40 protein-coding genes and 1 pseudogene (1 of these 41 running past the window's edge) are annotated in these 57,671 nt (G+C 40.3%); 23 read left to right on the top strand and 18 right to left on the bottom strand.

All coding sequences use genetic code 11. The features are described 5' to 3' along the window. The 4 genes from topA to VB693_RS17880 all read right to left on the bottom strand — a co-directional run. Window positions 1–1,411, bottom strand: the 5' portion of a protein-coding gene (gene topA, locus VB693_RS17895) for a type I DNA topoisomerase (protein ID WP_323267428.1). It extends 1,241 nt beyond the left edge of the window; only the first 1,411 of its 2,652 coding nucleotides appear in the window; its start codon is at window positions 1,409–1,411; its stop codon lies off the left edge, out of view. A 416-nt stretch (window positions 1,412–1,827) separates the two neighbouring features. After that, entirely contained in the window at window positions 1,828–4,353 is a 2,526-nt protein-coding gene (locus VB693_RS17890) for a cyclic nucleotide-binding domain-containing protein (protein ID WP_323267444.1), read from the bottom strand. A gap of 255 nt (window positions 4,354–4,608) precedes the next feature. Then, window positions 4,609–5,748, bottom strand: coding sequence for an AI-2E family transporter (locus VB693_RS17885; RefSeq protein ID WP_323267427.1), 1,140 nt, complete (start codon window positions 5,746–5,748; stop codon window positions 4,609–4,611). 90 nt (window positions 5,749–5,838) lie between these two features. Next, window positions 5,839–6,018, bottom strand: a complete 180-nt coding sequence (locus VB693_RS17880; protein WP_323267442.1) for a hypothetical protein — start codon at window positions 6,016–6,018, stop codon at window positions 5,839–5,841. Window positions 6,019–6,203: 185 nt separating this feature from the next. Here VB693_RS17880 and ftsH point away from each other — a divergent pair. Further along, window positions 6,204–8,166 (top strand): annotated as a pseudogene (gene ftsH, locus VB693_RS17875) (ATP-dependent zinc metalloprotease FtsH). A gap of 66 nt (window positions 8,167–8,232) precedes the next feature. Here ftsH and VB693_RS17870 read toward each other — a convergent pair. Next, window positions 8,233–9,264, bottom strand: coding sequence for an isochorismatase (locus VB693_RS17870; RefSeq protein WP_323267426.1), 1,032 nt, complete (start codon window positions 9,262–9,264; stop codon window positions 8,233–8,235). Window positions 9,265–9,781: 517 nt separating this feature from the next. Between VB693_RS17870 and VB693_RS17865 the strand changes: the two genes are divergently transcribed. The 3 genes from VB693_RS17865 (at window position 9,782) to VB693_RS17855 (ending at window position 12,600) form a co-directional block, all read left to right on the top strand. Beyond that, window positions 9,782–10,864 (top strand): NAD-dependent epimerase/dehydratase family protein, encoded by a 1,083-nt coding sequence (locus VB693_RS17865; protein WP_323267425.1) that lies wholly within the window; start codon window positions 9,782–9,784, stop codon window positions 10,862–10,864. Between the two features lie 227 nt (window positions 10,865–11,091). Continuing rightward, on the top strand, window positions 11,092–11,667 hold the full coding sequence (locus VB693_RS17860) for a 5-formyltetrahydrofolate cyclo-ligase (RefSeq protein WP_323267424.1): 576 nt from the start codon (window positions 11,092–11,094) through the stop codon (window positions 11,665–11,667). A 120-nt stretch (window positions 11,668–11,787) separates the two neighbouring features. Next, window positions 11,788–12,600, top strand: coding sequence for a carbohydrate ABC transporter permease (locus VB693_RS17855; RefSeq protein WP_190702707.1), 813 nt, complete (start codon window positions 11,788–11,790; stop codon window positions 12,598–12,600). An 87-nt stretch (window positions 12,601–12,687) separates the two neighbouring features. Here the strand turns inward: VB693_RS17855 and VB693_RS17850 are convergent, their stop codons facing one another. Further along, window positions 12,688–16,863: a hypothetical protein gene (locus VB693_RS17850; RefSeq protein WP_323267423.1), complete on the bottom strand. Its 4,176-nt coding sequence runs from the start codon at window positions 16,861–16,863 to the stop codon at window positions 12,688–12,690. Between the two features lie 650 nt (window positions 16,864–17,513). On the opposite strand from VB693_RS17850, the gene VB693_RS17845 reads away from it, so the two are divergent. The 3 genes from VB693_RS17845 to cobT all read left to right on the top strand — a co-directional run bounded on the left by VB693_RS17845 (window position 17,514) and on the right by cobT (window position 20,356). Then, entirely contained in the window at window positions 17,514–18,188 is a 675-nt protein-coding gene (locus tag VB693_RS17845; protein ID WP_190702670.1) for a Crp/Fnr family transcriptional regulator, read from the top strand. A 13-nt stretch (window positions 18,189–18,201) separates the two neighbouring features. After that, window positions 18,202–18,933: a DUF2232 domain-containing protein gene (locus VB693_RS17840; RefSeq protein ID WP_323267422.1), complete on the top strand. Its 732-nt coding sequence runs from the start codon at window positions 18,202–18,204 to the stop codon at window positions 18,931–18,933. Window positions 18,934–19,174: 241 nt separating this feature from the next. Next, window positions 19,175–20,356 carry a nicotinate mononucleotide-dependent phosphoribosyltransferase CobT gene (gene cobT, locus VB693_RS17835; RefSeq protein WP_323267421.1) on the top strand — a complete coding sequence of 394 codons (1,182 nt, stop codon included), beginning with the start codon at window positions 19,175–19,177 and terminating at the stop codon, window positions 20,354–20,356. Between the two features lie 72 nt (window positions 20,357–20,428). Here the strand turns inward: cobT and VB693_RS17830 are convergent, their stop codons facing one another. Beyond that, the gene (locus VB693_RS17830) at window positions 20,429–20,803 is read right to left on the bottom strand and encodes a hypothetical protein (protein WP_190702660.1); all 375 of its coding nucleotides are present in this window, start codon (window positions 20,801–20,803) and stop codon (window positions 20,429–20,431) included. A gap of 579 nt (window positions 20,804–21,382) precedes the next feature. Between VB693_RS17830 and VB693_RS17825 the strand changes: the two genes are divergently transcribed. Beyond that, on the top strand, window positions 21,383–22,549 hold the full coding sequence (locus tag VB693_RS17825) for an extracellular solute-binding protein (protein ID WP_323267420.1): 1,167 nt from the start codon (window positions 21,383–21,385) through the stop codon (window positions 22,547–22,549). A gap of 199 nt (window positions 22,550–22,748) precedes the next feature. Here the strand turns inward: VB693_RS17825 and VB693_RS17820 are convergent, their stop codons facing one another. The 4 genes from VB693_RS17820 to VB693_RS17805 all read right to left on the bottom strand — a co-directional run bounded on the left by VB693_RS17820 (window position 22,749) and on the right by VB693_RS17805 (window position 25,602). Continuing rightward, window positions 22,749–23,258 (bottom strand): hypothetical protein, encoded by a 510-nt coding sequence (locus VB693_RS17820; protein WP_323267419.1) that lies wholly within the window; start codon window positions 23,256–23,258, stop codon window positions 22,749–22,751. Between the two features lie 23 nt (window positions 23,259–23,281). Further along, window positions 23,282–24,073: a class I SAM-dependent methyltransferase gene (locus VB693_RS17815; protein WP_323267441.1), complete on the bottom strand. Its 792-nt coding sequence runs from the start codon at window positions 24,071–24,073 to the stop codon at window positions 23,282–23,284. 282 nt (window positions 24,074–24,355) lie between these two features. Further along, the gene (locus VB693_RS17810; protein WP_323267418.1) at window positions 24,356–24,667 is read right to left on the bottom strand and encodes a chromosome segregation ATPase; all 312 of its coding nucleotides are present in this window, start codon (window positions 24,665–24,667) and stop codon (window positions 24,356–24,358) included. A gap of 737 nt (window positions 24,668–25,404) precedes the next feature. Then, entirely contained in the window at window positions 25,405–25,602 is a 198-nt protein-coding gene (locus VB693_RS17805; RefSeq protein ID WP_323267417.1) for a transposase, read from the bottom strand. 736 nt (window positions 25,603–26,338) lie between these two features. On the opposite strand from VB693_RS17805, the gene VB693_RS17800 reads away from it, so the two are divergent. The 5 genes from VB693_RS17800 (at window position 26,339) to VB693_RS17780 (ending at window position 35,969) form a co-directional block, all read left to right on the top strand. Continuing rightward, window positions 26,339–27,535 (top strand): response regulator, encoded by a 1,197-nt coding sequence (locus tag VB693_RS17800; RefSeq protein WP_190702651.1) that lies wholly within the window; start codon window positions 26,339–26,341, stop codon window positions 27,533–27,535. Between the two features lie 354 nt (window positions 27,536–27,889). Next, a complete protein-coding gene (locus tag VB693_RS17795; RefSeq protein WP_190702649.1) occupies window positions 27,890–28,252 on the top strand; it encodes a response regulator transcription factor in 363 nt (120 codons plus the stop codon). A 26-nt stretch (window positions 28,253–28,278) separates the two neighbouring features. Then, on the top strand, window positions 28,279–28,752 hold the full coding sequence (locus VB693_RS17790) for a chemotaxis protein CheW (RefSeq protein WP_323267416.1): 474 nt from the start codon (window positions 28,279–28,281) through the stop codon (window positions 28,750–28,752). 212 nt (window positions 28,753–28,964) lie between these two features. Continuing rightward, entirely contained in the window at window positions 28,965–32,267 is a 3,303-nt protein-coding gene (locus VB693_RS17785; protein WP_323267415.1) for a GAF domain-containing protein, read from the top strand. Between the two features lie 111 nt (window positions 32,268–32,378). Then, entirely contained in the window at window positions 32,379–35,969 is a 3,591-nt protein-coding gene (locus VB693_RS17780; RefSeq protein ID WP_323267414.1) for a hybrid sensor histidine kinase/response regulator, read from the top strand. Between the two features lie 75 nt (window positions 35,970–36,044). Here VB693_RS17780 and VB693_RS17775 read toward each other — a convergent pair whose 3' ends face one another. Genes VB693_RS17775 through VB693_RS17765 form a run of 3 tightly spaced genes read right to left on the bottom strand, consistent with a single transcriptional unit; the run spans window position 36,045 to window position 39,212 of the window. Further along, window positions 36,045–36,935 carry an ABC transporter permease gene (locus tag VB693_RS17775; protein ID WP_323267413.1) on the bottom strand — a complete coding sequence of 297 codons (891 nt, stop codon included), beginning with the start codon at window positions 36,933–36,935 and terminating at the stop codon, window positions 36,045–36,047. Window positions 36,936–36,992: 57 nt separating this feature from the next. Then, entirely contained in the window at window positions 36,993–38,075 is a 1,083-nt protein-coding gene (locus tag VB693_RS17770; RefSeq protein WP_323267412.1) for a spermidine/putrescine ABC transporter substrate-binding protein, read from the bottom strand. Between the two features lie 3 nt (window positions 38,076–38,078). Beyond that, window positions 38,079–39,212, bottom strand: a complete 1,134-nt coding sequence (locus VB693_RS17765; protein ID WP_323267411.1) for an ABC transporter ATP-binding protein — start codon at window positions 39,210–39,212, stop codon at window positions 38,079–38,081. A 351-nt stretch (window positions 39,213–39,563) separates the two neighbouring features. Between VB693_RS17765 and mrdA the strand changes: the two genes are divergently transcribed. Next, entirely contained in the window at window positions 39,564–41,381 is a 1,818-nt protein-coding gene (mrdA, locus tag VB693_RS17760; RefSeq protein WP_323267410.1) for a penicillin-binding protein 2, read from the top strand. Between the two features lie 72 nt (window positions 41,382–41,453). Here mrdA and VB693_RS17755 read toward each other — a convergent pair whose 3' ends face one another. Together VB693_RS17755 and VB693_RS17750 are read right to left on the bottom strand one after the other, a co-directional pair. After that, on the bottom strand, window positions 41,454–41,858 hold the full coding sequence (locus tag VB693_RS17755; RefSeq protein WP_190702628.1) for an ExbD/TolR family protein: 405 nt from the start codon (window positions 41,856–41,858) through the stop codon (window positions 41,454–41,456). After that, window positions 41,842–42,495 carry a MotA/TolQ/ExbB proton channel family protein gene (locus tag VB693_RS17750; protein WP_190702625.1) on the bottom strand — a complete coding sequence of 218 codons (654 nt, stop codon included), beginning with the start codon at window positions 42,493–42,495 and terminating at the stop codon, window positions 41,842–41,844. The genes VB693_RS17755 and VB693_RS17750 overlap by 17 nt, the downstream gene beginning before the upstream one ends. Window positions 42,496–42,756: 261 nt before the next feature. On the opposite strand from VB693_RS17750, the gene VB693_RS17745 reads away from it, so the two are divergent. The 8 genes from VB693_RS17745 to VB693_RS17710 all read left to right on the top strand — a co-directional run bounded on the left by VB693_RS17745 (window position 42,757) and on the right by VB693_RS17710 (window position 54,379). Further along, window positions 42,757–44,181 carry an energy transducer TonB gene (locus VB693_RS17745; protein WP_323267409.1) on the top strand — a complete coding sequence of 475 codons (1,425 nt, stop codon included), beginning with the start codon at window positions 42,757–42,759 and terminating at the stop codon, window positions 44,179–44,181. 535 nt (window positions 44,182–44,716) lie between these two features. After that, a complete protein-coding gene (locus tag VB693_RS17740) occupies window positions 44,717–47,020 on the top strand; it encodes an NACHT domain-containing NTPase (RefSeq protein WP_323267408.1) in 2,304 nt (767 codons plus the stop codon). 769 nt (window positions 47,021–47,789) lie between these two features. Then, the gene (locus VB693_RS17735; RefSeq protein WP_190702616.1) at window positions 47,790–48,002 is read left to right on the top strand and encodes a hypothetical protein; all 213 of its coding nucleotides are present in this window, start codon (window positions 47,790–47,792) and stop codon (window positions 48,000–48,002) included. 72 nt (window positions 48,003–48,074) lie between these two features. After that, complete coding sequence (locus tag VB693_RS17730; RefSeq protein ID WP_323267407.1) at window positions 48,075–48,263, top strand: hypothetical protein; 189 nt, start codon at window positions 48,075–48,077, stop codon at window positions 48,261–48,263. A gap of 66 nt (window positions 48,264–48,329) precedes the next feature. Further along, a complete protein-coding gene (locus VB693_RS17725; RefSeq protein ID WP_323267406.1) occupies window positions 48,330–50,192 on the top strand; it encodes an alkaline phosphatase in 1,863 nt (620 codons plus the stop codon). Between the two features lie 108 nt (window positions 50,193–50,300). Further along, window positions 50,301–52,211 carry a DUF4114 domain-containing protein gene (locus VB693_RS17720; RefSeq protein WP_323267405.1) on the top strand — a complete coding sequence of 637 codons (1,911 nt, stop codon included), beginning with the start codon at window positions 50,301–50,303 and terminating at the stop codon, window positions 52,209–52,211. A gap of 222 nt (window positions 52,212–52,433) precedes the next feature. Then, window positions 52,434–53,780 carry a sorbosone dehydrogenase family protein gene (locus tag VB693_RS17715; protein ID WP_323267404.1) on the top strand — a complete coding sequence of 449 codons (1,347 nt, stop codon included), beginning with the start codon at window positions 52,434–52,436 and terminating at the stop codon, window positions 53,778–53,780. Between the two features lie 194 nt (window positions 53,781–53,974). After that, window positions 53,975–54,379, top strand: coding sequence for a phosphomannose isomerase type II C-terminal cupin domain (locus tag VB693_RS17710; RefSeq protein WP_323267403.1), 405 nt, complete (start codon window positions 53,975–53,977; stop codon window positions 54,377–54,379). Between the two features lie 85 nt (window positions 54,380–54,464). Here the strand turns inward: VB693_RS17710 and VB693_RS17705 are convergent, their stop codons facing one another. Beyond that, window positions 54,465–55,229, bottom strand: coding sequence for a HEAT repeat domain-containing protein (locus tag VB693_RS17705; RefSeq protein ID WP_323267402.1), 765 nt, complete (start codon window positions 55,227–55,229; stop codon window positions 54,465–54,467). Between the two features lie 588 nt (window positions 55,230–55,817). Further along, window positions 55,818–56,960: an EF-hand domain-containing protein gene (locus VB693_RS17700; protein ID WP_323267401.1), complete on the bottom strand. Its 1,143-nt coding sequence runs from the start codon at window positions 56,958–56,960 to the stop codon at window positions 55,818–55,820. Window positions 56,961–57,107: 147 nt separating this feature from the next. On the opposite strand from VB693_RS17700, the gene VB693_RS17695 reads away from it, so the two are divergent. Next, a partial coding sequence (locus tag VB693_RS17695) for a transposase (RefSeq protein ID WP_323267400.1) occupies window positions 57,108–57,671 on the top strand: 564 nt, incomplete at its 3' end.

Here is a 57,671-nt window from a genome sequence, read left to right as displayed (position 1 = left end):
CTTTACAGTTGGGATGATCACCAACTTTTAAGCTAGGTAAAATCACCTCTTGGTCTTCTAATGCGGCTTCGGGGTCATCAGAACCTTCGACGTAGGCGCGTAAATAGCCAGGAAAATCAATGCGTTTACCGGAGGAACGGAAACCAGCATCTTCAACTTTTAACTGGACAGTGATTTGGGTTTGGCGGGAGTCTGCCATTTGACAGGCGACGGTGCGCTTCCAAATCAAGTCATACAGGGCTAATTCCCGACCGCTTAATCCGGTTTCTTGGGGGGTGCGGAAGCTGCTACCAGCCGGACGAATGGCTTCGTGGGCTTCCTGTGCGCCTTTCGATTTGGTGGTGTATTGCCTTGGTTGGGGGCTGAGATATGACTTGCCGTATAGTTTTTCTACAGAATCACGGGCAGCTGCGATCGCCTGATCTGACAAATGCACCGAGTCTGTACGCATATAGGTAATATACCCTTGCTCATACAAACTTTGCGCAACCCGCATGGTGTCCCGTGCGGAGAGGCGCAGTTTGCGGTTCGATTCTTGCTGCAATGTGGAGGTGGTAAACGGTGGCGAAGGTTTGCGGGTGACTGGGCGTTCTTCCACATCTGAGACTGTCCAGGGTTGACCAGTCAGTCTGTCCTTCAGGGCGATCGCATCTTCTTCCGAAAGCAGCACTACATTGCGTCCAGTGGCGATTTGTCCAGTGGAGGAGTCAAAATCACTCCCGGTTGCTACTTTAGTGCCTCCTAGGGTGACTAACAGTGATGTAAATGAGGATTTATTCTGCTCCAGGGAAGCTTTTAAATCCCAGTACGCACCTTCCCGGAAAGCCCGGCGTTGGCGTTCTTTGGTGACTAATAGGCTTACAGCCACAGACTGCACCCGCCCCGCAGATAATCCCCAGGCTATTTTTTTCCACAACAAGGGGGAAAGGGTATACCCCACTAATCGGTCTAAAATCCGCCGGGTTTCTTGGGCGCGTACTAGCTGCTCATCGATATTACGGCAGTTTTTCAGAGCCTTTTTAATTGCTTCTTGGGTGATCTCGTGAAACACCATCCGCTTAGTCGGGATTTTCGGCTTGAGTAGCTGGTATAAATGCCAACTAATACTTTCACCTTCCCGGTCTTCGTCAGTTGCCAGGATCAGTTCAGTTGCTTCTTTTAAAGCTTCTTTGAGCTGAGTGACAATTTTCTTTTTGTCTTTGGGGACAACATATACAGGTTCAAAGTCTGCGTCCACATTTACCCCAAGCTGCGCCCATGTTTCCCCTTTGACAGCAGCAGGAATTTCACTAGCCGATTGGGGTAGGTCACGCACATGACCCATCGACGCTTCTACCCGATAGTCTTTTGGTAAGTAGTTGCGAATGGTACGAGCTTTGGTTGGAGATTCGACGATGACGAGAGTTGACATGGAAATTTCAATAAAAAAATAGCTATGAAGCTAAACAGTCAAATTGGGGTAATTTCAACGAAATGTCAAGAGGTAAGATCACACTGACTGTAACTTGATCCTCATAAAAACTCCAGGATGTATGAGGACTGGGGGAAAAGGATTTAATTCGTTCCTTCCATTCATCGGGGTTAGTGCGCCTACAGTGGGACGCTTTCTAGAGAATAAGGTAGAACACATTCCTGGATGCGAAATTTTCCACTATTTCTAATCTTTAACTTATCAAAGGCAAATTGGCGACTACTGTTTTCAAAATACCTCACAAGATCAATGCTCTAAATTTTGTGATGGCGATTATAACGTAGTGAAGCGAAGCATCCCCGTATCTGCTTGTCTCCTTTATACATCTTTACTCATCCATTTACTTGGCAATTAAGTCAAAATACAATTATCACCCACATACTCAAACCTAAAGCGATCGCAGCTAGATGTTGCCAAAGTATATTTCTTAATGGTTGTCGCCCAATCTTTTGCGTTAACACAATTGTCAACAGTACAGAAAAAATCAGGGTTGCACCTTGTAAAAAAGCAATCACAGCTGGATGCGCTACTAATATTGGCAATTGCTCACCACTAAAACCAAAGGTTGCAAAGGTTACAGGCAAAATCTTACCACCTTCACCCAAACCCAAACGCAAGTAATGGGCTAAGTTCCCTCCCAACACCAAGGGTAAATAACCATAAGCGAGTTCAATAAATGGTCGGGCTTTCCGGTGAAGATTGAATATTTTCATACAACCATAGGCGAAAAATACAACCACCGTGGGAATTAACAAAGCTAACAGTGATATCCCCAAATGTAGCCAAAATGGAGTTAAATCTAACTGTAACCCCAGCCAAGTTTGCAACTCTGGTAAACGATGCAGATATACTCCTCCGAACAGCAACAACAATAACGCCACTTCATAGTTGTGGGGTACGTGAGTTGTCCACAGTTCAATCCCTGGGGGACGCAAGTTAAACTCAACGGAACGATGGGGACAGGCTTTTAAACAAGTCATGCACAACACGCAATCGCGGTTATCTTCTAACTGTGCGGGATGGGAATACAAGGGACAGCCATCAGTTTCCATTCCTTCGCCTTTTTCCGCACCACCTTTATAACATTGATAGGTCGTACAAGTAGCAGAACAAATTCCCTGTTGCGCCCTGAGTTCCGTCATTGAGAGTTTAGCAAATAAACCATTCATCCCCCCAATAGGACAAAGATAACGACACCAAAACCGCCTTTCAAACAAGGCTGAGAAAATCATCGCCCCGGAGGTAATTAATAACAGTAAGCAGGCGGAAAGATAGGCGGTATTTTCTAAATTCCAGAGTTCTTCCCAGAGGAAAATGAGAGTAAATAACCCAAACAAAAACCAACCGCCCCATTTTTCAGCCTTCTCTCGCGGCCAGCGTTGGAGTTGACGCGGAAATAGCCACAGAGATAGTTTTTGGGTAATTTCACCATAAATCATGAAAGGACAGACAGCACACCACACCCGCCCGAAAAAGGGGAAGATAAATAAACCGATAGGCCACCACCAAGCCCAAAATAAATTTAAAGCAAAATTGCGATCGCGTGTTTGCGGCCCCAGAAATAACACACCCACAATAAACGCAAATCCCACCACAGTAAAACCATAGTTAATTCTATCCGGCCACCAATCACTCCGCAAAAATCGCCGTAATCCAGGATACATGTTCAACAGATTAACTCGAAATTGCTTTTTCTTCGTTTGAGCCGCCCAGAAAATTTCTTCTGTTAACTCCCTTCCCTTCCCAGCTTGCACAATGGCGCGTTCTACAAGGTTTTTCAGTTCCTTGAGATTCCCAGGAAAATCATAGGACTGTAATCGGCGCAAGGCTTCTGGCGTGATGCGGGGTTTAGCAACTCCACGCGATCGCACATACAAACTGGTGTAATATTCTACCTGGGCTTGAATATCCGCCTTTCGTACCCGTAGCGGTGGCACTTTAATAATATGACCCACACAGCGTTCTATTTGAGACTGGGCTTTTTCGGAAACTATCAAAATCCTTGCTTTGCTAGTGAGGGATGCAGCAGTTGTTTCTCCCTGACGAGTCACGGGGGTATATGTCCCTGTTTTCAATAACTTTGCCACAGCCGGTAATAACTCTGGGGGTAACTCTTGAATATTGTTTAAAACTAAAGTCCCTTCCCCTAACCATTCCAACAGTCCCGGCTTTCCCCCAGCACGTCCAAATAAATCTGCACCGCTTGTTTGCAAAATCCCACAATTGATTTTAATAATTGGTTCACGTCGTTTGGGAGAACTAAAGTGAATTAGGGCAGCAATATTATCTTTTTCTAAGCCAGGTTCACCGAAAATATCCACAGGTTCTCGGTCAGCCGCCGCTTCTCGAATTTGCTCTCGCAACCGCACCGCATAGCGACTTGTACCAACAATTCCCCGTTGTGCTTTGGTAACTAAATATGGTCGCAAAGCTACGGAACGTTCTTGTTCGTAAGTTAACGCAGATGTCACCTGGGCTAATTCCTGCGCCAGTTGTCGAGAAATAGCCTGAGTAATTTGAGGATATTGACTAACTAAAGCGCGAAACTCAGCCGCCGGAATAACCCAGACGTGAGATTCTGTGACAGCAGTAATTGTGCATGGGGTCAATTCATCTAAAAGTAATTCCTTGAGGTGAATGACTGCACCTGGAAGGAAGCCACAGGGGAAAACTGGGTTGTTTTTATTAGTAATTTCGCTTTCTAGTTGACCATCGATAAGAATATAAAGTGCTGTTGGGGGAGTACCTTCTTGAATGAGACTGCTTCCCTGGGGTATAACTTGTGCTTGAATCAGGGGAGCAATCGCATTCAACACTTCTGATGAGAGAATACCTAAAGGTGTCCGCTCCTGTAGCCAGATAACCATGTCTGGAGATGTCATCATGATTCCCCCGTGTTTTCCGCTTGCTGTATAACAGGAATTATCCCTGAAAACAGCTGCGTAATGAATTTATCCGATCTACCTAATCTCTTTGTTCCCTTAGTCCTTTTGGGTTTAATTGTGCTGGCGGCGGTGTTTTTTAGCTCGAATAAATTTAAGTGAAAGTACGAAGGAACTTCCTGGCTTTTTACGTTATGTGGAAAAGTTAACGCAAAACCTAACCCCCTTTCCCTACTAGGGAAGGGGGAAAATTAACTAATCTTCCTGAGATAAAGCATCATCATTTAAATTATTAGCTGGTTTATCCTCTGTCCATTTTTCATCAACTTCAGGAGAGCGAGAAACTATCACTAACTCAGTTTCTTGAGCATGGTTATCTCTCCATTCATCTAAAACATCTTTAATCAATACTTCTTGCACCCAAATTTTAGCGACAACAGTTAACGGTAAAGCTAAAAATAATCCTAAAAAGCCGAAGAAAGTCACGAAAAATAATTGGGCAATTAATGTTACTGCTGGTAGCAAAGAAACTTGTTTTGCCATCACAACAGGGGTGATTAAACTACTTTCTACCTGTTGAATAATAAAGTATAAAATTAAGACAGCAAGAGCTTTCAAAGGATTATCTAGAAGTGCGATTGCCATTGCTGGAACTACGCTCAGTGTCGGGCCAATATTGGGAATTAAATTTAAAAATCCGGCTAAAACTCCTAAAGCCAAAGCCGCCTTCACTTGCAAAATTGATAAGCCAACAACACTCATTAGTCCCACTACACCCATAGCAATAATTGCACCTGTTACCCATCCCTCTAAGGAGAGTTCGCACTGATCTAAAATCCCTTCGACTCGGCGACGATAAAATGAGGGAAACAGGCGTACAAATACTCGGCGGTAAGCCAATGGGTCAACTAATAACATTCCCGTTAACACCAGGACTAGTAAAACCTTTAAGACAACTTCTAAAGAACCAGAGACAAAGGTAAAAGAACTACCTAACACACGATTGACAATAGGTTGTGCTTGTTGTATGAGACTATTGATATCCGGTATATAGGAAACTAACTGCGGTGGAATACGGGGTCTTAATTCATTTAACCAAGTATTAAAGCGGTTAAAACCTTGGGGTACGCGCGAGGTGAGTTCGTTGAACTGATGGGCAAAAGGTGGGACAATCAACCAGAAAAAGCCGATCACAAGGGCAAAAAATATAGTTACCGCCAGCAAAACAGCAAATCCCCGCTTGAGTCCGGCTCGTTGGAAACGCCTAGCTAACCGATTTAAAGTGGTAGCCAAGACGACAGCAGCAAACATCAGTAGCAAAACTTCTTTGATTTGCCACAATATATATAAAGAGATAACTATGGCGATTAAGCCGATCCATTGACCAAGGTTCACAGGCTGACTCCCAACTTTTGGCGTGATGCTGATTCCTAGCAGTTCCAGTAGGTTAGCTGATTTTAGCTACTGTCGCCTAGAGGTTTTTAGTTAAGTTTGTTTTTGGGTTTGGAATCGCCAGCCTAGAGCGATCGCTATCATTACTGTAGGCAAAAAAACGATAATTAAAGCAATAGCATCCGTTGAGGGAATCGGTAAACTCGGTGCTGCATACTTAATCAACGCCGATAACAATGCTGAGAGTACCAGCAACTTCACAATAAAACCCATCTGATTATCCTTAAGAGTACGGCAATACACATTTTGCGGTGGGGTGTCCACTAATTTAGGCTGCATTATCTAGTATCTACAATAAAGCTATAACTACACAAACCTTTACAAATTAGGTGACAGGGGACTGATCAATTCGTAATTCGTAATTCGTAATTCGTAATTCAAATTGAGGTAATATCAAAATGCCTGTGGAAACTGATAATAATAAAAAAATTAAACCGCCTAGATTACGGCAATTTGGCGGCAGTTTTTTGATTCTGCTGACTTTGCTGTTACTCCTGAATTTTATTGTGCCTAGTTTCTTTGGACAGCGATCGCCACAAGTACCCTATAGTGATTTTATTGCTCAAGTCCAAGCTGGTAATGTAAATCGGGCGATTGTGGGTGGCGATGGCGTACCCGCCCAGCGTAGCTGATCGCATTGAGTATTCTCTCAAAACTCAAACTCCAGATGGGCAAGCCACTGAGCAGGTATTCATCACCACACCAGTAGCTATTGATTTAGATTTACCTAAAATTCTCCGTGAAAATAATGTGGAGTTTGCTGCACCCCCACCAAACCAAAATGGTTGGATTGGCACTTTACTTAGCTGGGTTGCTCCTCCGTTGATTTTCTTTGGCATTTGGGGCTTTTTAATGAATCGTCAAGGTGGTGGCCCGGCTGCATTGACGGTAGGTAAAAGCAAAGCCCGAATTTACTCTGAAGGTAGCACTGGGGTAAAATTCCTTGATGTGGCTGGTGTAGATGAAGCTAAAGCTGAATTGGAAGAAATCGTTGATTTCTTGAAAAATGCTGGTAAATACACTAAATTAGGGGCAAAAATTCCGAAAGGTGTGCTGTTAGTAGGGCCGCCGGGAACTGGTAAAACACTATTAGCAAAAGCGATCGCAGGAGAAGCTAGCGTACCATTCTTCAGTATCTCTGGTTCTGAGTTTATTGAGTTATTTGTGGGTGTGGGTGCGGCGCGGGTGCGTGACTTGTTTGAACAAGCCAAAAAACAAGCTCCCTGTATTGTCTTCATCGATGAGTTAGATGCACTGGGTAAATCTCGCGGTGGTGCTGGCGGTTTTGTCGGCGGGAACGATGAACGAGAACAAACCCTCAACCAGTTACTCACCGAAATGGATGGCTTTGACGCTAATACCGGTGTCATTATCATCGCCGCTACCAACCGTCCCGAAGTTCTTGACCCAGCTTTGCGCCGTCCCGGTCGCTTCGACCGTCAAGTTGTGGTTGATCGTCCTGATAAAATTGGTCGAGAAGCAATTCTCAATGTCCACGCCAGAAATGTCAAATTGGCTGATGATGTTGACTTGGGTAATATCGCGATCAAAACTCCCGGTTTTGCTGGTGCAGATTTAGCTAACCTCGTCAATGAAGCGGCACTGTTAGCAGCACGACAAAATCGCCAAGCTGTGCTAATGGCAGACTTTAATGAAGCCATTGAGCGTTTAGTGGCTGGATTAGAAAAACGCTCTCGTGTTTTGAACGAAACCGAGAAGAAAACTGTAGCGTATCACGAAGTTGGTCACGCCATTATTGGGGCGTTGATGCCTGGTGCTGGTAGAGTTGAAAAAATCTCTGTTGTCCCTCGTGGTGTCGGTGCATTAGGTTATACAATTCAAATGCCTGAAGAAGACCGCTTCTTGATGATCGAAGATGAAATTCGCGGTCGCATTGCTACCTTGTTGGGTGGACGTTCCGCCGAAGAAGTTGTCTTTGGTAAAGTCTCCACAGGTGCGAGTGATGATATTCAAAAAGCCACCGATTTAGCAGAACGCTACGTTACCCTTTACGGAATGAGTGACCACCTAGGGCCAGTAGCTTTTGAGAAAACTCAACAACAATTTATCGAAGGTTACGGTAATCCCCGACGTTCTATTAGTCCCAAAGTGGCTGAAGAAATTGACCGCGAAGTTAAGCAGATTGTGGATAATGCCCACCATATCGCCTTGAGTATTTTGCAATACAATCGTGATTTATTAGAAGAGACAGCACAGGAATTGTTGCAAAAAGAAATCCTCGAAGGTGCTTTACTACGGGAACGTCTCCAGCAAGCTCAAACCCCAGAAGAACTGTCAGAATGGCTAAGGACAGGTAAATTATCCCCAGAAAAACCACTATTACAAACACTCTTGGTTTAAAAATTGTAGATTGAGTGAAAAAAGGCGATGGTCTCCGACCATCGCCTTCTTTCTATGTTTTTGTGTTTAAACCAGCCAGTTGCAGATAGATTCAGTGGATTTGACAATATTCATGCCTGCTGCTGCAAATCGAGCAAATGCTGCATCTGCTTGTTCTGTATAGTCTACAATTCCCGGTACTACAACAGGCGAAGTACAATCCTCTAGTAGATAGATTTTTTGAGCAAGGGTATGATCTATCTGTTGAATTTCTGTTAATAAATCATCAATTGTCCAAGCTACACAATGACTTTTAGCTTGACCACCAATAATCACTGCATCAAATTTTAAAAGTTGCTGCATTAAGCGTGTATTTTTGTTGGCTAGTGGACTTTGGTCAAAACTTTGCAAGACTTCTGGACGTAAAACAGAATAGTTTTCTGTTAACGGATTGTCGCCTTTAATTTCAAATTGTGTTTGACTTCGCCGTGCAATACAGTGGAAAAATATTGCTTCTTCCACCGCAGAAACTAAAGCATGACCAATGCCACCTAACATAGAATGATAAGGCCAAACTGTCAAAGGATATTTACCATCTTGACTGAGTTGCTTAACGTAATGGTAGGCGTGTTTTGTCAATAATTCATAGTTGCTGTTAATACTATTCGCAATATCTGGGTTTACTTGCCAAATACCATCTTCAATATCTGCTGGAGTAATATTAGTAGCTGCTGGTGTCGGATGTTCGCCTGCCTTATTTACCCAAAAAATAGGATGAAAAATTTGCATGGCTGTATGGGTATCTAGGGTAGGAATAATTTTTGTAATTACGCCTAAGTTCTTATAAATAAACTCACACAATCGTCGATTATCATCTACTGCTCCCGTTTGCGATTGACCTCCAACAAATAATTCAAATTCAGGTATACAAAAAGTATTTTGTACATCTATCAATAATAGACAAATACGCATTTCATCAACAGATGCAGGTTTGATGCTGTGTTGTTCTGCCCATAATTCTGCTTCGGCTGCGCGTTGTTGGTAAGGTACGCGCCAGACTTTGCCTACTTTATCAGAATTGAAGTGAATGGGTAATTTAGTTGTTGTTTGATTGTTCATATGAAATTTTTTATTATTTTTGTTAGTTCTCAATAATTGTTGCGATAGAAATTTATTGTCTTATAAAGTTATATTTCATACATGACATTAGCAACATCTAAAATATATATATAACATTACTAAAACATTAGTTGTCAAAAATAATCTTGGTATCTGAGCTATACTGAGATTTTGAAGCTTTGCTTTATCTGATTAGAAATCACATACGTAATTTTATTTGATCTGTAAAGTTCTGAGATTTTAATTACTCGGTTTATTCATTCTTCATAAACATTCCTAAATGTATGAATTTTTCACAAAGATAAATCTTTATCAAAGCTCTACATATCTTTATCAAAGCGACTTAAGGGTAGATTTCTGCATAAAATTTACTTTTTTGTCAGTATATTTATTTACGATAGAATCCTCCTATCCTTAAAACTCGTAGGTTTCCCATTAGGCAATTTGGCAATTAGCTGCTACGTTGTGTAAATTGGACTACATATATTTAATAGGGACCAAAAGGAATAAAGAAAGCATGACGCAAAACAAACGCGCCTTAATCACTGGTATTACTGGTCAAGATGGTTCATATCTGAGTGAATTTTTACTAGAGCAAGGCTACGAAGTGCATGGTATAATTCGCCGGACTTCTACCTTCAATACTGACCGTATTGACCATATTTACGAAGATCCCCATAAAGAAGGCGTGCGGTTATTTCTGCATTACGGTGATTTGACAGATGGTACAACTCTGCGACGGATTCTAGAAGAAGTCCAGCCTACAGAAATTTACAACTTGGGCGCACAATCCCATGTGCGAGTAAGCTTTGATTGTCAACGCGCAGTAGACCAGCAAGATATCATCATTCACTTAGCGGCTCACGTCGGTGGTATCGGTCTCAACCGCGAAAAACCAGCCGAGTTATTCTACGACAACTTGATCATGGGGACTCAACTCATCCATGCTGCTTATCAAGGAGGCGTAGAAAAATTCGTTTGTGTGGGTACAATTTGCGCCTACCCAAAATTTACCCCAGTACCATTCAAAGAAGATGACCTATGGAATGGTTATCCAGAAGAAACTAACGCTCCCTATGGGGTGGCTAAAAAAGCACTTTTAGTACAACTGCAATCTTATCGTCAGCAGTACAACTTTAATGGTATTTACTTACTACCAGTAAATTTATACGGGCCTGAAGATAATTTTGATCCGAGAAGTTCCCACGTCATCCCAGCGTTAATTCACAAAGTTTATGAAGCCCAAGTTCGGGGAGACAAACAACTCCCTGTTTGGGGTGATGGTAGTCCTACCCGCGAGTTTCTGTATTCAGAAGATGCGGCACGAGGCATTGTGATGGGGACACAATTTTATGATGACTCCGAACCAGTTAACTTGGGAACGGGTTATGAAATTTCTATCCGCGATTTAGTCACCTTAATTTGCGAACTGATGGAGTTTGACGGGGAAATAATTTGGCAAACAGATCAGCCAAATGGTCAACCTCGTCGTTGTTTGGATACTGAACGGGCAAAACAAGCTTTTAATTTCACGGCGCAAATCGATTTCCGGCAGGGATTAAAGAATACTATTGACTGGTATCGTCAAAATGCTGCTTAAGGAATAGGTCATTGTAACCTGTAACCGCATACGGTTTAGTTAAGTGCAAATTTAGAACCCCGGTTTTTTAGAGAAGCCGGGGTTCTGTAACCCTAAACTACTACTGTGTCAATTTAGTTTTGACGGTTCGTAGTAAGGACTTTAGTCCTTAGAAAAATCAGGACTAAAGTCCTTACTACAAACTTGCTTATCCATCAATTTAAACTTGATGCACTAAACGAATCTAAATGGACAAAGTTGATCATCAACTAAATAAGGTAAAATTACGCCGGACTCTTTTAAAAACTCGGCAGTCGATGTCTGTTAGAGAATGGCGAGAAAAAAGCGATCGCATCTGTAAACTTTTACAAGCTTCTACCCTCTTCACCGAAGCCAAAACCATACTTGCTTATTTCAGCTTTCGCCAAGAACCTGACCTTAGTCCCCTATTTGGAGAGAATCAATATCGCTGGGGATTTCCGCGCTGCATCGGTCAATCGCTACACTGGCATAGTTGGCAATCTGGGGAATCGTTACAGATTAATTCCTACGGCATTCAAGAACCCCATCCTGAAACACCAACTATCAATCCACAAGAAGTTGATTTAATTATTGTTCCTAGTGTTGCTTGCGATCGCCGTGGATATCGTCTAGGTTATGGTGGTGGTTATTACGATCGCTTGCTGAGTTCGACTGAATGGGCAAACAAGCCAACGGTAGGAATTGTCTTTGAATCTGCCTATTTAACTCAACTACCTATTCAACCTTGGGATCAACCTTTACTTGCTGTGGCTACTGAAACGGAATTTTATATTAATTCGTAATGATGCTTTACCCGGCTACGTTCTAAGCGCAGCTATGCCGCAGGCTTTACGTAATTTGTTAATTTTAAATTTGGATTGGAGGAAAGCGACGTGACTAATTTTCGATTGAAAAATACGAGAATGCCACCTGTGATGATGTACTTTTTATTAGGTGCGATCGCAATCATCACACTCTTTCCTCTACTGTGGCTGATCAGCACTGCTTTAAAATCACCGACAGAAAATATTCTACAGTCGCCACCGCAGTTATTACCCAGTCAACCTACCTTAGAAAACTTCTCTAAGGTGTGGCAATCTTTACCTTTTGGGCAGTACCTCTATAACAGTACATTGGTGGCAATGCTGACTGTAGGTTTAAATCTGCTGTTTTGCTCCTTAGCTGCTTACCCTTTAGCACGGCTATCATTTCCGGGAAGAAATGGAATCTTTATTGCGATCGTTTCTACGATTATGATTCCTTTCCAAATCGTGATGATACCCTTATATATTTTGACAGTCCAGTTAGGGTTGAGAAATACTTATTTGGGAATGATTTTCCCCAGCGTGGCTTCTGCCTTTGGTATCTTCCTACTTAGACAAGCTTTTATGGGAGTTCCCAAAGAGATAGAAGAAGCCGCGCGGATGGATGGCAGTTCAGAATTAGGCTTGTGGTGGCATATTATGTTACCAGCCGTTAGACCAGCCCTAGTAACTCTTGCTATTTTCGTCTTTATCGGTTCTTGGAGTGACTTTCTTTGGCCTTTGATCGTCATTCAAGATGAAAATTTATACACCCTACCCTTGGGAGTAGCCAAGTTAGCAGGGACATTTTCTCTAGACTGGCGTTTAGTAGCGGCTGGTTCAGTAATTGCGATCGCACCTGTTTTGTTAGTATTCCTAGTTTTACAGCGTTATATCGTAGCTACAGATACTGGTAGTGGGGTGAAGGGGTAACAATTCAAAATTCAAAATTCAAAATTCAAAATTCAAAAATAAATGGGTATTGAGTATTGGGTATGAGTTACTCTCCCCTGCCCCCTGTCACCTGTCACCTGTCACCCCTACACGAAAATTAATAGTGTAAGGTTCATCCAAGGACTGCTGAGTGCTGGCTTTTATTGCATTTAGATAGCGGTGGAAAATTTGCAGTTGCGAGAAATTGGGACGATAGGTGAGATTACCTTGTTTTGCAAACAGGGGTGTGGAGGCGATCGCCTGATAATCTGAATTAGCTTGAGAGTCTTGGGTCAGCCAAGTAGATTCGGGGGAGACAGGAATTAAACCTGGGGGTAGTTCTCCTTCTAAGAAAGCCAAAAGTCTTTGTTGACAAGTGCTGGTATTAATACCACGAGCCTCAAATAGTTGTAGAACTTCCCCAAATGCCAGAGTTCGGTCTGGTAAAAGCCGCAGTAATTCTGTAAACAGGAAATAATCTGTATATTGATGACGAGATTCTTCTAAAACTTGGGGATGTAGGGGTAGTACAGCCAAACCATAGGCGACACGACTACAGTTAGGAATGCCGTTGTCACCTAGGTACGTATCTTGCATCATCTTGGCGTTGGGAAGTTTCTGCCGCAACCAACGATTAATTACGCCTAAATTCGCCACTCCACCGCTTAAAATGGCTTGGTTAATCGCTTCAGTGGGAATACCACGCGCTACTAATAACTTATTGAGTTCCCGGTTGAGGCGACGGACAAAGGGGACAAATACTTGAGTTTCTAAATCTCGACGCTGTAAAATCCAGCGTTGGTCAGCCAATTCAAAGCTAAAAGTCTCTTGGCGTTGTAAGATCAGTTTTAAAGCTAGGGCTGCATCTAGTACAGCTTGTCCTAGTAGGGAACTTTCGAGACGCTGCTGTAAGAGAATCCGCGCTTCGATATCTGGTTCTCCCACACGCGGTAATTCTAAATCTTCTAAACCCAAACTTTCCCACTGCGCTTCGTCTAAATCTGGAAAGGCTGATTGCCATTGCCAAGGGTTACTATGAATTTTTTGGTTATCTTCTGGGTTTTCTCCACGCGATTGGCGGTATTTGGATGGTAATAATAACTGACAGATAATGTCTTGCTCAATCCCTTTGCTGGCATAGGCAAAACCATGAAGCATGAAATGATTGTGGGTAAGTTGTTCTAACCTATCTGGTACATCGACCAATCCCATTTCTGTGGCAGTTGCACCAATATTAATCACGAGAGTATTGCCGACGATCGCATAATCGCTGCTTTGAGCCGGGGTTAAACCTTCATTGGTGCTAAATTGTACTGTTTCACCATTAGCACCATTGAGGATACTCAGTAGACTAGCGATCGCTTCTTCTACAAAAAATACTTGCTGGGGATGTTGGACTAATCTACTTGTGAGTAAAGCTTCCCGCACATTGAAGCGATATTGTTCTGACCAACTAGAGGGTGAGTTACAAATCACACCAGCAATCTGATCAATAATGCTGTGGAAGCTGCTTTCATCCAAGCCTACGGCTGTGGCAATTAACCCTTGAGTTGTGCTGTCACGGTCTGCTTTCAGAGTCAAAAGTAACTTCGAGAGCGATCGCACTATCCAAATTAACGGGCCGGCTGAAAATTCGTTAAATTGCAATACAGGTTGCCATTTTTCCTGCTCATTTTTATAGGGAATTGCTACCTGTAAATATGGTTTTAACTGCGCTGAATAAAGATGATTTTTTAGATGAGATGCTTTCTCATCGCTGCCGTCAGCCTGTCTGGGAGGTAAAGAAGTGTTAGGCAGATAAACTTCTGCGGGTAAACGGAAGGATTGCTGGAAGTTATTCGTTCCCGGTTGCTGTTCTGCTGACCAACAAATCGGATAGACAACGCCAGTAGAACGATTTAACAAAGTGGCAGAAATCCCTGTCGTCCCCAAATCAATGCCTAAATACCAAACGGAGTCTAGAGTATCAGGTGTAATTTCTGTATTGTCTATGGGACTATCAGGAATGATGACAGAACTGTCGTAAGCGGTTGTTGTGACTTCCTTTTTTTTTTCAGTGGGGCTAAAGTCTAAGGCAGCTTCTGTTTGCGGTGTGGAAATGGGATTAGCTGGGGAAACCTCTGGAGGGGAGAAGTCCACAGCCAAGGTATTTTCTGTTACTTCTTGATCTAATTGTTGGCGATCGCGTAGCCCATCGCTTACCCAAAACTCTGCACTTTCCAACCCAATTATTGGTGATTGTGGTGTCTGTGGGTTTGGTTCGTCAAGCTTGGCCAAATCTTGGTGTAATTTGAGCCATTGCTCTTCGTTCAGAGCAATTTCGGGGAGATTGGCTAATTGAGTGACTTCTGGTGACAGTAAATTTTCTTGGGGTGAAGCCGGAATAAATGGTGCTGGTAGCTGTTCCGGTTCTTTGTGAGTTAATGCTGGTGGCTTTTGCTCTACTGTTTCTACAATTAAAGCTTTCACATCCTCCATAGCAGAAGCTACTGGTAACTGTTCTGCAATCACAGGTTCTGGTGTCGAGAGAGTGGGCAGCGGGGCGGTTTCCTCTAATTGCCTGCTTCTTGCCAGTTCTTCAATATCTACATCTGCAAATAAATCTGTTAAAGATGTAATTGTATCTTCATGGCTTGGCTGTATTGCTGGCAAGTCTACCGCATCTACAAAACTACTACTTGGAGTTAGTTCTGCAAATAATAATAAGTCTGTGGATTCAATGGGCGGATCTGGGATATTCTCAGGGTTAGTATCATCAAAAAAATCGGTATCTGATTCATCAAACCAGGCTTCTGGCATCATTGCCGCCGTATCGACCTCGGAGAGAATATTTTGAGGCGCGATCGCTACACTATCAGATTCCTCTAACCCTGGTAAATCCTCGGTTACTGACTCGGAATTTAATTCCAGAAGGGCATTAATCAAATAATTGTCACTACCAAACAAACTGGCGTAAATCCGATCAACTTCATCATCAGTTGATTCCCCACTATCCTCAGATAAAATATCTGGGGTAGTCAAATTTTCAGCAGATATAGACTCATCAACACCAAGCTGCAAAAGCATTTTATCTAATTCATCGGTCATTAAGTCCTCAAATTCGGCCGTTTCTAAAAGGTGATGATCGACCGTCGGTTGCAGACTATCTTCATGTTCGCGGATCGTGTCGGAGACAGAGGCTGCGCCAACGCCTATAGTGGGCGGAACGCGATCGCTCATTGTTGCATCTAAATCTGCTGCTAAGATGAGAGATTTTTCATTGATATTATCTGTAAAGAAAAGTTCCGATTCTACAGATAGGTTAACGTCAGTTGGGTGCAATAAGTCTGGAGCAACTGGACTAACGCTTGATGGTGAAACAGCAGGAGTTTGATTTTCTAACTTAGGAGTAGGTGCTGAAAAACTAGATAAATTTTGCTGTATATGTTGCGTCAAATTATTTAGTAGGCTTACCAGCAATTGTTCGCCTTGCAAACCCCGACTGTGCATTCTTACGAGTGCTTGAGATAAAGATTCATGATAAGTATTAACATTTCGCTGTAAGGCATCAAAAACAACATTTACAGTGCCGTCCAAAGACAACAAACGTTGATCTAAGTCTTGAGTTAGTTGCGTTAAGTGTTCTGTTTGTGATGAGGATTCCCAGAAGGCTTGATTAGTAGCAGTTGTAGGTTCTAGATCGCTTTGATGATGATTATTAACATCACTAGAATAATTTACTCTTGCCTCAGCTATTTTGGGCATTAACGCTGGTGCTAGGCGACTCATCAGCACTTGTAAAAATTCGGTAATGATTTGCTCTTGGTTTGCCAGTTGTTGACTTAAAGAGTAGTTATGTAGTCGCCTTTGCTCTAGCTGTCTAATTTCTTGTGCCAAAACTGTCCGCTCTTGCAACAGTGCTGTAATTTCTGCTTGCAATGGCTGTATACAGGTCAACAATTCATTTTTTATTTGTTCAGTGAGGGAATGAGTAGATTCTTGATGACTTGCGATTGGTGGTGATGTCGCCTGATTCTGACCCTGGTCGATAAACTTCTCCAACAACGGCGATTTTTGAGACTGTCCCACAGACCAATTTTGTTGAGAGTGTTCTGATCTCTCAGACTCTTGTAGCTGAATTAGAAAATCGCGAGTTCTTTCTAAAACCTCTTTCGGCTCTTGCGCCTGACTAGACAGAAGCCTAGACAGGCGCTTACCATTGCTGTTCAGTAAGTTGTCAATATCTGCAATTAGTTTTTGAATTTCATCGTTGCGGAAAGTCACTTTAAATTACCTTAGCTAAAATTTTAGGTTAACCGATGGTGGAAATTAATTTACAACTATTTAAGTATCAAATAAAACTCAGCATAATTGTTTTATGGATAACTGCAAGTTGTAGCATTATGTAAATTTGCCGGAGGCTATCAGCTATGCTAGGCGGTTATGCCATCGCCATTTAGTAACATATGTTTGAGCAAGTAGTAATTCTAGAACACAAAAGTATTCTTAGATTGGTCGTATCAGGTAGTTCTTAAGGGGATAACATCGCCTTGATAACTTCAATAGTATAAAAACATAAAAAAATCCAAATCGCCAAGCCAGATTACTGACTACCTTTCGCTAGCCAACCGCAAAAACTTTAAATTAGCAAAAATTAGCAACTTTGAGTATCATAATTGTTGTTTAGTTATATTTTTGAGTACTTCTGTTAGCAATGCAGCTGGCCTTTTCCCGGATTACTCCTCAAGTAGAAAACAGTGTGTAAGAAAGTACAGACTGTATAATAGTAGGTCACAATTGTTGAGAAAAAACACTCTAAAGCCCCTGCTTGTGTAATATAACTTAGTGTTCTTTTACAATTAAATGTATTTATCACGCTTAGGCAAAACTTAGCGTTCTTGCTCGTTTTATATAACCGCCTTAATAATGTTGTAATGGAAGAGAATCCGTGGATAAACTCAGCTCCCTTTTTTCAAGGGTTACCAGAAACCTCAGTGGAGATAGCCCTTAACCATCTTGTGACACGCACACACCCAGCTAATCAAGTGATTCTGCTAGAAAATGACTGGGGTGGTTCTGTGTATTTTATAGTCGATGGCTGGGTCAAAATCCGTACCTACAATCTAGAAGGCAAAGAAGTAACATTAAATATTCTTGGTAAAGGGGAACTATTTGGCGAAATGGCGGCATTAGATGAAGTACCCCGCTCTACAGATGTCATCACCTTAACTCCTACAATAATCGGCAGTATGCCATCCCAGGATTTTGTGAAGTTAATCTATGCAGAACCTTTAGCGGGAGTCCACTTATCACAACTTATGGCTCGGCGTTTACGACAAGTAAATCGACGACTGCGGTTGCGAGAATCTGATAGTCTGTCACGGGTAGCAGACACATTACTGTTTTTGGCAGAAGGCCAAGGAAAACGCGGACAAACAGGAACAGAAATTCCCAATTTACCCCACAGAGAACTGAGTAGTTTGAGTGGATTAGCGCGAGAGACAGTCACTAGAGTATTGACAAGACTAGAAAAAAAAGGCTTGATTAAGCGAGATCAAGACAACATTTGTATCCCAGATTTGTCAGCCTTAGAGAAAATGATCGTTTAACAACTTTTTCCAGATGAGTATTTTAGATTCTCTGCCAGATGACTCACAGGAAAATCCATCCCCTGAGTCTCAACCTTCACCCCATCAATGGCCAGATCAGCCAGCACAGTTAAAGCAACCGCAATTAAAAGTTGATGCACCCTTAAGAATGGTAGAAACAGCATTTTTAGCCAGTGCGGCTAGCTTGATTTGGTTCATCAATTTTTACTTTCCCCTAGGGCCAGTGTTGCGGATATTCTTCCCTGTACCGATCGCTTTAGTTTACCTGCGTTGGGGCAAACGAGCTGCATGGATGGCTGCTGTCACCTCTGGGTTACTCCTATCGGTACTGATGGGGCCAGTTCGCAGTCTATTATTTGTTATGCCCTTTGCATTTATGGGTGTGCTACTTGGGGCTACATGGTATCGTCGTGTCCCTTGGCTAGTATCTATCACCTTGGGGACGCTATTAGGTACTTTAGGCGTATTTTTTCGCCTGTGGTTGCTATCTGTGTTATCGGGAGAAGACCTATGGATTTATATAATCAACCAAGTCACAGAACTAACAGAGTGGCTATTCCTCAAGTTGGGATTATTAGCTAGCCCCAATGTATTTTTCATTCAGATGGGGGCAGTAGCCTTGATTATTATTAATAACTTTATCTACCTATTTGTAGTACATTTAGCCGCATCGTTATTGTTAGATCGACTAGGCAATCCTATCCCCCGTCCACCACATTGGGTACAAGTTTTGATGGATTATTGAAGAGGACTGGGGACAAATCAATTCAAAATTCAAAATACTCCTCCGGAGTTCGCGGTAGCGTTGCGTAGCAAAGCAAGCTACAAAATTCAAAATTAAATAACTGGGGATTGGAGACTGGGGACTGGGGACTGGAAAGACTTTGTTCCTAATACCCCACTCAGCACTCATTACTCAGCACTCATTACTCAGCACTCATTACTCAGCACTCATTACTCAGCACTCAACTCACCACTTAAATTGTATGATTCACATCTATACCGAAAAAGAACAGGGTGAGGCATGGCTGAGGCAATATCGCGGTCATGTTCCTCTGTTTGCTTGTGTTTTAGGTTTTACGGAAACTGGGTTGATTCCTGGAATTTCCGCAGCTGGTTGCACTCCAGAGGATCGGAAATATACTGCCTGTGCTGATGCTGAATTTTTATACTACGGTGCAGAACACAAACCCCAATATCCTTTACCTCCACTGACGGCGGGAGCATCACCTGTGTTGATTTCTCGCGCTGTTGTGGAGTTGCTAAATATACCAGTATATTTATTTGATGCTGGATTGCCTCAAATTGTATCTATGCCACTCATTGATTTGGGCGGTTGTCCAGCTAGATGTTTAAGTACAGGCACAGCAATAGAGTTAACAACTGTACACAAATTATTTAAGCAAGGACTGCTTTGGGGCGATCGCCTAGCGGACAAAAATCAAAAAGGATATTTGATTTTGAGTGAATGTGTTGTTGGTGGGACTACAACAGCTTTAGCGATTTTAACGGGCTTGGGTGTAAACGCAGTCGGAAAAGTCAATAGTAGCCACCCTATTTGTAACCACGAACAAAAATGGCAAGTGGTGCAGGAAGGTTTGGTAAAGATGGACAAGGGGGACAAGGGAGAAGATGCTTTTTTATCTCTCCAGTCTCCTCACGCTGTTCCCATTGATCCGCTAGAATTAGTTGCGGCGGTTGGTGATCCGATGCAGGTAGTAGTGGCTGGGATGACGATCGCCGCTAGTCGTCGTTGTGGTGTAATGTTGGCTGGTGGGACGCAAATGCTGGCGGTTTATGCTCTCACTAGTGCGATCGCACAGACTTATAAATTATCTTGGCAACCAGCCGCAGTAGTTGTAGGTACAACCCGATGGGTAGCGGAAGATTCTACGGGTGATACAGTTAATCTCGCCCTCAGTTTAGGCAAAAATAGCAAATATCCTGATAGTCAAACTCCTCCCTTACTAGCTACCAGTTTGAGTTTTGCTAATTCTTCTTACCCCCAACTTCAAGCCTATGAACGGGGATTTGTTAAGGAAGGAGTTGGTGCTGGCGCAGCTTGTATAGCCGCCCATCTCAGCCAAAATTGGCAGCAAGAGCAACTTTTAGCTGCGATCGAAGCCCAAATTGAACAACTAAGCCAAATTAATAATCAAAAGTTATAAATTTTTTTAGTCTAGCCAGGCAAAACCCCGTACTGAATTCTGAGTCAATCCCCAACTCATAACTCAGCACTATTAATGTATTCTCTCTCTAAGTAATTGTTCTTCTAAAGCTGCAATACGATTGTATGCTGCGGTTAATTGTGCTGTTAGTCTCTGTATTTGAATTTCTGGTGATAAATTTTTCTCTCCACTTTGGCGATTCATTTCTAGATAAACGCCGTCTATTAACACATCCTTGTGTTCTAGTTCCGAATTGAACTTGATCTGTCCTTTGAACTGGGAGTAAGTAGGATCGCTACTTTCCTGGACATTTTCCTTTGCTTCTGTTCTTGCTAAGGAGCATTCTGAAACAGCTTGAGCCACTTTTAAGTCGAGTTGCTCAATAAACTGATAGAGGGCATCCAGTTTATTACTTACAGTTAAGATTTGTTCTTGTAATAGCTCCATTTAATACCCTCGGCTGCACATTTTCTATATGTTATTCAATTTACTGACAATGTTAAACATACTTATGAATTATTTAATTATTCAAATCTTTCAGGGGAATATGATACTTAGCTAATTATTTTTATACATGACTCAACATTGTTTCCAGCTAATGCTCATTAGATATTGAGATTAATTAAGCTTTAGAGGTTATTTCTGGCAAATTTATCAAGTCACTGGCTCTTTGATTTTCTTCAAAATTGACAGAAAAATAGACTAAAAGCCCAAATTACTGCCCATAGACCTATATTGTTGATTTGTAGTTTTATTAACATAAAGTTGTATAAATAAACAATCTAATCATGAAGAAATGCTGACAATGTTAAGCTCTTAGCGGATAAAAGGAAGTGGGCATTGAGCAGAAAAAAGTCAACCGTCAAAAAATTACTTCTTATCTCCTCTGCTTCTCCATCCGGGTTCGCAGTCCCTTCCAATCGGCACAGCAGCCTAATGGACTACTCACTGCGCCCTACACCTATGTTGAAAAATGAGGATGTTTGTGTTAGTTAATCAATAATATATTCTTATACATTTTTATATATGTATCATCTCGAATCTATTAATCGACGGTCTTTTCTCCTTAGTATGGGTGGATTGGCAGTTTCACAACTATTAATTGGGTGCGGTAACAATAAGCAAGCACAACTCAATGTCCAATTATTGAAAGATTCTATTCCTGCTCAAGTAGTTGATAAATTTCGCAAGAATTTGCAGCAACAGGTGCAACTTAAGTTTGCTCCAGTTCCACATATCCAAGATGCTTTTAAGCAATTGCAAGCTTGGCAGCAAAAACCAAAAAGCAATGAAGATGCAGGATGGAGTCGCTTCATCCCATTTAGACAATCGCAAACTCCTACGTTAGCTAACTTGTTGACATTGGGAGATTATTGGCTGCAAACAGCAATTGAACAGCAATTAATTCAACCACTAGAACCAAAACAGTTAAAGAATTGGCCTGGTTTAGATTCTAGATGGCAAGAATTAGTGACACGCAACGACCAAGGTTTCCCAGATCCTCAAGGAAAGGTTTGGGCTGCGCCTTACCGTTGGGGTAGTACAGTTATGGTGTATAACCGAGAAAAGTTTCAAGCATTGGGATGGACACCGCAGGATTGGAGTGATTTGTGGCGGGACGAATTGCGATCGCATTTTTCTTTACTCAACCAACCCAGAGAAGTAATTGGTTTAGTTCTCAAGAAACTAGGCAAATCCTACAACACTACAAATCTAGACTCAGTTCCACAATTAGCAGCAGAACTTAAAGCCTTAAACCAACAGGTAAAATTCTACAGTTCTAATACCTACCTAGAACCTTTAATTATGGGCGATACTTGGTTGGCAGTTGGTTGGTCAAGTGACATAGTACCAATTTTAAGTCGTTATCCAAAACTGAGTATGGTTATTCCCTATTCTGGAACAGCTATTTGGTCAGATTTGTGGGTCAGTCCCAAGGGTGTAGGTAAGGACAATTTATCGTCGCAATGGATTGATTTTTGTTGGCAAACAAAGATTGCCAAGCAAATTGCTTTACAGACTAAAAGTAATTCTCCAATGGCTAAAGATATCGCCGCTTCTGATATTCAGCCATCATTCACCAGTTTGTTATTGAATAGTCGTGAAGTTTTCGACAAAAGTGAATTTTTGCTTCCTGTTTCACCAGAAACTAACAAACAGTATGAAAATTTATTTACCAAAATCAAAGCATAACTATGCAATGATTAAATGAATGGTATCTTTTTAAGTTTTTTTAACCGCAGAGGCACGCAGAGGTTAGCGAGAAGAAAGGCAGAGCTTTTGCCTAGTAAATTCACTACAAATTAATTAAATTTAGGTTGTAGCAAAATATTTCTTCAACCTCTTTATCCCTCAGATTTTTAAAGTTTTGGTGTGTGACTATACTATTGCTCTAGCGGTTTAAACCTAACTTATACTGAACATTCATCTGGATATTACAAGCAGTGGGATTAGTCGGAAATTTACAGGTATAGCTTGCCAATAAATCCCCTTGATAATTAAAAACCCGCAAATTATAATTGTCTTTTCTGGCTGTGTTACCCAAGCGATTCACAAACTCATAACGTTCTAGATAATCTAACAAACTCCAAATTTGTTGATTAACTACTAGGTCTACTCTACTAGGTTCAGCTTGAGTAGATGGATATGCTATCCAGTTATCCAATAACTTGTTCTCAGAAATTTCTTTTGCTAACCATAAACTAGGAGTAGTTAGTCCTGTTAATTTAATGGTATTGGCTGTCAATACACCGCCTTGGGGGTTATTAAGTAAATCTAGATTTAAAGGTGCATCTGAATATTTTGTAATTGATGAAGTCTCAGCTATTGACGGTAGAGTTGAGAAAAATAAAATTGGGCTGAGAGTTATGGTTAGTAATGATAGTATTTTGTGTCTAAGCATAGCTAAACTCACTCCTGTTTGAGTTAAATTCTAATAGCAATTATGCGAATTCTTCGATAATCTATTGTCCATATTCCCTGGTGATAAAGTTGTTCTTGCAGACTATTTTCCACTTCATAAATGACTTGGGTTTTTTGTTCGGAAGATAGACCGATAAAGAAATCATTAGCAAACATCCTTATCCAGTTTGCTAGACCTGCTTCTGTTTCCGATAGGGGAGTGGGACGGTTAAATAAGGTGGCATAGATTACATCAAATCCCTGTGCTTCTAATATAGTAACGTATTCCCCTATACTAGGAAAATACCAAGGGTTCAGTATTTGTGGTTGAGAAATACCATTGGCTGTTAATCCAAGATATAAAGCTGTAATAATTGCGCTAATATTCCCTTTTCCGCCAAATTCAGCTACAAATCGTCCTCCTGGTTTGAGTGCTTGATATATGCAACGTGTAGCAGTTTCCGGTGGTTTGATCCAATGGAGTGCTGCATTGGAAAAGACCGCATCTAATGGCTGTTCTACTAGAAAATTGCGGGCATCCGCGACATCAAAAGGCAGATGAGGATAGTTTTGTCTAGCTTTCTCAATCATCGTTACTGCACTATCAATTCCCCTGATGTTAGCTCCTAACTGGGCAATTTTTTCTGTCAGTTGTCCAGTTCCACAACCCAAATCTAGAATTAATTCTCCTGGCTGGGGATTGAGTAATTGCAGCAAGTCTGCGCCGTATTGCCAAACGAAGTTATGTTGATTTTCATAAAAAGCCGCATTCCAATAATTTTGGGATTTCACAAAATTATTCATAAGATTGTTAATTTTTTGATGACTGCTTAATCACAGGATATTCATGAGGCTGCACCGCCAGTGGCGTTGGCGCAGCCTCTCGTAGAGATGGCGTTCCGCCGACCGGAGGTCATCGCTATGATTTGGCGTGGCGTAAAAATGAGACTTCCCAAACTATATAAGTTTTTAGAGATAGTTCAGGAAGTTAATGAGGTATAGTAACTCCCTTTAGTTTTTGCTGGGGTAGCGTGGCGTAGTTATATTTTTTTGCTTAGGTAGGGTTTAATAGCAAGATAATTTCATCAAAGCAGATTATTAGTTTCCTGCCATTCGGCTAACCTGTACCAATGGTAATGGTTTGCGTTGAAGACTTTGAAAATGATCAATTTTTTGTAATTGAGAATTTGCAGTATTAAAGTTGCTTAAATTCAGCAAAACAATATCTTCATAGACTTTATCCTGCGGAATTTTTATTTCTAAAATTAATTCTTGTAAATTATGTTGAGCAATGGCAAGATTTAGATATTTTAGAAATGAGTCCCTTTTTTTAGAACGAACAGTGAGTAAATACCAATTACCACTAATAGGTTCTGGCAATGATGGCTCTATCGGTTGTACTGGGTGCATATTTTACGGCTGTGCTGGAGGTGAACTATCTGGGAATCTCAAAATTTATAAGAGATTTTTAGTTTAGCAAGTAAAGAATCTCTATTCAACTGTCCTGCAAAATAATATTTATTAGTTTCTATTATTAAATTTTTTTTGTAATTTTTGGTAATCGAACTCTAGATACAATTTGTTAACAGCATTTATAAATTAAGTAAGTCGTGGAGAAAATTTAGGTTCTTCCTGACGGGGTGACAAAGCGGCTGAAGCCATGTCAGTAGAGGAGTGTTACCGTTTTAGGGTAAAAAAAGATAGGTCAGTTATTGTCAACAAGACCTATCAAATGAAAATGATACCTAAATTCTACCAAAACTGCTTTGAAAAGGTACTGACACCGACACAGTACAAGATGCTAGAAATCTTAGTGATGCTGCTACAGTTTCATAAAACTGTGACGATAGAAAAGCTCTCATCAGTATTTCCGCAACCAATTTTATTTGAAAGTAGGTGCAGGAGTATAAAAAGATTTTTATCACTACCGCAGTTATCAATTGAGTACCTATGGTTTCCGCTCTTAAAACGATGGGTAAGAAATAGCTATATCCGAGAGAAGAAACAATTGATATTCACTATTGATAGAACCCATTTCTCCAAGGGTCTAAGAACAATTGTCACTATCGAGCGAAACATATCCATTACCCAATGCATAAATTCTTCACCTCTATATCCTCGATCGATCCAAAGAATGTTCAAGCGTTTTACTTGATTGGATTGCCTGTATCGTGAACTCGGTTGAGAACTTTTTTGGCTCCTTCACGTTCAGGAAGACTGGCAGAAGTTACCAACACCGGCAAAACCAGCCCTAACAGATCCACACTTAGATGTTGCTTGCGTCCATGTATCTTTTTACCTGCGTCATAGCCCACATCAATGGAAATCATCGTTGCGGTTTCCATTGATTGGCTGTCAACTGCGGCTTCTGATGGACTGGGTTCCCGTCCAGCAGCAACCCGAAACCACTGGTAAAGTTTGTCGTGAATCTTTAACCATGTACCATCTTTGCTCCATCGCCAAAAATAACCATAAACTGAGACGAGACCAGAAAGAAACTCTACTTTTCCATCATTACGTCTTGAGTACTACCCTCGAAGGGATATATACCTATGACTTCCAGTCGTTCGAGCTTGATGCAAGTTAAAAGTTCAGAAAAGATGTAAATTTTGTAACTAAATTTTATTTTTTTAAATACTTCGATACAACTCATAAATATTTTTGACTCATAGGATTTTTATTGGTAATAAAAATCAGAATTTCCACGGATATAAATCAAATTAACAATCTCTAAAATAGTTACATCTAATAAAAGCGTTTTGATGTTGGAGCATATAGTGAAGTGTAGCAATTAAATTTGAGTCGTGAAAAATTAACCGTAATTTATACTAGCTTGAGAACAATTTGTATCGTACATACTCAATTGCTGTATTTTTGCAGTGTTTTTAATTAACCTATTTTTTTATGATCAAATTAATTTTGTGACATTACAAAACATAAAAAGATAAAAATCTACTATTTAAAACAGTAGCCTCAATAAATTTATCAATATTAAAAAGCTTTCTCAGGGTATCTGAATAGATAAGCTATTGAAAAAGCTGGCTTGTGAATTAAAACACACAGTATGAACACCTGGAACTGATGGTATCAAATAACATTTTAGATGAATTTAAAAACTGCACTCAACTGCAATATAACGGGCAGTTGATTCTTAGTAGTCCAAAAGAACATCAATGGACTTTCTACTATCGATTAGGACGGATAGTTTGGGCGGCAGGAGGAACGCATCCTTTTCGGCGATGGCGTAGACTTATGGCTCAACATTGCCCGCAAATTGATGTCGATAAAATTCAGTTACGTAAGCAAGACGTAGCAACTAATTACTGGGACTATCGTCTTTTGGAAGTTTTGTATAAAAAACAAAAAATTCAAAGAGAACAAATTCACGCTATTGTAGAAAATACTTTAGCAGAACTTTTATTTGACCTAGCCCAGCAAACAAAGTTTGTTGCAGTCAAGTGCGATCGCAATCAAGGGGTGATCCTAGAAACACCCATGAGTTTTACTAGTGCAGATGTGTCGATGAAACAAATGCAAGACTCATGGAATGTTTGGACACAAGCTGGTTTAGCAAATGTTTTTCCTGACTTAGCACCAGTCATTAGAAGACCAGAACAACTACAGGCTCTAGTCAGTCCGCCAGTATACAAAAACTTTGTAAATTTGATTAATGGCAAGCTGACACTGCGAGAGTTAGCCGCCAAAATGAAGCAAAATGTCTTGCCTGTTTCTCGTTCCTTGCTTCCTTATGTCCTCAAAGGCATCATCGAATTAGTAGAAGTAACCGATTTACCTTTAGTTTTGACAGAACCTGCAAATAACTCTATATCTGCACAGCCAAAAAAAGCTTACGCTCCATTGGTAGCTTGCGTAGATGATAGCCCTCAAGTCTGTAAAATGCTGGAGGAGATTATTACCTCACACGGACTGAGGTTTATCAAAATTCAAGATGCTGTACAGGCTTTACCAATTCTGATTCAGGAGAAACCAGACCTGATTTTTTTAGACTTAATTATGCCTGTTGCTAGTGGTTACGAAATCTGTACACAGTTGCGACGAATTTCTACTTTTGCTAATACTCCTGTAATCATTTTAACGGGTAATGATGGCCTATTAGATAGAGTGCGCGCTAAAGTAGTCGGCTCTACGGATTTTCTCACTAAACCTGTGGCTATAGATAAAGTTATGAGCATTGTACATAAGTATTTGCCTATAACCTCTTCATCTACAGCCAAAAATAAATCCCATTTAGAGGTTTTTCAACAAGGTATGGCTTGAGTTATAAGCAAAGCAGCATTGGAATTGGCTTGAGCATATTTTCAGGCTTAAATTATGCTTTGGATTTTTAAATGATTTTATTGCGAAAAATAATATCAGATTCGTAATTAGTTATGTTTCCAACAGTCATGGAATTCCACCCCATCCTCGTGACTGGGGTGGAGTTCTGCGGGTTTCATACACAATTAATTAGAAATGATATAACAATAAAAAATGTAACATTAGGTAGTTTTTCTGAGCCAGATTTAGCAGTAAACAACCACAATAACAACAAACTAAAATCCTAGTTGTGTCTGGCTTAAATGACCATTTAATTTATATTGGCTAAGTTATCAAAATTTACAAAGGGATACTATGGCTACTGTTTTAGTTATTGAAGATGGCTTGACTGATATGGAAATCCTCACCCGTTATTTACAACAGGCAGGTTGTTCTGTCATTAGTGCGACAAGCAGCGAAGAAGCTCAAATCAAAATGGATAATAATAGGCCAGATTTAATCTTTCTAGATGTAATTTTGCCCGGTAAAAGTGGCTTTGAAATTTGTCGAGAACTGAAAAATAACCCTGATACCAGCAAAATACCCGTAGTGTTTTGTTCTACTAAAAATAGTGATGTAGATAAAATTTGGGGAAATATGCTAGGTGCAGAAGCTTATCTTTCTAAACCAATCAATCAGGAAGAGTTAGCATTAACACTAAAAAAATTTTTTAATTAAGCATTGTAATCAAAGGATTAATCATCTTGGAGAAGCCGCAAAAATTTTTAAGTTTTAATTTGGGAGTTCGAGATACAGCAGTAATTTCCTTGGAGCAGATCACAGAGGTTTTGCAAATATCTTTGGGGGATATATGTGGTGTGCCTCAAATGTCTAGTTATATTTTGGGTGTTTATAACTGGCGTGATGAAATGCTGTGGTTAGTTGATTTAGATGAGATGCTCGGTTATCCCCCATTGTCACAAACAGCAAATATGCTGGTTAAAATGATGGCAATTGTACTAGAAGAAAATGGTAAATATTTAGGTTTATTAGTAAGGCAGTTGATGGATATTGAGTGGCTATATATTCACCAAATGAAAGCTCCATCTACGGAATTATTCTCTCCATCAATATCACCTTTCTTACAAGGATATTTTATTAATGATGATGAGAAAATGATGTTCAATCTTGACGCTGAGGCTATTATTCATTCTCCTGTGTGGACTAATCATAATTAAATACAAGGGAATAGCAACAAATCAAGTCAAAAGTCAAACTTGTACTCCTAGGTTGTTCGCGGTAGCAAAGCAATCTACGCGCTAACTGTACAAGTGAAGAACTCCTAGGGATTGAGGATGGAGGCTGGGTTATCATTCGGAAATTGCGGGATAGCTTGTATAATTCAGTCCATAATAATTTATTAAATTCATAGTTTATTTGAGGTTGAAAAATGGCAATAACGTATCATAAAAATCATGGAAATGAGCCTTCACTAACTAAAGTAGAATCAATAGAAAGTACAAAAGAAAATGTTGATTTAGATAATCAAGAAATATCTGATACGATCGCGCAGGAATTTAAAGCTTGGCGGCTACAGCTACAGGATATTATCACTCATATCCGGCAAGCATCTAATCTAGATACAGCATTAAAGGTAACTGTTGCTAAAGTTAGAGAGAAAATTAGCTGCGATCGCGCCTTAATTTATCAATTTAACTCTGCCGATGCTGGCATAGTTTTGGCAGAATCGAGAAACTTGGGTTGGACTCCTACTTTGGGTGAAATTCTTCCAGGTATTATGTTTGGTTTACATACCAATTATGACTATGTAGAACCCGTAGCAATTGAGGATGTTAATCAAGTACAACTAACTCCCTATCAAAAACAACTGTTAGATAAATTTCAAATTAGAGATAGTTTAAGTTTACCTATTATCGTCGCTGGTAAAGTTTGGGGACTACTGGCTGTTAATAGTTGTACTTATTCTAGGCAATGGCAAGAAGCAGAAATCACCTTGCTATCTCAAGTTATAACAGAATTAACCTACAAGTTGCAGACATTTGAATTTCATCGAGAATTGCAACTACATACCCAGTCTAAACAATCATTAGGCAAGGTCATCGATAAGATTTTGCGGACATCAAACATTGATAAAATATTTCAAACCACTACTCAAGAAGTCCGCCAATTATTGAAATGCGATCGCGTAGGTCTTTACCGCTTCTACCCTGACTGGGGTGGGGAATTTGTGGCTGAATCTGTAGGTCATGGTTGGGTAAAACTAGTAGGGCCAGGGATTAAAACAACTTGGGAAGATAGCTACCTCCAAGAAACACAAGGAGGACGTTACCGCAATCAAGAAAACTTTGTAGTTAACGATATATACAAAACCACTCATGCTCCCTGTCATTTAGAGATTTTAGAACGATTTGAAGCCAAAGCTTATATGATCGTTCCTGTATTTACCGGGGAAAATTTATGGGGTTTATTGGCAGCTTATCAAAACTCTGGTTCTCGTGAGTGGCAATCCTGGGAAGTTGACTTTTTGAGTCAGATTGGCTTGCAATTTGGTGTTGCCATTGCTCATGCAGAATACTTAGAAAAGATGCGGATGCAATCTGAACAACTGATGCAAATTGCGGAAAAAGAAAAAGCCTTCACCAAGATAGTTAACCGCATTCGTCAAGCCCAAGATGTAGATAGTATCTTTAGAGCTACTACCCAAGAAGTCCGCCAGTCCCTAAGATGCGATCGCGTAGTTGTTTATCAGTTTACGCCAGACTGGGGTGGTTTGTTTGTGGCTGAATCAGTTGGTCAAGGTTGGACAAAATTAGTCGGGTCTGATCTCAAAACTGTTCTCAACGATACCAATCTCCAAGATAATCACGGAGGTCGATATATTAGGGGGGAACACTCCATCGTCAATGACATCTATAAAGCAGGTTTTAATTCTTGTCATATTGACATATTGGAAACATTTCAAGCCAAAGCTTACATCATAGTACCCATCTTTTTCGACGAAAAATTATGGGGCTTATTAGCAGTTTATCAAAACTCTGGATCTCGTGTATGGCAATCATGGGAAGTTGATTTTCTAACTCAAATTGCTGGACAATTTAGCCTAGCTAAATCACAGTTAGACTATCTAGAAGAAGTGCAGATCAAAACTGAAAAATTAACTCAGATTGCCGAACAAGAAAAAGCCTTTACTAAAATAGTCAACCGTATCCGCCAAGCTTTAGATTTAGAAGAAATTTTCAAGATTAGTACCCAAGAAGTCCGGCAATTATTGAAATGCGATCGCGTTGTTATTTATCGCTTCAATCCAGATTGGGGTGGGGTATTTGTCGCTGAGTCGGTTGGTCATAATTGGGTCAAATTAGTTAGCCCCGATAACCAAACAGTTTGGGAAGATACCTGCATCCAAGAAACTCAAGGGGGTCGATTTATTAAAGGTGAAAACTGTGTTGTTAATGATATCTATCAAGCTGGTTATGCTGCCTGTCACTTGGAGATTTTAGAGCAGTTTGAAGTCAAATCTCATGTCATCGTTCCTATTTTCTTTGGTGAAAAATTATGGGGACTATTGGCAGCCTATCAAAATTCTGCTCCCCGTGATTGGGAAGAATCACAAGTTACCTTGTTAGCCAGAATTGGCGACCAACTAGGACTAGCATTACAACAAACCGAATACTTGCAAAAACTCCAGACGCAATCTACCCAACTTGCAGAAGCAGCCGCACGGGATAAAGCAGCCAAGGAATTACTGCAACAGCGTTCTATTCAACTACTGATGGCCGTCAGACCGGCTCTCAACGGTGATTTAACAGTACGTGCGCCCATTACAGAAGATGAATTAGGCACAATCGCTGATGCTTACAACAATACCCTACAAGCACTGCGGCAAATCGTACTGCAAGTACAGACATCTGCTGGCAAAGTTGCCCAAACTTCTAGTACAAGTAATACTTCCCTAGCAGGGTTGAATAATTTAGCCCAACAACAGTCTGACGAAATTAATCTGGCTTTGAGTGAGATTCAACAGATGCTCAATGCTACCCAAGCCGTGGTAACTAGTGCAGAGTTAGTGCAAGTAGCAGTTAAACAAGCCAACCAAACTGTTGAGTCTGGTGATGCAGCCATGAACCAGACAGTGCAAGCCATCCAAGCAATTCGTGAAACTGTAGCTCAAACCAGCAAAAAGATTAAACGCCTAGGTGAGTCTTCCCAGAAAATTTCTAAAGTAGTGAATTTGATTAGCAACTTTGCAACTCAGACAAACGTACTAGCTTTGAATGCTGCCATTGAAGCCACACGCGCCGGGGAATACGGTAAAGGCTTCGCAGTGGTAGCCGATGAAGTCCGTTCCTTGTCTCGCCAATCAGCCGCCGCCACCATTGAAATTGAAAAATTAGTCCAGGAGATTCAAGAGGAAACTGGAGAAGTGGCGGTAGCAATGGAAGCTGGGATTCAGCAGGTAGTAGAAGGCACAAACTTTGTCAATCAAACTAGGCAAAACTTAAATGCGATCGTTTCTGCAACTGCGGAAATTAGTCAATTAATTCACCAGATTACTGATGCGACACAAAAGCAAATGGGGCAATCGGTAACTGTCACTAATTCCATGAAAGATGTAGCAGAAATTGCTAACAAAACTTTTGGCGAATCCCAAGAAATTGCTGCTGTATTTCAGGATTTATCGAATATGGCACAAGATTTATTAACAACCGCTAGTAAGTTTAAAGTGAGTTAAATAGTAGGGAATAGGGAATAGGAAGAGTAGAGGGTGAAAAGTTTTTAATATTACCCATTCCCAATTCCTCATGTCCCATTCCCAATTCCCCATCACCTACTCCCCTATATTATGATTACCGACATTGAAATTCGTGAACAGGGCTATATTTATTTTCTAGCAGAAGCCCCTGAATTACTAAAAGTTGTTGAACAAGAACTGTTAAGTTTATCGGAAAGTCATAGCACAGCTAAAGTGCATAACTTAATGCGGGCAACTCATACAATTAAAGGGGGGGCTGCTACCATTGGGCTAGAATTAATTAATAAGATATCACATTCTCTAGAGGATATATTTAAATCTCTATATAGTCCGGATATTCTTATAGATTTTGAATTACATACACTCTTATATCAAGCTTACGAATGCTTAAAATTAGCACTAAATTCAGAGATAAATAATAGTGTAATTAATGATCAAGAACTTTTACAAAGAGCAAATTTCATATTCATACAAATTCAAGCAAAACTGGGTGATCATTTCGGGAAAGATACTTATATTCCCACATCTCAAGAATTAGGGTTTGATATTGTCCAGTCTATTTTTGAATCTGGAGTAAAACAACGTTTAGAAAATATTCGTGATGCTATTGGGAATATAACAGATAATATTGAATTTATTGACTTTTTGACTTCTCAAGCTGAAGTCTTTATTGGTTTGTCTGAATCTTTAAATTTACCCGGTTTTGAGGAAATTTCTCAGACGATTTTAGCAGCATTAAAAACTAATCCAAGTCAAGTGCGTCAGATTGCAGAAATTGCTCTAGTTGATTTACAGCAAGCACAAACAGATGTATTAGCAGGCGATCGCACTCGTGGCGGTAGCCCTTCCACTGCTTTATTAAACCTGATAATTACAACAACAGATCAGTTATCTACAGCAATAAAAACACCTGCTAAGGAATTAATTTATACTGAATTTTTAGATATAGAAAATGAGTTTTACCAATTCTTAATTACATCAGAAAACAATACAAATCAGGGTATTAAACCAGAAACTGCTAAGTTTTATTTAAAAGTAATTCACTACATATTTGGCTGGTTTAATCATGAAATGGAAATTCCAGGATCAGAAATGGATATAGATATATTAATTTCCAATCATGAAAATGAAAATTACTTGAATTATGTTGACAATTGGTTAAATAAATTTTTAGAATTTATCCGCAATGATGATGATAGCGAAAGTCTTTGTCTTTATCGTCAAGGAATGATTTTAATTATTCTTTTTGCGGTTGCCAAATTTCAGTATTCTCGTAAAAAAACTGATAATCGTATATTTTTTATAAAAGCACTACAAAATAAGATTAGCTTATTGGCTACAGAATATAAAAAACATCCTCCTGTAACTCCGCAAGAAAAAGATTGGTCTGATAGTCTAAAACTACAAAAATTACTGGTTATTAAACCTATAAAAAAACCAAATAATGCTGTAGAATCTAACCTTTTAGAATTAATTTGGGGAGGAGAAAACAACCAGGATTTAGCAGATGGATCAGTCAGTGATAAAATTCAACAAGACGATGAAATTCATGATAATGCCCAACCTGAAAAATATTTATCTGTTATTGACCAAGTAAATACAGATGATATTCCAGAAAATGTAATTGATGTTGTTAATAATAAAATAGAAGAAAAATCTCGAACTTCTCACAGTAAGAGAAATCAATCTAGTTCATTTATACGTGTAGATGTAGATAAACTCCAACGCATTAACTACTTGGCTGGAGAGTTATTAGTTTACCAAAAAAGACGAGCATTAAACGATGAACAAATTCAAGATATAATTGAGAGGCTATCTGAGCAACTGAGCAGACATCAAGAAACGTTAAATCAATTACGTGATTTGCCATTACAGATGCAAAGTGTAAAATCACATCATACACAAAATTTTGCATCTGTGAAATTTGATTCATTAGAAATGGATGTTTATACAGAATTCCATTTAACATTACACGAATCCATAGAAGAGACGCTGCAATTACAAGAGACTACCGAATCAATTGATTTACTCTTAAAACAAGCTAGCCAAATTAGTGATAAAAAACAAAGTTTAGCTTTAAATCTGCTAGATAATTTAGTCGAAGCTAGAATGTTACCACTAGGTAATATATTGAATCGCTTTCCCCAGATGGTTAAACAACTGGGTAATGTTTATCAAAAACAGGTGGAATTGCGACTCACAGGTACAGGATTACTAATAGATAAAGCGATCGCCGAAAAAATCTACGATCCCCTACTACAACTAGTACGTAATGCTTTTGATCACGGTATTGAACCGCCGCAAGTTCGCCGGGAACGAGGTAAAGCAGAAACAGGTGTCATCGAAATCTGCGCCTACCATCAAGGTAGTCAAACAGTGATTGAAGTCCGAGATGATGGACAAGGATTAAATTTAGACAAGATTCGCAAAAAAGCTGTTGAACTAAATTTGCATCCAGGAAATGCTCATTGGGATGAATCTGATTTGTTTGATGTCATGTTTGCACCCGGATTTTCCACTGTTGATCAGGTGAGTGAAATTTCTGGGCGGGGAATGGGATTAGATATTGTGCGTTCTCAACTGCAAACACTTAACGCCTCAATTTCAGTGCAATCTCAGCCCAATCAAGGTACAAATTTTATATTTAAAATTCCTTTTTCTATGACTACCGATCAATTAATGTTAGTTCAATCTGGTGGTGTTGTTTACGCTTTACTATTGGATAGTATCGAAAAAATTATTATTCCTACACCTCAACAAATCAAAGAATTTGAAGGTAAAAAAGTTTTGCATTGGCATAAAGACAATGATGAAACTATGGTTAGCCTTTATCAACTTTCAGATTTGATATCTTATAATGGTTCGTTATCTCCCAATATCATCGATAGAAATTTGCTAGCTGAACATAACACAGAAATCATGAATAATCCCGTGTTGTTGCTGAGGCACAAATACGGCGTGTTTGCGTTAGAAGTTGACCAAATTATTGGTGAGCAAGAACTAGTAATTAGACCTTTAGGAACTGCGATCGCTCCACCAAAATATATTTATGGTTGTAGTAGTTTGGCTAATGGTAATCTCATCTTAGTGATTGATGGAGCTTTGTTTCTCCAGTCTGTTGAGATGCAAGCTACACTAGATGTCGGCGCATTACCAGAAGCTAATTCTGCGAATAATTCATCCTTGCCAGTCTCAGATTCCACGCTCAAATCAATACCATTATTAGCTGCTTCTAAACCTACAAATCCAAACTCTATAGAAGAACCTCACCCCAATTTCCCAAGAGTAGTTCTAGTAGTAGATGATGCGATCAGTCTGCGACAAACTATCTCTTTAACCTTGCAAAAATCTGGTTATCAAGTAATACAAGCACAAAATGGCATAGAAGCTTTAGAACAGTTACAAAGGTATCCTCAAATTCAAGTTGTGATTTCGGATTTAGAAATGCCCCGCATGAATGGCTTTGAATTATTAAACCATATCCGAAATCACGCAAATTTGGCGAAATTACCTGTAGTCATTCTGACTTCCCGCAATGCCGACAAACATCGGCAACTTGCCCAAGAATTAGGCGCACAAGGTTACTTAACTAAGCCTTATTTAGAGCATGAGTTACTAGCTACAGTTGAACGATTAATCAATACAGAAAAAGAGAAATTAAACCAGTTTGTCACTGTGTAATTCAACAAATTTAATTCAATAGAATATAGAGAGCCGATTTCTTTAAAGAAATTGGCTCTCTGAGTATTTGATCTCTTATTGCTTAGGTTTGGTTTCACCAAATCTAATCAGAAGAGCGATCGCAATACTCACGGCTAAAATTAATGTCATACTCAAAGCTGAACCAAACCCCCAGTTTTGAGTCACTCCCAGAAATTGGTTATAAACTAACCGTGCTGCCGTCATACTAGAACTACCGCCCAATAATTCTGGATCAATAAAATCCCCTAATCCTGTGATAAATACCAGCAATGAACCAGCCATAATTCCCGGCAAAATTTGCGGAACTGTCACTTTGCAAAAAGTCTGGATGGGATTTGCACCTAAATCTGCTGCGGCTTCTAATAAACGCCGATCTAACTTTTCTAGGGAAGCATATAAAATCAAAACCATATAGGGTAACAAGCTGTAGCTCATACCAATCAATACAGCCGGCACGCTGTTGAGTAATTGTAGAGTAGGTAAGCCTAGACTAGTTAGCAGACTGTTTAATAAACCTGTGCGGCGCAAAATCGTAATCCAAGCGTAGGAACGCAGTAGGGAAGAAGTCCACAAAGGTAAAACAAAACCCAATACCAGCAAATTACGCCAACGTTGCGGTGCGATTTGAGCAATCCAATATGCAACGGGGAAACCGAGAATTAAACACATGATTGTCGTGCTAGCTGCTAACCATAGCGATCGCACAATTACTTTCAAGTATAGAGGATCAACTATACGGATATAGTTATCAAATCCTCTAGGGTTAACTATATCTCCTGGTCGAATATCCGGGACTAAACTTAATTGAAAAATGATTAGTGTTGGTAGCACCAGCAACAACAGTAACCAAACACCAGCAGGTGCAAGTAATGTTAAAGGTTGTAACCAATTAAATCGGGGGCGATTTAATTCTAGGTTTTCAAGATTACGAATTTCAGTAGACACAATTAGGAATTGGGAGACAAGAGAGCAGGGATAAGAACTAATGAATAATGACTATCTCTAACTACTAGTTAATTGAGTCCAATATCGCTCATAAATTTCTTCAAATTGTCCCAAAGGACTAATGCGTTCGCACTTTTCTAAAAGCGGATCTGGAGGAAACAAATTAACATTATTCTTAATGTCATTGGGTAATAGTTCAAATCCTCCAGCATTGGGTGTAGCAATTTTTAATCTTTTGCTAATGGTTGCGGCTATTTCTGGTTGTAAAATAAAGTTAATCCAAGCATAAGCACCATCTATATTTGGTGCTGATTTAGGAATTACCATAGTGTCAGTCCATAGTGAAGAGCCACTGCGAGGAATTACATATTTTAGCTTAGGGTTTTCCTTGCTGACTCTGATTGCATCGGCAGAATAACACATTGCTAAAACCAAATCACCTGCTAACATTTGATTTTGCCAAGCATCAGTATCAAATGCTGCGATCGCAGGCTTTAATTCTGTTAATTTTTCATAAGCTTCTTTAATTTGGGTTTCATTTTGTGAATTGTAGGAGTAACCCAACATTCGCAATACTGCACCCATAACTTCCCGCACATCATTTAATAATGTCATACGCTTATTGAGTAAGGCTTTATTTCGCCACATATAATCCCAATCTTCAGGTGCTTGTTTCAGAACTTCGGAGTTATAAATTAACCCAGTTGTTCCCCAATTGAAGGGGATACTGTAGCTGTTTTTGGGGTCGTAACTGGGATTTTGAAACTGAGGAAATAAATTATCTAAACCAATCAGGCGATCGTTTTGTAATTCTATTAATAAATTTTTTTCTACCATCTTCTCTACCATATAATCAGATGGGTAAATCAGGCTATAAGTACCACCACCTCCAGCTAATAGTTTAGCTAACATTACTTCATTAGAATCATACGGATCTACCAACACCTTCATTCCAGTTTGGGTACTGAAAGCTTGCAATAGTTCTTTATCAGAATATTGCGTCCAAGTATATAGATATAATTGGTCAGTGCGCCCAGAACTAGTAGAAGCCCGCACATCAGCCAATCTCCAGCCACAACCAGCTAAAGATAAAGTGGAAAGTGCTATTACTCCTTGTAAAAAATTGCGTCTGTTAGTCATTTGTTAAGAATCAATCGCTAAACAATCATCTTCTCCCCACCAAGCGTAAATGGGGGTGTCTCGGTCTGGTAAGTTACCAAAGGTGTTAGGTTGTAAAACATTAATGCTGATACCGTTAATTAATTCCACAACATAATTAACGTGAGTTCCTAAATACATGATATTTACTAGCCTTCCCTCAAAGCAGTTGTTAACTAGAGTTGGCTGATATAAGGAAAGCTGGATTTTTTCTGGACGTACACTTACTACTACAGCTTTTAATAATTCCGTTGGGGTGTCTTCAGTGCGATTTATGACAATAGTGAATCCGGTTTTTGTCACAACTTGCACCAGTGACGCTTCTACGGCTGTGATTTCACCGCTAAATAAATTTGTATCACCGATAAAATCTGCGACAAAAGATGTCTTGGGACGTTCGTAAATTTCGATAGGAGTCCCATTTTGCTCGATTTTGCCTTGATTCATCACGGCGATGCGATCGCTTAATGATAACGCCTCCTCTTGGTCGTGCGTCACCATGACAAAGGTTAACCCTAGCTCTTTGTGTAAATTAGATAACTCGACCTGCATTTCTTTACGCAGTTTTAAATCTAACGCCCCCAATGGTTCATCTAACAGCAAAACAGCCGGACGATTAACTAAAGCTCTGGCCAAAGCTACCCTCTGCTGCTGACCTCCAGAAAGTTGATGAGGAAAACGCGATCGCAAACTTTCCATTTTCACCAGCTTTAAAGCTTCGTTAACTCGACTTTCAATTTCGGCTTTACCGAGGTTCTCTTTTTTGAGGCGTAGTCCAAAGGCAATGTTATTCCACACATTTAAGTGGTTAAATAAAGCATAGCTTTGAAATACTGTATTCACGGGGCGACGGTAAGGTGGTACATCAGTCATAGACTGACCCTGAATTAATAACTTACCCGCATCAACCTGTTCAAACCCAGCAATGAGACGCAGTGTAGTAGTTTTTCCACAACCAGAAGGCCCTAAAATACTAAAAAACTCCCCCTGTCTAATATCCAAATCGATTCCGTGTACTGCCGGTTCTTGGTTGAAAAACTTGAACACATTCCGCAGTTCCACATCAAGCGGCTGAAAAGCCACGATTCCTCTCTGGTGCTGGGTCACAGTTTGAGCCATAATCTTTAGTAGAATGCCACGAGTTTACGTGATTTTGTCACCTAATGTAGCCTATTAAGCAGACAAAATATCACACTTGGGTTTATTGTATCCGTCGAAAACCTCTGTGCCAAAAAGAATGTTCCCAATTGTTACACACGCCTCCTAAAGTAGCCATTTATGGGAAATCTACATAAAAGAGACTGGGTTTAACCTTCCTAATGTGGGAAACCCACCTACAGAACTTTTGTCTACGACACGCTACGCGTTAAGCGTTGGCGCAGCCTCTCCGATAGGAGAAGCTATGCCGCAGGCTTTACGCAAAATTTAAAATTCAAAAGTAAAATTAGTTCACCTACATATTTTTTTCCTATGTCTACATTCCAACCAACTCCCCTGGGAGGAAAAAAAGATACACGTACAGTTGGACGAAATTACCAGTCTATATTTTTGATTATATTTACCTTATTAATGACGACTGGGATTGGCGTTCGGTTGGCATATTTGCAAATTATGGAAGGAGAATATTACCGCAAACGAGCCGAATCAAATCGGATTCGGATGATTCCTAAACAACCAGAAAGAGGTAATATTTTTGACCGCAACGGCAAACTATTAGCCAGTACGCGTTATCCTCGTTCTGTATATTTGTGGCCAATGGCACATACCAAACCTTCGTGGACTGTTGTTGGGGCGCGGCTATCCAAAATTTTGGAGATTCCTCAAGACGAAATTGAAAAGAAACTCGAAGATGCTGGTGCTAACTCATCTTCTCTGATTCGGATTGCACGTGATTTGAACGAAGCCCAAATCACAGCCATAAAAGAGTATGAAAACGAACTGCAAAATGTGGAAATACATACGGAAGCAGTTCGTTACTATCCCAACGGTCGGGAATTAGCTCATATATTGGGCTATACACGAGAATTAACCGCCGAACAACTCCAAGACAAGAAAAAAGACGGCTACCGTCTAGGAGATGTGATTGGGCAAATGGGCATAGAAAAAGCCTATGAAACCTCACTACGGGGCGAATGGGGAGGTCAGCAGGTAGAAGTTGATGGGGCTGGGCGACCACTGCGGGTATTGGGAGAAAAACAAGCCAAACCCGGTAATGATATCCGTCTGACCGTAGATTTAGATATGCAATTAGCAGCAGAGAAAGCCTTGGGAAATCGCAATGGTGCGATCGTTGCTCTTGATCCCAAAAACGGTGCTGTTTTAGCTATGGTGTCTCACCCCACCTTTGATCCCAATATTTTCTCCAAGCAAAAACTGACACAAAAAGATTGGGAGTCTGTACAAGGTGCAGATCATCCGCTAGTCAATCGAGCCATTAGTGCTTTCCCTCCAGCCAGTACCTTTAAGATTGTCACCACAACAGCCGGGCTAGAATCAGGTAAGTTTGCTCCTAACACAGTTTTACAAACTTATGGTTCTTTAACTGTTGGTGGAACTCGCTTTGGTGAGTGGAATCACGCTGGTTTCGGCCCCTTAGGTTTTGTGGGAGCAATGCAATGGAGTAGTGATACTTTCTTCTATCAAATTGGTAAAGGAGTTGGCGGCCCTACTCTGATTAAATGGACTCGCAAGTATGGCTTTGGGCAAAAAACAGGCTTTGAATTCGCTTCAGAAGAAGCAAAAGGTTTAGTCCCCGATGAGGAATGGAAACAGAAAGTCTGGAAGATGCCTTGGACTGTAGGGGATAGCATTAATATGTCTATTGGTCAAGGTGCTTTATTAACTACTCCTTTGCAAGTGGCTGTGATGTTTGCTGTGCCAGCTAATGGTGGCGATCGCGTTCAACCACATATACTTAAAGACAATGAAGAAGCCAAAAGTTGGCGAGAAACTGTCCATATGAAGCCATCCACCGTGAAAATTCTCCGCGATGGATTGCGTAAGGTAATCTCTGACGGTACAGGCAAAGTTTTAAATAAACCCACTATTCCGCCAGTGGCTGGTAAAAGTGGCACAGCTGAAGCATGGAAGCGTGGTGTCAAGCAAAATCATGCTTGGTTCGGTGCTTATGCTCCTGCTGATAAGCCAGAAATATTAATTGTCGCCTTCGCTGAACATTCCGGTGGTGGTGGCGGTAGTATTGCAGCCCCAATGATTTTAAAAATTATGGAAGACCATTTTCAACGCAAGTATCCCGGTAAGTATCAAAAACCAGTCAATGGTCAATAGTAATTGGGTATTGGGTATTGGGTATTGGGTATTGGATTTTTCTCCCCCAGTCCCCAGTCCCCAGTCCCCAAATTACTGCTTCTGGGTAGCGATCGCTAATTTTGCTCCCTTAACTTGTCGTACTTGATCCATCACAGCTACTACTTTACCGTGTCCTACTTTTTCATCGGCATTAATAATTACTAACGGTTCTGAGTTAGAACCAGCTACATTACGTATCTGTTCTGCTAGAGAATTTACGAGAATTAGTTGACGATTCAGGCTAACTTCTCCTTTTTCATCAATGCTGATGGTAATTTTTGTAGGTACTTGCTGTTTATTAGCTGTGGCTGCCTGCGGTAAATTTACTGGTAATCCTTCTGATCTAGTTAAAAACAGCGTTGACATAATAAAAAATGTCAAAATCGCAAATATCACATCAATCATCGGCACAATATTTATCTGTGCGGGGATATCGGGTTCATCTTGTAGACGCATAGGCTTTCTGTCCTCGTTCATAGCGGCGGCGATAGAGTAATTCTAACTGTCCTCCATATTCTTGAAATAAAGCCATTTGCCGACTATAAAGTCCGCGAAAGGAGTTGGCGAAAAACAGTGTAAATATAGCAACTACTAATCCGGCGGCTGTAGATACCAAAGCTTCACTGATCCCATCTGTAACTTCTGCGGTTTTCGTACCTCCTACATCGCCAATATCCAAAGAAGCAAAGGAAGCAATCAACCCTAATACTGTACCGAGTAGACCTAACAGTGGTGCTAAACCAATAATGGTGTCAAAAAGGTTTTGAAAGCGTTTGAGTATGGGGATCTCAGCTTGCGCTTCACTTTCTAAAGCTAAACGAAATTCTTCTGGATTTGGTTCTTCTAATTCCAGCGCAGCTAAAAAAACCCGTGCAAGGGGCAAATCTGCATTTTTTCGGAGTTTATCTATTGCACCCACTACATTGTCTAACCGATAGAGTTTTAATACCTCGGCGATGACACGACTTTGACGATTATTGATTCTCAGCCAAAACCTGACACGTTCAATAATTAGTGCCACCCCCAATATAGAAAATCCCAATAGCGGCCACATAACTACGCCGCCAGCTGTAAACAGATTCGTAATTCCCATGAAGAGCCTCGTTAAACTAAAAACACAGAGACTATTAGCATCCTCAGATAACTTGAGAGGAATTGTCAAGACATTTTAAATAAATATGCAATTTTTTTGCAATTAATTTATGATAATTTTCCTAATAAAAACGCTATAAACGTCTCTGTAACTATTTTATAGTCATTTAATACAGCTAATAACTTGATTAGTTAATTACTTGATATTTGTATCTAAGCGTTCTAGTATGTCTATGTTAGTAATATTAGCTCGCAATAAATTATGACCTTTTCGGGCATAGCTGTTGAGCAGCGTTCCAAGGAAACTGAGGCTCTCAGGTCTTTTCTGGTTTACAGTCTGATTGGCTCAGTGGCGTTGCATATTGGTATATTAGCCATAGGTATAGGCAATCTGTTGCAAAGAACTCCTGATCTAGAAAATGAACCTCTAGAGGTGACAATAGTTGATCCTCCGACGGTAGAAACAGAACCAACACCACTGGAGATTAAACCTGAACCAAAACCTGAACCAGAAACTCGACCACAACCTCAAAAGATTGCTCCCGTGGCGATCGCTCCTGTAAAATTAAACCCTGAGCCAGTACAAAAGGTTTCTAATAACCTCAAAACTCCTCAAGTTCAACAGCCGCCTGAGAAAATTAGCACCCCAACCCAAAAACTACAGTCAACAACACAACCCCAACCCGTCCTCACGTCTGAACCTACTAACACACAGCAAACTGCAATCCAAGCTGTAGAGCAAAGCAGTAACAAATTAAGAGGGTTGTTAAATGGAATTAGAGATACTAGAGCAAATAGTGATGCTGTAGGAGAGTCAAATAATTCTACTACTACAGGCTCTAACGTCCCTGTACAGTCTAGTAATAATAGGCGAAGCAGAGGCATTGAAACACAAGCTACAGCCCCAAGTCCTACAAAAATAGAGACTCCACCAAGCAGTAATAATACTAATAACTCATCCAGATCAGGAAATGGCCGTGCAGCTTGTCGTGATTGCGGTATTAAGTATCCAGAAGCAGCTAGAAGAAGAGGCGTAGAAGGCAAAGTTGAAGTAGCTGTTGATACTGATGAAAAAGGTAATGTTACTAACGTCAGGATTGTCAACTCCAGTGGTAATCGTGACTTAGATCAAGAAACTCTGAGACAAGCACGTAACTGGAAATTAAAACCTTCTGCTAGTGGTAGAAGTGGAGTATCCATCGCCACTGAATATGCCATCACAGGTTCTCGGCGTTACCGCGAATTGCAAGAACGCAAAAGACAAGCACAAGCAAGACAACAAGCTGCTGCTGCTAATAGAAATACAACAGAAGCAGAATCTAGTAGTCGGCAAACTTCCAGAGCATCAAGTAATACAGAAACTTCCACAAGAAGTAATACAGAAACTAGAGTCAGACGCAGGCGATTATCTCCTACATCCCAACCATCAACAGCATCAAGCACCAACAATACTAGAACCTCTGAAAATCAAAGAAGTATCAGAAATTCTTTCATTAGGGCGCAACGTGAGCGTACAGATACGCCATCGTCATCCCGATCGCAACCAACGGCAACTCGGCGGCGGCGACGTATTCCCACACAAGAAGCCTCATCTTCTAGTGCAAGTAAGCTAAGGAATGCTTTACGTCGTTCTCGTCAGCCATCTCAATCCTCATCACCAGAGGCTTCTACGTCTAGTGGAGAATAAATCTGGTAGGTGATCGCGCTGATAAACTATCAGGGTGATTTTGAATTTTGTTAGCGCAGCGTTAGCGAGTCATCGAGCGTCATTTTAAATTTTTAATTGATTCATTGATCATGCGTAAAACCCCATCCCCTTATGGATGGGGTTTTACGTGCGGCAAAAGCGGTAGCGATAGCGCAGCGTTAGCGACGTAGGAGCGTCGGAAAGAGCGTCTGCCCCTTATTTTGCATTATGTTTTTCCTTCTCTACGTTCCCTTTGCGAACGCGTAAGCGCGTCACCTCGCTAGTCCCGTATGGGCTTTCTGTACTAATAGCTGTAATACAAGTCAGTTGAGTAAAAGCCTTGGCACTGCTCAATATCCGATCACTCGTTTAGGCAATGCCGTAAGCTAGTTGGGTATGTAGATTTGGCTGACTCAAATACTATTATGTAGAATCGATGTTTGCGATCGCGCTCAGTTTTTGTAGAACTTAGTGTATAAATTGTATGATTTGTATTTTTATCGGGAATTAAGTATTGTAGTTTGGTGGCAAAGTAATGGCAAAGCGATCGCTCCAAGCATCGGATGAAGGGATTAGAAAGGCTAAACAAGCTTTCAAACGCAAAGGTTGGACACAAGAATACTTAGCCTCTGAGGTAGGTTTAGAAACTCGCCAACCAATTTGGAAGTTTTTTAGTGGTAAACCTGTTGATCGCCATGTCTTCCATGATATCTGCTCTGTGTTGGATCTAGACACATCGGAAATTGCCCAAAATCCTGCTGTTGATGAAGCTGCGCCTTTAGATATCCTTGACAATAACACCTTAGAGATTGATGTCTTAGTACAAAAATTGCGCTCTGTTCATCATGAGAGGATTCAAGCTCAGTGTGGTACTTTGCACCTTTTAGATATTGCCAAGCCGATCAACCTCAATGATCTATATATTGATATTAATATTTACGAGGAAATTAGCAGCAGAAGATGGCTGAAAATTACTGATTTACAAAATTTAGACTCCCCTGAAGTAAACCGTAGTGCTTTAAGTAGAGTTTGCCAAGAAAGAATTTCTGGCTTAGATGCTGTCAAAAAACACTCTAAACTGCTGGTATTAGGCAAACCAGGCTCTGGAAAGACTACATTTTTACAATCAATAGCGATAAGTTGCGATCGCGGAATTTTTCAACCTAATTATTTGCCCGTTTTTATTAATCTAAAAAACTTTGCTGGAGAAATTAGAGAGTGCAGTCAACTTAGTTTATTACACTATATACATGAATATTTTATTAATTTTGGTTTTTCTGAAACTGATTTAAATACAGTTTTTCATCATGGGAGAGCTTTAATTTTATTAGATGGCTTAGATGAGGTTATAGAAGAAGTTTCAGAAATTCTGATTAATAAAATACACAGTTTTATTAATAAATTTTACAAAAATCAGATAATTATTACTTGTCGTCTGGCATCTCAATATCTTAATTTATACGGATTTACAGAAGTAGAAATTGCTGATTTCAATAAAAAGCAAATAGCAGCTTTTGCTCATCGATGGTTTTTGGCATTTACGAAAAATTCGCCCGTGCAAGCGCATACATTGGCACATAATTTTATGCAAAAACTAGAATTTGCAGAAAATGCGCAACTTTTAGAATTAGCTAATACACCAATTCTCTTGAATCTCACCTGCTTAGTTTTTAAATCTGTAGAGGATTTTCCGGCTAACCACTCGGAACTTTATAAACAAGCACTTGATGTGTTACTGGTACGTTGGGACGAAGCCAGAGGAATCAAACGAGATCAAGTTTATCGTCACTTGTCTTTGCTAGATAAAATTAAGTTGCTTAGTCATATTGCTGCCATTAGTTTTAAGCAAGGAAATTACTTTATCACTGCCACTAAAATCCAGCAAATTATTGCCAATTACCTATCTAATTTACCTAATGCCATCACTGATACCGATGCTTTAGAAATAGCAAGTGCAATTGTTTTAAGAGCCATTGAAATTCAACACGGGTTACTGATTGAAAGAGCAAGAGGAATCTATTCTTTTTCTCATTTGAGCTTTCAAGAGTATTTTACTGCAAGAGAAATTGTCTCTAATGCCAACAGCACAATACTAGAAGATTTTGTAAATCATTTACATGAACAGCGTTGGCGGGAAGTTTTCTTGATCAGTGTAGGGATGTTAAATCCAGCCGATGATTTATTGCAATTAATGAAGATAAAAATTGATATCTTGGCACAACAGAATGATAAATTATATAATTTTCTGCAATGGTTAAAACAAAAAACTTCTCAAGTAATGGCTGCTTATCACTGTGCTAGTGTGCGTGCTTTTTATTTGACAATTGCTCTCCCTCCAGAACATCCTCTAGCCTGCAATCAAGATTTAGCTATATCTTTGGATCATCAACTTGCTGGTAGTTTGGCTGGAGACTTAGCGATAGATTTAGCATTGACTCATGCACTGGCTGTAAGCCTAACTATGACTGCTGATATTTTTTTTCAACGACTAGTGGTTTTAAGGTTGTCTCTTGATGTTAAATATTTACTAACCTATCAACCATCTTGGGAAAATTCTCTACAAGACTTGGCCAATCAACTGCCTGATCCCAATCAAGATAGAGATACACTAAAAATATGGTGGCAAACTTATGGTAAAGCTTGGACTGAGGAATTGCGATCGCTCATGATTAACACTCGCCAAATTGGTTATCATTGGCAGTTTAATGAGCAGGATTGGCAGTGTATACAACAGTATTGGGATGCTAATAAATTACTGTTAGAGTGCCTCAATAGTGCTACTAATGTTAGTCCTAATGTCAAAAGGACAATAGAACAAAATTTGTTTTTAATAGGATAATATTTATAACATTATGTCTCAAAAAAACTGAGGCATGGATTACTTATTAATTTAATGTTGACTTTATTTTCTACTACTCCAGCTATTGCTCAAGAAATATATAGCAATCAGATTTGATGTTTGAAAAAGACTACGAGATAATACTTAATAAATTTTAAGTATAATATTAAACGACTATAAAGCAGCATCAAAAAATCAGGTATTAGTGCTATATAATTTTTAATTTTCAGTAAAAATACTATACTGAACACTAAGTTGCTAGATTTAAACTGTGTTTGTTAAAGCCTGGTGGAGAGTGACAAATCTGTTAAAGTAGTGCTGAACTGACTCAAGCTAATATTTATCCTATATTTAGTGAACTTTTTAATGCAATCAAATAGGAGTTATATATACTCAAAACAAAAAGATGTAGTTTCTAGTTGAGATTACTTGGAAACGCTATAAGATTTTTGTCTAATGCTATCACTTAAATGGTGTGAATGCTCTTGTACAGATGATTCTCCTAAACTGATTTCGCGCCAGCAAAAGTCTAAATTTCTGTCGATAGCAGTCTATGTACTGGCGAGTTTTTTGGTTGCAGAATGGAAATGTTTTTATTGGTTTAAGTGCTTTATCTTTAGAAAAAAAAAGCCTGAAAATATTTTGAGAATATGCGCCAGAATTTATCGATCCAGATGAAGTAAATATCTCTATTAAATAAATCTTTTTCAAATGTCTTACAAGCGCAGAAACTAAATATTTGAAAAATTAGTTTAAATAGTGTGATGCTATGCGCGAATTCAACCGTGAAATGTGCAACTTTCATGAACGCGATCGCCTGTTGCAAAAATTGCAAATTCATCTGCAAAAAACTTTTGGAATTACAGACATGACTTTGCAACTTAGTAGCTATAAATTTCTCCCAGAAGCTTCCATTAATCCTTTACTAAATCAGGATTTAGCCTTAATGTTGCCTGCCAATCAATCCCGCTCAAACCTTTAACCGATCGTAATTTTGAACTCGGCGCAGCGGGACTAATCTCAACTAAAACTTTTATTTGCAGGAGATTCTGTAATGATTTCATTACTCCAACAGTACAAACGCTCATTAGCTTGGTTCATATCGGGTTTGGTTTTGGCAATCGTAATTTCTTTAGGGATATCACACCAACAACCAGTTATAGCATCTCAACCTAATTCTCCTGAGTCTGTGGGGATTTCTGACTTCGCCGCTACTCATCTAGAACCGAATTTTTATCAATAATTAACTTTAAAAGGCATTGCAATGATTTCACTTTTTGGAAAGTGCCAGAGGCCTCTGGCCTTTTTTATGGCTAGTTTTTTGTCTGCCATGATGCTGATATTTGGTAATCCCGTCATTCAACCTGCCCTAGCTGGTGGCAATGGGATTAATGTGATTTTGATGATTGGCGATGGTATGGGTTGGAATATAGCCCGATCTGCGGCGATCGCTAAAGGTGGAGCTTTTTACACAGCCGGTAAAGGCTCTGGTTTGAGCTTTCAAACTCTTAGTGGATATGCGCTAGTAACAACCTACGGCACGACAATTGAGGGAAATAACGCAGTCAAATCAACAGGCAACTCCGCCCTGGATGGAAGTAATTCACTTACAGGTGCAAGTCCTGTTCGTGCAGGCTTTTCATTCCAGCCCACTCCATTTAATCCCGGTAATACAGCCAATGGCGACACTTTACTACCAGGTAACTTAGCAGGCTATGACGTAACCAAGGGAGGCCCTACTCCTTGGATTCCCCTATCACCTGCCAACCCCGGTAGTTATGACAAAGAGTACATTAAGTACAGCTATCCCGACTCTGCTAACACCGCCACAACTCTTTATACAGGTGTAAAGAGCTATAACAACGCGATGGGCGTAGACATTTACGAGCAGAAGCTGAAAACCATCGTCGAAATTGCCAAAGAACAGGGTAAGTCTACGGGAGTTGTTACTTCAGTACCAGTCAGCCACGCAACTCCCGGTGCTGCTGTCTCTTTCGTAAATCGTCGTAATAAGTACGATAGTGACTACGACCCGAACAAGACCAATCAAGACAGTATTTTGCAACAGGCATTATTGAACTTTCAGCCTAATGTTATTTTGGGCGGCGGTCATCCATTAGATCACCAGAACACTACCAGTTCAGGCCCACTCTGTAATGCCACTAGCTACACCTACATCAAGGCATCTACTTACAAAGAGTTGACTGGTAAAACAGCCTTGAGCGATGCAGGAGCTTGTTCAGCTCCTGCTTCATCAAATCCTAACAATCGCTACGGCTACACCTTTTTGGAGCGTGGCCCGAATGCAACTCAGACACTGTTGAACACAGCTGCATCAGTTAACCCAAATACTGGCGGCAAGTTATTTGGTCTGTATGGCGCTCGCGGTCAAGATGGCAACATTCCTACGAGTTCTTCTAAAGGGGACTACAGCACAACAGGTTTAGGTCAATTTACACTCTTTAGCAGCACAACTTCTACAAATCAAACTCCTAACCCTGATACTGTTCGTCCTCTGTCTCCTGGTGAAACTAACGCTAGCTTCATTGCCAGAGAGATTAACGAAAATCCTACTTTAGCTAACATGACTCAAGCAGCTTTAACCGTCTTGGGTAAAGACCAAGATGGTTTCTGGCTGATGGTTGAAGGCGGTGATATCGACTGGGCTGCCCATGATAACAACATGGATAACCTGATTGGTACGACGAATGACTTCGATAAAGCCGTGCAAACAACCATTAATTGGATCAACAACAATGGCGGTTGGAGCAAAAACTTGCTAATTGTTACGGCTGACCATGACCACTACCTCACCTTAAATCCCAACTTCCCCTCCAAGTTAACTGCTCAAGATCCAAACCTGTCTAGAGGGTTAAAGTTTAACGCCAAGGACATCACTTTTAATCAGCACCTTTCAGCCAATGCTGGACACTTCTGGGGATCTGACCCAAGTAAAAAATATCTTTGGGGTAGCCACAGCAGACGAATTGTGCCTGTTTACTACCAAGGTGCTTATTCATCAACTTTGACTAAATTATTGGGTCAAGGCTTCCAGATGACAGATAGCTCTGGTACTTACAGCGTACCTGGTATTCGGGGAGTAGTTGATCAGAGCCAGATATTTCAAGCTATGAATACTGCACTCACGACTGGAGCAAATCCGCCAGCTTAACACACCCCTTTCCTGAACACTGACCCTAGCAGAGATGTGATTACACACGTTTCTGCTTAATAAAACTATTTTGATCTTTTCGCACCTGTTCTTTATCTAGGTAAAAAAATGGCTGACTCAATCCTTTATTATAAATTCTCTAATACTGACCAAAGTCTCACAGGCAACTTCTTTTTCAATCAAGCTGCTGCTGACGATCAACAAGTAACACTGGACGAAGGCTTAAATATTTTTGCTACCTACGGTGGACAGACTTACACCCAAACTGATGATTATTTAGCACTATTATTAACCAACGAATCAGGAGAAATTGCAGATCAAGGATTAGGGTTACAATTTGTCATCCCTGATATTTTTACAGTCAACGCTGACATTTTTTTTGATGCCAACACAGACAATAGCATTACTTACACTCAGATTTATACACCTACAGATTTAGTATTGGATGTTACAACCGTTGACGAAAATGTTTCAGCTAATACAACCATTGGGACATTTAGCAGCACCGATCCAGATGCCAATAGCACTTTCATCTACACTTTAGTTGCTGGGGATGGTGATACAGATAATACTGCTTTTACCATTGATGGCAGTAACCTAAAAATTAATAGTTCTCCAAACTTTGAAGCTAAATCTAGTTACAATATCCGCGTTCGCACTACCGATAATGATGGACTTTTCGTTGAAAAAGCATTGGCGATCGCAGTCAATAACCTCAACGAAGCACCTACAAATTTATCATTGGATGTTATAACTGTTGACGAAAATGTTTCAGCTAATACAATCATTGGCACATTTAGCAGCACCGATCCAGACGCAAATAACACTTTTACCTACAGCTTAGTTGCTGGTATTGATGATACCGACAATGCCGTTTTTACGATCAATGGGGATAAGTTACAAATTAATAATGCTCCGAATTTTGATGTCAAATCTAGTTACAAAATTCGGGTAAAAACAACAGACCAAAGTGGACTATTCTTTGAAAAAGCGTTAAATATTGGTGTTAACAATAACAATATCGTTTCTCCTGAACTAACAAAGGGTTCTGAGGATGTTTTTAACATTAAAGGTACTAATGATAAAGCAATACTCAAAATCACGATCGCTAGCAGTACTCCTAATCGAAATCAGTTGAATGAACTAGGTATATTTAATGTTGATGATGCTGCGGGTAGCATTAAAGATGATACTGGTAAATCACTTCTTCCAGGTGCAGAGGGTTATAACAAAGCAGCTTTAGCACGAGCTAAGGTACTTTTCTCCACCATTGCCAATTTGCCAAATGGGTTTAGTAACAGCGATGTTATTCGCTCAATGCAATTAGACTCTGGTTCTAACTTCAGATTTTATTTAGTTCAAAGCACTACAACTCAAACTGTAATCAGTAAAGCCAGTTATAGTGACATAGTGTTTTCCTCAATCCAAAATATTCAAGACTTGGGTAACAATGTTTTTTCTCTGAATTTTACAAATCTAGCAGTGAATATTCAGGCGACAAATCAATCATTAGATTTCGGTTTGAGTAACCAATTTGGTCAACAAGGTTCAACTCAAGGAGAACTGCTTTATGTCGGTGATAATGTGAACGCTACCTTTACTGTTAATAGAGAGGCAGCTTATGATAACTTTATTGGCTTTTATCAGGTGACTGATGAAACAGGTACTATTAATATCAACGGTACGATTTATAAACCTGGAGATTCAGGATATACCCAAGCAGCAATTAATAGTAGGGTTGTCGGATTGACAGGAACTAACCAAACAACAGTCACATCCAACGCAAAATTCAATTCTAATAGTATCTTTGCACCATTTATTATTGCTAATGGCGATCCAAACACATATATAAGTCGAGGAAATTCTGTTTATTTCTCATTTTTGGGTGCTAATCCGACTAGTGATAAACAAGTGGATCACATCCGCTTATTAAGTAATAACACCTTTGGCTTTGAGGATTTACCAAATGGTGGCGATCAAGATTTCAACGATATAATTGTGCGAGTCAATTTCATCTGACATCGGAAGCAACGTGATTTTGTGAGGTCAAGAAAAGGCGGAGGGCTAGAGGTAGGCTGTTGACTTTTAGTTAAGGGTTATTTGTGTAGATAAATCTCGTCTTTATATGAATGACCACAGCAATATATTAGGTGTAAAGATACAAAAATCGGACTTTTGAGAGGTGACAATCACTAGATTTCGATTCTAAATTTAGAAAATTGTGTATATGTTTTTACTTGCATGAAGCTCTCTAGGTATTTATTGCTGCTGGTTTGGTTATTCATCGCAGCAGGCTGTAACCAAACTCGCACCTCTTTAGATAGTCCCATACCGCAAGCAGCTACTTCTGCGGCTCAATTAGCACAGGATTCTACACAGGTAAAAAATGTAATTCCGACGGAAACACTTTCGCCCCAACCCATCCGCATTAATTTGCAGAATTTACCTGCACCCTTCGCCACAGACAGTGCATCTAAACCACCTCAAGTTGTACCAATTCCTGAAAAACCAATACTCAAAGTACCATCGGGTTTTACAGTGAATGTTTTTGCTGATGGTTTAAATGCACCACGTTGGTTAGCTTTAACTCCCAGTGGTGATGTGTTGGTGACGGAAACTAGACAAAACCGCATTCGTCTTTTGCGAGATACCAATAGTGATGGGGTGGCTGATGTCCGTCAAACCTTTGCTAGTGCGTCCAATGGTCTGAATATTCCCTTTGGTATGGCTTTTAATGGTGATTCCTTCTTTTTGGGTAATACCGATGCAGTTTTACGGTTTCCTTATAGTCAAGGACAACAGCAACTAACTGGTAACGGTAAAAAAATCGCTGATCTTCCTGGTGGTGGTTACAATCAGCATTGGACAAGGAATGTAGTAGTTTCACCTGATGGTAATAAGCTATATGTTTCTGTGGGTTCTCGTTCTAATGTGGATGAAGAGGAATTACCACGGGCTTCGGTACAGGTGATGAACTTAGATGGTTCTGAGCAAAAGACTTTTGCTTTTGGTTTACGTAACCCAGTCGGTCTAGACTTTCACCCAGTCACTAAGGAACTTTACACCAGTGTGAATGAACGGGATGGGATCGGGGATGATTTAGTTCCCGACTACTTGACACGTATTCGACAAGGGGAGTTTTACGGCTGGCCTTATACTTACTTCAAACCAAGCAACCTTGATCCTCGTCAAACAACGAATGGTAAAAGTAAACGTCCAAATCTAGCAGCCCGTACCCGTACTCCTGATGTATTATTTCAAGCCCACTCAGCTGCATTGGGGTTGCAATTTTATGATGGTCAGACTTTTCCCCAAAAGTATCGGAATGGGGCTTTTGTGGCTTTTCGCGGTTCTTGGAATCGCGATCGCGGTACTGGTTACAAGATTGCTTTTGTTCCCTTTAATGCTCAAGGAAGACCACAAGGCTACTACGAAGACTTCTTGACTGGATTTTTGCTTAACCCTTCTGTTCCCAGCACTTGGGGGCGACCGGTGGGATTATTAGTTTTACCTGATGGCAGTTTATTAGTCACAGAGGAAGCCAATAATCGCATTTATCGGATTCAGTATACAGGAGTTAGGGAATAGGGCATTGGGCATCAGGAGAGAAAAAATAACTAGTTAATAATTGGATACAATTTATGGTCTAAGGGTAGGTGACAGCAGCCGTTACTTATAGATAATGTTGGCCTAACATTTTTTGCGGATTGCACTTAGTTTTATCTGGTTTCGGTGAGATTTCTTGAAAACAGTAATATTCTTTTAGCTCAAAAATTTTAGTTATGACTCAGAATGAAGATAATACTCAATTAAATGGCAATGAGTCTTCCTCACACTCAGGCTCACGTTATTGGGGTAATGTGGAAGTCATCGAAGAGGGAGAAAGCTATAGAATTAGTCGCATTGAAATCAAGCCCAGACACGGTATCAAACCACAAATCCACTATCACCGCAATGAACACTGGGTTGTAGTCTCTGGTGTGGCTAAGGTGATTTGTGGAGATGAGGAAGTCTTACTAAACCGTAACCAATCAACTTATGTACCAGCTGCAACGCTGCATAAAGTTGACAATCCAGGGTCTATTCCCTTAGTCATTCTGGAAATTCAAAATGGTGAATATTTGGGCGAGGATGATACGGAACGTCCCTATGATTTAAATGTGGTCAAGCCTGTAGCTGAGAAGTAGAAGCGACTGGGGACTGGGGACTGGGGTAATAATTTTTTCTTTCTCCCTTGTCTCCTTCCCCTAAACCCCTAAACCCCTAATTCTTCTAAAACCATCCTTCTTGTTCTAAGGTTTCAATTAGCTGCAAGCCACGAGGGTCGCCTACACCTAGTAGTGAAGCTTTGGCATCTTCCCGCACACCTAAGTCTTTCTCTTCGGCAAAGGACTGAATTAAGGCATCGATCGCTGCGGCATAAACTACGTTAGAGGGTAGTTCTTTACACAATTGCCCAATTGCCCACGCACTGTTACTTCTGACGGCTGGTACTGGGTCTTGAAATAAGGCTGCAATTAGGGGGGGTATTGCTCCTATAATTGCTTCGTAACCGACATCTGCCATTTGTGCTAAGGCACTAGCAGACCACAAACGCACGGCGGAAATGTCGGTTCTTAAGGCATCTGCTAGGGGTGCTAAACAACGGCGATCGCGACAATTCCCTAAAGCCCAGACGACACCTTTGCGTACATAGCCGTTCCAGTCTCGATTTAGCTGATTAATTAATGGTTCAACTGCATCGGTACTGGGATTGCGCCCAATACCATAAGCTGCACTCACCCGCACTAATGGACAAGTATCAGTCAACAGGTCGATTAAAAGGGGCGTAGCGCGTGGGTCTTCAATATCACAAAAAGCACGAGCTGCCAACATCTTTTGTTGACGTTGGGGGTTTTGCAGCAGTGCTAACATTTCGTCTGGGTCAGGTTTTGGCAATTCTGACTCAGCCGTGATTGGTTCTAGTTTATCTAAGGGACTTTCTAAATCCTCCTCGACATCGAGTTCGAGTATGCTTAGGTCTTCTTCGTCATACATATACTTTTATCTGTCGGAGTGGTATTTACACATAACCATCCGTACTAATTTATTAAAGCTTTATTTTTATCGCTCAACCATTGTACACTTTCTCATCAATCTCATACGCGGTTAATTTGGGGACTGGGGACAAATCAATTCAAAATTCAAAATGACGCTCGCAGACTCGCTAACGCTGCGCTAACAAAATTCAAAATTAAATAACTGGGGATTGGGGACTGGAGACTGGGGACTGGAGACTGGGGACTGTGGACTGGGGGGAGAACTATTAACTATTAACGTGAGGTGCGCCTTCCTTGGAGACTCACGTTTATTTAAAACAAAAGCTACTTAATTGGTTCTATTCGCCTGTTGTTATAGTTTCATGCTGGTTTGTTTAATCTTTACTGGTTAATACGGTTGGTGCAAGATGTGAGCATAGTAGTTTTTTTTACTCCAACAAGATCCTAAAAAATTTGCGAATCTAGTCTGCTTTTTTGGCGATCCCAAAGGTTTCGTGTGAGTTTAACAGCAGTTGGGCTTTAATTTTGCTCATCCCATGAGTTAAGCAATGACCGAGATATTGCTGTGCTGGGATGAATTATGCGGTCATTGTGTCATCTGTTGAAATAAATCGCGAAACTCCTCGTAGCTGATTTGTTGATCGCCGCTAGTGTCTGCTAGCTTCAGCATATTTTCAATTTCAGCTTTAGTAATATTGGGAACAATATCTTTGATGTATAAGTGCAATTCCTCTAAGCTAATATAACCAGAGCCATCGGCATCGAATAGATGAAACCACTGTAATATTTGATCTTCATTGGTAGAGCCTAGATCGCTTTGTAGTAGTACAGCAAATTCCTCAAAACTAACACTGTCACTATTAGAGTGTTCTGAAATTGCATCCATTATTTCTTGTACCCGTTGAGGTGAAAACGGGCAACCAAGAACTCTTAAAACCGAGCATAATTCTCCTCTTGACAAACGATTATTACCATCCTTGTCAAATTTTTGGAAAATTTCTTGGCAATGAGCAACTTGCTCAACGCTTAATTCCTGCTTAACAGTAATAGGTGTAGCTTCTTTTATGAGTTGGCGCTTAATGGCGATCGCTTCTAACCGATTAAGTGTATCAAGGGTATAAGCGATAGTTGTCCATAACTGACGAGGCTCGGTTGTTTTCAATATCTCTTCTTCCTCTGCGGCTGTAATTGCATATTCCTCTCTGATCTGTTGCAGGGGAAGAGATTCGTCCTTAGATAACTTGTTGAGTACAGCATCAAGAGATTCAATTGGTTTTTCTCCAGTCATTACCTCAACTAATTCCGCTACCACAGTTTGATTAGGATGATTTTTAGCCACCTCTATAAATACATCCAAAAAAGCTTCGCGATAGCTTTCCTGTCGCAGCAAATCCTCACGATTATGTTGCTTACTGGGATCTAGTATAGTTGGATACTCAACCTCAAGTTCGGTTAAGATCAGATCGTGTTCCTCTTTTGTAATATCTAGTTCTTGACGCATCTGCTGGAGAACTTCTAGGCTGCTGCTATAGTCAACATATCCTTCTTTGAGCGCTTCTTGTAGAACTCCTTTATAAACTTGAAGACGTTTCTCCTTATGAAAACCTGGGAGAACTTTTGCTAAGACATAAACTTCATCAGCACTAAGTTCGTCAAGTGAGCGTCCTTCTAAAAAACGTGATGTATCTAAATTCAGCTTACCTAAACTCCGAGAGAATGCTCCCGCCACACCGGAACGGTTGGCGGTGAGATGAATCGAGGGCTAAAAACGAGACACCCCTTGACCCAGATTAAACCGTAGGTTTAACAGGGAGAGGGGTAGTTGAGTTTTTAGCAGCATCCATGATATTATTACGTCAACTTGACTGACGTAATAATGCTGGTATTTGAGGCAAAACTTGAAGGAACAAATGAGCAATATCAATCGCTGGATGAGGCGATTAGAACTGCTCGTTTTGTCCGTAACGCTTGTCTCCGGTACTGGATGGATAACCGAAACATTGGCAGGTACGATTTGAGTGCTTATTGCGCTGTCCTTGCTGCCGATGAAAACTTCCCTTGGGTTGCTAAGTTGAACTCTATGGCTCGTCAAGCCAGTGCCGAAAGGGCTTGGAGTGCAATTGCTCGTTTTTTTGATAACTGCAAAAAGTCTAAACCAGGAAATATTGGTTATCCACGCTTTAGGAAAGAACAGACACATGGTTCTGTCGAGTATAAAACTAGCGGTTGGAAGCTCTCTGATGACCGTCGCTACATCACTTTTGGCGACGGATTCAAAGCAGGAACTTTCAAACTTTGGGGAACTCGTGACTTGCATTTCTACCAGGTGAAACAGTTCAAACGTGTGCGGGTTGTACGTCGTGCCGATGGGTACTACGCGCAGTTTTGCATTGACCAAGACAGAGTAGAGAAGCGAGAACCAACTGGTAAAACTATTGGA

The organism is Anabaena sp. UHCC 0399, assembly GCF_034931465.1.
GTDB classification, from domain to species: Bacteria; Cyanobacteriota; Cyanobacteriia; order Cyanobacteriales; family Nostocaceae; genus Trichormus; species Trichormus minutissimus.
The sequence above is the reverse complement of the archived record's forward strand: the minus strand, read 5'-3'. Positions and strand labels throughout refer to the sequence as shown.

Excerpts from the sequence above, each read along its gene's own strand:
- VB693_RS17890 (WP_323267444.1), bottom strand. The coding sequence starts at position 4,353 with ATGACATCTCCAGACATGGTTATCTGGCTACAGGAGCGGACACCTTTA.
- VB693_RS17880 (WP_323267442.1), bottom strand. The coding sequence starts at position 6,018 with ATGGGTTTTATTGTGAAGTTGCTGGTACTCTCAGCATTGTTATCGGCG.
- VB693_RS17870 (WP_323267426.1), bottom strand. The coding sequence starts at position 9,264 with ATGAACAATCAAACAACAACTAAATTACCCATTCACTTCAATTCTGAT.
- VB693_RS17865 (WP_323267425.1), top strand. The coding sequence starts at position 9,782 with ATGACGCAAAACAAACGCGCCTTAATCACTGGTATTACTGGTCAAGAT.
- VB693_RS17860 (WP_323267424.1), top strand. The coding sequence starts at position 11,092 with ATGGACAAAGTTGATCATCAACTAAATAAGGTAAAATTACGCCGGACT.
- VB693_RS17855 (WP_190702707.1), top strand. The coding sequence starts at position 11,788 with ATGCCACCTGTGATGATGTACTTTTTATTAGGTGCGATCGCAATCATC.
- VB693_RS17845 (WP_190702670.1), top strand. The coding sequence starts at position 17,514 with ATGGAAGAGAATCCGTGGATAAACTCAGCTCCCTTTTTTCAAGGGTTA.
- VB693_RS17840 (WP_323267422.1), top strand. The coding sequence starts at position 18,202 with ATGAGTATTTTAGATTCTCTGCCAGATGACTCACAGGAAAATCCATCC.
- cobT (WP_323267421.1), top strand. The coding sequence starts at position 19,175 with ATGATTCACATCTATACCGAAAAAGAACAGGGTGAGGCATGGCTGAGG.
- VB693_RS17830 (WP_190702660.1), bottom strand. The coding sequence starts at position 20,803 with ATGGAGCTATTACAAGAACAAATCTTAACTGTAAGTAATAAACTGGAT.
- VB693_RS17825 (WP_323267420.1), top strand. The coding sequence starts at position 21,383 with ATGTATCATCTCGAATCTATTAATCGACGGTCTTTTCTCCTTAGTATG.
- VB693_RS17820 (WP_323267419.1), bottom strand. The coding sequence starts at position 23,258 with ATGCTTAGACACAAAATACTATCATTACTAACCATAACTCTCAGCCCA.
- VB693_RS17810 (WP_323267418.1), bottom strand. The coding sequence starts at position 24,667 with ATGCACCCAGTACAACCGATAGAGCCATCATTGCCAGAACCTATTAGT.
- VB693_RS17805 (WP_323267417.1), bottom strand. The coding sequence starts at position 25,602 with ATGGAAACCGCAACGATGATTTCCATTGATGTGGGCTATGACGCAGGT.
- VB693_RS17800 (WP_190702651.1), top strand. The coding sequence starts at position 26,339 with ATGGTATCAAATAACATTTTAGATGAATTTAAAAACTGCACTCAACTG.
- VB693_RS17795 (WP_190702649.1), top strand. The coding sequence starts at position 27,890 with ATGGCTACTGTTTTAGTTATTGAAGATGGCTTGACTGATATGGAAATC.
- VB693_RS17785 (WP_323267415.1), top strand. The coding sequence starts at position 28,965 with ATGGCAATAACGTATCATAAAAATCATGGAAATGAGCCTTCACTAACT.
- VB693_RS17780 (WP_323267414.1), top strand. The coding sequence starts at position 32,379 with ATGATTACCGACATTGAAATTCGTGAACAGGGCTATATTTATTTTCTA.
- VB693_RS17770 (WP_323267412.1), bottom strand. The coding sequence starts at position 38,075 with ATGACTAACAGACGCAATTTTTTACAAGGAGTAATAGCACTTTCCACT.
- VB693_RS17765 (WP_323267411.1), bottom strand. The coding sequence starts at position 39,212 with ATGGCTCAAACTGTGACCCAGCACCAGAGAGGAATCGTGGCTTTTCAG.
- mrdA (WP_323267410.1), top strand. The coding sequence starts at position 39,564 with ATGTCTACATTCCAACCAACTCCCCTGGGAGGAAAAAAAGATACACGT.
- VB693_RS17755 (WP_190702628.1), bottom strand. The coding sequence starts at position 41,858 with ATGCGTCTACAAGATGAACCCGATATCCCCGCACAGATAAATATTGTG.
- VB693_RS17750 (WP_190702625.1), bottom strand. The coding sequence starts at position 42,495 with ATGGGAATTACGAATCTGTTTACAGCTGGCGGCGTAGTTATGTGGCCG.
- VB693_RS17745 (WP_323267409.1), top strand. The coding sequence starts at position 42,757 with ATGACCTTTTCGGGCATAGCTGTTGAGCAGCGTTCCAAGGAAACTGAG.
- VB693_RS17740 (WP_323267408.1), top strand. The coding sequence starts at position 44,717 with ATGGCAAAGCGATCGCTCCAAGCATCGGATGAAGGGATTAGAAAGGCT.
- VB693_RS17735 (WP_190702616.1), top strand. The coding sequence starts at position 47,790 with ATGCGCGAATTCAACCGTGAAATGTGCAACTTTCATGAACGCGATCGC.
- VB693_RS17730 (WP_323267407.1), top strand. The coding sequence starts at position 48,075 with ATGATTTCATTACTCCAACAGTACAAACGCTCATTAGCTTGGTTCATA.
- VB693_RS17725 (WP_323267406.1), top strand. The coding sequence starts at position 48,330 with ATGGCTAGTTTTTTGTCTGCCATGATGCTGATATTTGGTAATCCCGTC.
- VB693_RS17720 (WP_323267405.1), top strand. The coding sequence starts at position 50,301 with ATGGCTGACTCAATCCTTTATTATAAATTCTCTAATACTGACCAAAGT.
- VB693_RS17715 (WP_323267404.1), top strand. The coding sequence starts at position 52,434 with ATGAAGCTCTCTAGGTATTTATTGCTGCTGGTTTGGTTATTCATCGCA.
- VB693_RS17710 (WP_323267403.1), top strand. The coding sequence starts at position 53,975 with ATGACTCAGAATGAAGATAATACTCAATTAAATGGCAATGAGTCTTCC.
- VB693_RS17705 (WP_323267402.1), bottom strand. The coding sequence starts at position 55,229 with ATGTATGACGAAGAAGACCTAAGCATACTCGAACTCGATGTCGAGGAG.